Source organism: Thermoclostridium caenicola (genome assembly GCF_900142095.1).
GTDB classification, from domain to species: Bacteria; Bacillota; Clostridia; order DSM-8532; family DSM-8532; genus Thermoclostridium_A; species Thermoclostridium_A caenicola.
The window spans coordinates 1-40,832 of record NZ_FQZP01000018.1 but is presented as its reverse complement, the minus strand read 5'-3'; the positions used below and the strand labels follow the sequence as shown (position 1 = coordinate 40,832).

36 protein-coding genes and 1 other annotated feature are annotated in these 40,832 nt (G+C 52.8%); of the genes, 1 reads left to right on the top strand and 35 read right to left on the bottom strand.

Annotated elements, in window-relative coordinates; genetic code table 11:
• Nucleotides 1–240: 240 nt before the first annotated feature.
• The 6 genes from F3H12_RS06630 to thyA all read right to left on the bottom strand — a co-directional run bounded on the left by F3H12_RS06630 (nt 241) and on the right by thyA (nt 7,078).
• The gene (locus tag F3H12_RS06630; protein ID WP_149678553.1) at nt 241–1,329 is read right to left on the bottom strand and encodes an LCP family protein; all 1,089 of its coding nucleotides are present in this window, start codon (nt 1,327–1,329) and stop codon (nt 241–243) included.
• A 314-nt stretch (nt 1,330–1,643) separates the two neighbouring features.
• Nucleotides 1,644–4,295 (bottom strand): valine--tRNA ligase, encoded by a 2,652-nt coding sequence (locus F3H12_RS06625; protein WP_188118416.1) that lies wholly within the window; start codon nt 4,293–4,295, stop codon nt 1,644–1,646.
• Nucleotides 4,296–4,375: 80 nt separating this feature from the next.
• Nucleotides 4,376–4,618 (bottom strand): hypothetical protein, encoded by a 243-nt coding sequence (locus tag F3H12_RS06620; RefSeq protein WP_149678552.1) that lies wholly within the window; start codon nt 4,616–4,618, stop codon nt 4,376–4,378.
• A 127-nt stretch (nt 4,619–4,745) separates the two neighbouring features.
• Nucleotides 4,746–5,007, bottom strand: a binding site (T-box leader).
• A gap of 52 nt (nt 5,008–5,059) precedes the next feature.
• Nucleotides 5,060–5,719 (bottom strand): hypothetical protein, encoded by a 660-nt coding sequence (locus tag F3H12_RS06615; RefSeq protein ID WP_149678551.1) that lies wholly within the window; start codon nt 5,717–5,719, stop codon nt 5,060–5,062.
• Nucleotides 5,716–6,234: a dihydrofolate reductase gene (locus F3H12_RS06610; RefSeq protein ID WP_149678550.1), complete on the bottom strand. Its 519-nt coding sequence runs from the start codon at nt 6,232–6,234 to the stop codon at nt 5,716–5,718. Before F3H12_RS06610 ends, F3H12_RS06615 begins: the two co-directional genes overlap by 4 nt.
• A 13-nt stretch (nt 6,235–6,247) precedes the next feature.
• Nucleotides 6,248–7,078, bottom strand: a complete 831-nt coding sequence (thyA, locus tag F3H12_RS06605) for a thymidylate synthase (protein ID WP_149678549.1) — start codon at nt 7,076–7,078, stop codon at nt 6,248–6,250.
• Between the two features lie 328 nt (nt 7,079–7,406).
• Here thyA and speB point away from each other — a divergent pair, with 328 nt between their 5' ends.
• A complete protein-coding gene (speB, locus tag F3H12_RS06600) occupies nt 7,407–8,252 on the top strand; it encodes an agmatinase (protein ID WP_149678548.1) in 846 nt (281 codons plus the stop codon).
• Here the strand turns inward: speB and F3H12_RS06595 are convergent.
• The 29 genes from F3H12_RS06595 to rimP all read right to left on the bottom strand — a co-directional run bounded on the left by F3H12_RS06595 (nt 8,242) and on the right by rimP (nt 40,578).
• Nucleotides 8,242–10,839, bottom strand: coding sequence for a ComEC/Rec2 family competence protein (locus F3H12_RS06595; RefSeq protein ID WP_149678547.1), 2,598 nt, complete (start codon nt 10,837–10,839; stop codon nt 8,242–8,244). The genes speB and F3H12_RS06595 overlap by 11 nt on opposite strands.
• Nucleotides 10,840–10,881: 42 nt before the next feature.
• Nucleotides 10,882–11,388 carry a GNAT family N-acetyltransferase gene (locus F3H12_RS06590; protein WP_188118415.1) on the bottom strand — a complete coding sequence of 169 codons (507 nt, stop codon included), beginning with the start codon at nt 11,386–11,388 and terminating at the stop codon, nt 10,882–10,884.
• A 16-nt stretch (nt 11,389–11,404) separates the two neighbouring features.
• The gene (locus tag F3H12_RS06585) at nt 11,405–12,949 is read right to left on the bottom strand and encodes an ABC transporter substrate-binding protein (protein ID WP_149678545.1); all 1,545 of its coding nucleotides are present in this window, start codon (nt 12,947–12,949) and stop codon (nt 11,405–11,407) included.
• Complete coding sequence (gene pgeF, locus F3H12_RS06580) at nt 12,946–13,788, bottom strand: peptidoglycan editing factor PgeF (RefSeq protein WP_149678544.1); 843 nt, start codon at nt 13,786–13,788, stop codon at nt 12,946–12,948. Before pgeF ends, F3H12_RS06585 begins: the two co-directional genes overlap by 4 nt.
• Before the next feature lie 33 nt (nt 13,789–13,821).
• Nucleotides 13,822–15,366: a GGDEF domain-containing protein gene (locus F3H12_RS06575; protein WP_149678543.1), complete on the bottom strand. Its 1,545-nt coding sequence runs from the start codon at nt 15,364–15,366 to the stop codon at nt 13,822–13,824.
• Between the two features lie 76 nt (nt 15,367–15,442).
• Entirely contained in the window at nt 15,443–15,859 is a 417-nt protein-coding gene (locus F3H12_RS06570) for a DUF3842 family protein (protein WP_149678556.1), read from the bottom strand.
• A gap of 220 nt (nt 15,860–16,079) precedes the next feature.
• Nucleotides 16,080–17,420, bottom strand: coding sequence for a SpoIVB peptidase (spoIVB, locus tag F3H12_RS06565; RefSeq protein ID WP_149678542.1), 1,341 nt, complete (start codon nt 17,418–17,420; stop codon nt 16,080–16,082).
• Between the two features lie 44 nt (nt 17,421–17,464).
• A complete protein-coding gene (locus F3H12_RS06560; protein ID WP_243133217.1) occupies nt 17,465–18,181 on the bottom strand; it encodes a uracil-DNA glycosylase in 717 nt (238 codons plus the stop codon).
• Nucleotides 18,182–18,483: 302 nt separating this feature from the next.
• Nucleotides 18,484–20,466: an excinuclease ABC subunit UvrB gene (gene uvrB / locus F3H12_RS06555; RefSeq protein WP_149678540.1), complete on the bottom strand. Its 1,983-nt coding sequence runs from the start codon at nt 20,464–20,466 to the stop codon at nt 18,484–18,486.
• Between the two features lie 77 nt (nt 20,467–20,543).
• Complete coding sequence (gene secG, locus F3H12_RS06550) at nt 20,544–20,780, bottom strand: preprotein translocase subunit SecG (protein ID WP_149678539.1); 237 nt, start codon at nt 20,778–20,780, stop codon at nt 20,544–20,546.
• A gap of 138 nt (nt 20,781–20,918) precedes the next feature.
• The gene (locus F3H12_RS06545) at nt 20,919–22,262 is read right to left on the bottom strand and encodes a glucose-6-phosphate isomerase (protein ID WP_149678555.1); all 1,344 of its coding nucleotides are present in this window, start codon (nt 22,260–22,262) and stop codon (nt 20,919–20,921) included.
• A gap of 263 nt (nt 22,263–22,525) precedes the next feature.
• Nucleotides 22,526–22,702, bottom strand: a complete 177-nt coding sequence (locus F3H12_RS06540) for a YjfB family protein (RefSeq protein WP_188118414.1) — start codon at nt 22,700–22,702, stop codon at nt 22,526–22,528.
• Nucleotides 22,703–22,821: 119 nt separating this feature from the next.
• Nucleotides 22,822–24,219 carry an oxaloacetate decarboxylase subunit alpha gene (locus F3H12_RS06535; RefSeq protein ID WP_149678537.1) on the bottom strand — a complete coding sequence of 466 codons (1,398 nt, stop codon included), beginning with the start codon at nt 24,217–24,219 and terminating at the stop codon, nt 22,822–22,824.
• Nucleotides 24,220–24,244: 25 nt separating this feature from the next.
• On the bottom strand, nt 24,245–24,649 hold the full coding sequence (locus F3H12_RS06530; protein WP_149678536.1) for a biotin/lipoyl-containing protein: 405 nt from the start codon (nt 24,647–24,649) through the stop codon (nt 24,245–24,247).
• A gap of 133 nt (nt 24,650–24,782) precedes the next feature.
• Nucleotides 24,783–26,333, bottom strand: a complete 1,551-nt coding sequence (locus tag F3H12_RS06525; protein WP_149678535.1) for an acyl-CoA carboxylase subunit beta — start codon at nt 26,331–26,333, stop codon at nt 24,783–24,785.
• A 133-nt stretch (nt 26,334–26,466) separates the two neighbouring features.
• Nucleotides 26,467–27,033 (bottom strand): tRNA 5-(aminomethyl)-2-thiouridylate-methyltransferase MnmM, encoded by a 567-nt coding sequence (gene mnmM / locus F3H12_RS06520; RefSeq protein WP_149678534.1) that lies wholly within the window; start codon nt 27,031–27,033, stop codon nt 26,467–26,469.
• 238 nt (nt 27,034–27,271) lie between these two features.
• Nucleotides 27,272–28,030: a sporulation transcription factor Spo0A gene (spo0A, locus tag F3H12_RS06515; protein WP_243133218.1), complete on the bottom strand. Its 759-nt coding sequence runs from the start codon at nt 28,028–28,030 to the stop codon at nt 27,272–27,274.
• A 283-nt stretch (nt 28,031–28,313) separates the two neighbouring features.
• Nucleotides 28,314–29,183: a LiaF transmembrane domain-containing protein gene (locus F3H12_RS06510; RefSeq protein WP_149678532.1), complete on the bottom strand. Its 870-nt coding sequence runs from the start codon at nt 29,181–29,183 to the stop codon at nt 28,314–28,316.
• 28 nt (nt 29,184–29,211) lie between these two features.
• Nucleotides 29,212–29,661 (bottom strand): PspC domain-containing protein, encoded by a 450-nt coding sequence (locus F3H12_RS06505; protein WP_149678531.1) that lies wholly within the window; start codon nt 29,659–29,661, stop codon nt 29,212–29,214.
• Between the two features lie 179 nt (nt 29,662–29,840).
• Entirely contained in the window at nt 29,841–31,493 is a 1,653-nt protein-coding gene (locus tag F3H12_RS06500) for a peptidoglycan D,D-transpeptidase FtsI family protein (RefSeq protein WP_188118413.1), read from the bottom strand.
• 81 nt (nt 31,494–31,574) lie between these two features.
• Nucleotides 31,575–32,510: a bifunctional riboflavin kinase/FAD synthetase gene (locus F3H12_RS06495; RefSeq protein ID WP_243133216.1), complete on the bottom strand. Its 936-nt coding sequence runs from the start codon at nt 32,508–32,510 to the stop codon at nt 31,575–31,577.
• Nucleotides 32,511–32,512: 2 nt separating this feature from the next.
• Nucleotides 32,513–33,418, bottom strand: coding sequence for a tRNA pseudouridine(55) synthase TruB (truB, locus tag F3H12_RS06490; protein WP_149678528.1), 906 nt, complete (start codon nt 33,416–33,418; stop codon nt 32,513–32,515).
• Complete coding sequence (locus tag F3H12_RS06485) at nt 33,419–34,393, bottom strand: DHH family phosphoesterase (RefSeq protein WP_149678527.1); 975 nt, start codon at nt 34,391–34,393, stop codon at nt 33,419–33,421. It abuts the gene before it with no gap.
• A 30-nt stretch (nt 34,394–34,423) separates the two neighbouring features.
• Nucleotides 34,424–34,789, bottom strand: coding sequence for a 30S ribosome-binding factor RbfA (gene rbfA, locus F3H12_RS06480; RefSeq protein ID WP_149678526.1), 366 nt, complete (start codon nt 34,787–34,789; stop codon nt 34,424–34,426).
• Between the two features lie 207 nt (nt 34,790–34,996).
• Nucleotides 34,997–38,200 carry a translation initiation factor IF-2 gene (gene infB, locus F3H12_RS06475; protein ID WP_149678525.1) on the bottom strand — a complete coding sequence of 1,068 codons (3,204 nt, stop codon included), beginning with the start codon at nt 38,198–38,200 and terminating at the stop codon, nt 34,997–34,999.
• 39 nt (nt 38,201–38,239) lie between these two features.
• Nucleotides 38,240–38,569, bottom strand: a complete 330-nt coding sequence (locus tag F3H12_RS06470; RefSeq protein WP_149678524.1) for a L7Ae/L30e/S12e/Gadd45 family ribosomal protein — start codon at nt 38,567–38,569, stop codon at nt 38,240–38,242.
• Nucleotides 38,556–38,831: an RNase P modulator RnpM gene (gene rnpM / locus F3H12_RS06465; protein WP_149678554.1), complete on the bottom strand. Its 276-nt coding sequence runs from the start codon at nt 38,829–38,831 to the stop codon at nt 38,556–38,558. The genes F3H12_RS06470 and rnpM overlap by 14 nt, the downstream gene beginning before the upstream one ends.
• 34 nt (nt 38,832–38,865) lie before the next feature.
• Nucleotides 38,866–40,095 carry a transcription termination factor NusA gene (gene nusA, locus F3H12_RS06460; protein ID WP_149678523.1) on the bottom strand — a complete coding sequence of 410 codons (1,230 nt, stop codon included), beginning with the start codon at nt 40,093–40,095 and terminating at the stop codon, nt 38,866–38,868.
• Between the two features lie 18 nt (nt 40,096–40,113).
• Nucleotides 40,114–40,578, bottom strand: a complete 465-nt coding sequence (gene rimP, locus F3H12_RS06455) for a ribosome maturation factor RimP (protein WP_149678522.1) — start codon at nt 40,576–40,578, stop codon at nt 40,114–40,116.
• Nucleotides 40,579–40,832: the final 254 nt, after the last annotated feature.

Sequence of the window (40,832 nt, the reverse complement as noted above, 5' to 3'; positions counted from 1 at the left end):
GCTAGTCTGCAAGAGGACGGCGGTTGTTTAATCAGCTATCATCCCTGACATTTTCATAGAACAGTTAACCTGACATTTTCACAGACGCTTGACACCGTATTTTCAATCTTTTTTGACAGATTCTCTCGGCCGACTGCCGACGGATTCATAGTTTATCATGCCGGTTTCCCTTTGTCAAAGGCCTTTTCCTGGAAGGACTGCCTGCCGGTTCCTACCAGAAGGATACACACGGGCGATGGTTCAGGCATCGCCCCCCTGGGCGCCTTCCTGCTTGATAACAATGTAGTCCACCCCGCCGATTCTTTTTTCGACATACTCAATCTCCAGGCTTTCCATCCGGAATTCTTCCCTGACAGCCTCTTCCGCCAGGGCGCCATAGGATATCACGGTTTCCAGGTCGGTTACGCTGGTGATGATATTTTTCTGAATCACCTGGGCGATTTCATTGATCCTGGCCAGGTTGGCAAGGGTCACTTTCTGCCTGATGAACGCCTCCACAAAGGCAATCTGGTTCTTTTTCCTGTATAAATCCCCGTAGCTGTGCCATACGCCATGCTCATCCCATCCCTGCCTGAACCGCAGGAAGCCTTCGGCCTGCCTGCCGTTCAACGTCTGCGGGCCCGGTTCTATATAGATATCCAGGTTCTGAAGCGGATCCTGGTAGTTCATCAGGATAGGAACGTTGATGTATACGCCGCCGAAATAGTCTACGATATTCCTGACGCCCTGAACCTTCACATAGGCATAATCATCAATGTGAATAGAGAATATCTCCTCGATGAGATCGCACAGAAAATCGATATACGGTCTCTGGAACCTGCCCACATTCTTCTTGTATTCGATGGCGTTGCCGATGGACGGCGCCGCGTTAATCTTGTTGATTCCCTTTTCGTTCAGAAAGGACGGCTTCTTGGCCTTCAGCTCATTGAGCACATAATCACTGTAATCGATATGGATATCCCGTGGCAGGTTCAGCAGTTTAACAGCCTTGGCATCCTTGTCAATGCTCATGATCAGGATGGTATCGAAATTCCACCCCACCACATCGGATGCGGTGATCAGAACATTGACACTGTTGGGAGAAATCAATGGCTTGTAATACTTCTGATTGTTGGTCAGTTTCAGCTCGGGGGGCTTTTCGGTTTCCTCCGGAGGTTCTGTTTCCTCGGTCGGTTCAGGTGAATACGCCGAGGGGTTATCATCCGGAAAATAGGGCTCCTGATTGGCATTACCCACCGAAAGGCTCTGGAAAAACAACATGCTTGAAAAGACAACAAAAATAGAAGCAAACAAGCTAATCAGGATCCTTGCCCTTTTGCTTCTGTACACCGTTACACCCCCTTCAGCATGCCATTCTGCGCAAACCTTTAAAATTGCCAAATTATATCATAGCACTTTTGTTGTCCTTATGAAATCCTCATAACGATATTTTAATCAAGTTGAAACAAAATATAATGGACATATCTTGCCGCCCGAATCGGCAAAATGCCGCCGCAAACGTCATTTGCGCCGTTTTGCTGACACAGGAAAGCTTTGCACATCAAAAACCGGATGACACTGAAAGAGGAGGCGCGCATGCGGCAAACACCATCCGTCTATCAGGCATTTGCTTCCGCCGGCGGCCTCCCCTGAATCAGGTCAGGTTATCTCTTTTTCAGAGTTTCCAGACGCTCAATTACCTTCCGGTACATGTCGCGGTACTTGGCTTCCTTTTCCCTCTCGGCATCCACGACAGCCTTGGGCGCTTTTGCGACGAAGCCCTCATTGCTCAGCTTCTTTTCAACCCGATCCAGCTCCATCTCCAGGTTGGCTTTTTCCTTTTCAAGCCGCTCAATTTCCTTTTCGATGTCGATCAGCTCTTCCAGTGGCAGGTAGATCTCCATGCCTTCCACCACGACGGCCACCGCGTCGTCGGCAATACCTGCCTTGTCCTGTCTGACCACCGCGTCGGAAAGGGAGGCAAGTCGCTTAAAGGTATGGGCTTCCCTTTCCACAGCTGCAGCCAGTGCGGGATCGGACGTCACAAAGATGGCTTTCGCCTTCCGGGTAACCGGCACGTTCATCTCAAGCCGCACATTGCGGATGCCGCGGACGGCATCCATGATCACGCGCATGATACGCTCTTCCTCGGGATACAGTACACCTTCCCGGTATTCGGGCCATTTGGAGATCATGATGCTCTCATCGGATGTGATGAGATGCTCATAGATGGCCTCGGTGATGAACGGCATGAAGGGGTGGAGGAGCTTCATGGCGTTTTTCAGGACCTCATTGAGCACATAAAGGGCTTCCAGCCGGCCGGGAGCCTCCTGATCATACAGACGGGGCTTCACCAGCTCGATATACCAGTCGCAGAATTCATCCCAAATGAAATCATAGATCTTCTGCAACGCGATACCCAGCTCAAAGCGTTCCAGGTTCTCGGTAACTTCCCGGGCCACCGTGTTGATGCGGCTCAGGATCCACTTGTCGGCGGTGGTGAACTTGCCCGGATCCACCTTGGAGAAATCCGCATTCTCGTCAAAATTGAGCATGACAAAACGGAAGGCATTCCAGATCTTGTTTGCGAAATTGCGGCTGGCCTCCAGCTTTTCTTCTGAGAAACGCAGGTCATTTCCGGGCGACGTACCAATGGTCAGGGCATACCTGAGGGCATCGGTACCGTATTTCTCAATGACTTCCAGAGGATCAATGCCGTTTCCAAGGGACTTGGACATCTTCCGGCCCTGGGCATCCCGAACCAGTCCGTGGATCAGGACGTACCTGAAGGGTTCCTTCCCCATCTGCTCCAGCCCGGAGAAGATCATTCGGGCTACCCAGAAGAAGATGATATCATATGCGGTTACCAGCACATTGGTCGGATAGAAATACTCCAGTTCCGGGGTCTTTTCCGGCCATCCCAGGGTCGAGAACGGCCACAGGGCCGAGCTGAACCAGGTATCCAGCACGTCCTCATCCTGATGCAGGCGCGCGGAACCACATTTCGGGCATTTTTCCGGCGCCTGGCGGGCTACGGTGATGTGATCGCAGTCATCGCAGTAATAGGCCGGGATCCTGTGTCCCCACCAAAGCTGTCTTGAAATACACCAATCCTGGATATTCTCCATCCAGTTGAAATAGATCTTGGAGAAACGTTCGGGCACAAACTTGATGGTCCCGTTTTTAACCGCCTCGATGGCCGGCTCTGCAAGGGGCTTCATCTTCACGAACCACTGGCGGCTCACCCTGGGCTCGATGACGGTGTTGCAGCGGTAGCAGGAGCCCACGTTATGCTGGTGGGGCTTGACTTTGACCAAAAGTCCGAGCGCTTCAAGGTCCTTCACCACCTGCTTTCTGGCCTCATAGCGGTCCAGACCGGCATATTTTCCGCCGTTTTCATTGATGGTGGCGTCAGGGTTCATGACATTGATCATTTCCAGGCCATGCCTGAGGCCGATCTCAAAGTCATTGGGATCATGGGCAGGCGTAATCTTGACCACACCCGTTCCGAAATCCCGTTCCACGTATTCATCGGCGATAATGGGTATCTCGCGGTTCACCAGGGGGAGCATGACGGTTTTCCCAATCAGGTGCCTGTAACGTTCATCCTCGGGATGGACGGCAACCGCCGTATCTCCCAGCATGGTCTCGGGACGGGTTGTAGCTACCTCTACATATTCATCCGTTCCCACGACAGGGTACCTGATATGCCAGAAGCTGCCTTCCTTTTCCTCATACTCCACTTCGGCATCCGACAGGGAGGTGCCGCAGCAGGGGCACCAGTTGATGATTTTTTCGCCCCTGTAGATGAGGCCTTTCTCATAGAGCCGTACAAAGACCTCAAGTACAGCCTTGGACAAGCCCTCATCCATGGTAAAGCGCTCGCGCTTCCAGTCGCAGGAGCTGCCCAGCTTCTTGAGCTGCTCCACGATGCGTCCTCCGTATTGTTCCTTCCACTTCCAGGCCCTTTTCAGGAATTCCTCGCGTCCCACCATTTCCTTGGTCAGGCCTTCCTCGGCCATCTTTTCAACAATTTTTACCTCGGTGGCGATGCTGGCATGATCGGTTCCGGGAAGCCACATGGCATTATACCCCTGCATCCTCCTGGACCGGATGAGGATGTCCTGAAGGGTGTTATTCAGGGCATGCCCCATGTGGAGCTGGCCTGTAATGTTCGGTGGGGGTATCACAATGCAGAAGGGTTCCTTGTCAGGATCAACCTCCGCGTGGAAGTAATCCTTCTCCATCCATCTCTGATAGATCTTTTCCTCTACTTTTGCCGGATCGTAGGTCTTTTCAATTTCATTCACCCGCATATTCCCAATCCTTTCCTGTTATAATGCACAGTTGATGTCTATATAGAAGAACATTATGGGCACCATCAATGAAGAAAAAATCACCTGAAGGCAATAAGAACAAGCACAACCCCAGGCAGGAGCGTGAACAATCCCACCAGCTTAACTATTGAGCACGCCTTCATCCGTTTGTATTCTTCCAAGGCTTCTCCGGTTAACTCACCGGCCTCCTTCACCGTAACGCGCTGTTCCAGCGCCAGGCGCCTGACGATATATTTTGCGCTATAGTTGATGGCAGCTCCTGCCATCATGAGCAGGATACCTGCTATTTTCAATGCGATCATGGTTCCTCCGTCATGTCAAGACCACCGGGCTAAACAGGCATGCAGATGTTTGCAGTATGCCTTTCCCTGTCCGTCAATGGGATCCCACGGCCTGGCCGGCCGCAATCATAAAAAAACTTCCATCCATTCTTTGGACGGAAGGTTTTCCGCGGTACCACCAAAGTTCCCGTCAGCGTCGAAAGACACATGAACGCAACGGGCTCTTTAATGGGAATCTAACGGTTCCCACCCGGTGCGGCCTACTTTGGCTTACTCCATATCGGATGCTGCCGGTTCGACCGCCAGGCTCGGAAGCGACCTTCGGCAACACATTCCCGGAAGCGCTTGCAGCCAGGGCGCTTCCTCTCTGCAGGGCGTTATTGCCTACTCCTCTTCTTCATCGCCCAATATCGGTTTTAATAATGAATATAAACATAAACACAAAGTCTGTCAAGGCTTGCATTATCCTTTCAGCTTGGACCCGCAGAAGTTGCAGGTATCAATCTTTCCCACGACCACTGCCTTTTGCGCGCCGCAGCTTTTGCAATACACGATTGTATATTCCGGTTCGGGTTCATGCTCCCGAACGCCTGCCCGAACGTTCTCCTGCTCCTTCCTGTTGCTGTCAGGAAACACAACCGCACGGTGTGCTTCGCTTATGTACGCATTTTTCAGCAAACTCCGGTTGATCAGCCTGTTCAGGTAGCGGTAGACCTTTTCGTATGACAGGTTGAGAATCTGGCTGATCTCGTCGATACTGGTTATGCCGTCATTGACAACGATGCTGATCAGTTTTTTGTACAGGATGGCCTTCCTGTTGGCGATACTGGCGGCTATCAGCAGCCCGGCACAACCGGAAAGCAGGATGATAAACCCCGGAATCGCATCATACACGTACTTATCGTCTGTGATCAACATAAGAAGGATGAGGAAACTCATCAGTCCCAGGAGCGCCCAGGCAACCGCCTTCAAAGTCGCCGATGCCACCAGGGTGGCCTTAAGATCTGAACGCATCTTCAGCCACAGCAGCAGAAGTCCCACCGGCCAAAAAGCAATTAAGCAAACCAGAATCACTACCCATTGAATCCAGTAAATGCCCGATTGAATAACCGTTGTTTTCAACCTCCGCACCTCCTGTATGTGTCGTACCTGAAAGATATTCCGACACTGCTTTGCTGCCACTGGCCGGTTTCTTCCCTGACCCATCGGCTGTCGCTGTCCAGATCGGGAAGGTGGGTGTCGGCTTCAAATGCAGCATCTATTCGTGTGATAAGGGCCAGGGCGCAATAATCCAGAAGCAGCCGGTAAACCGATTCCCCACCGCATACATAAACCTTTCCGGGATATCCGGAAATGGCGGACATGAGCTCTTCCAGATCATGCACCACTACCGCACCCGGGCACTGGTATTGCCTGTCCCGCGTCAGCACAACGTTCACCCTGTCCGGAAGGGGTTTGGCATCCTTGAAGGATTCCATCGTCTTTCTGCCTACCACGATCAGATTGCCCCTGGTCAGCTGGGCAAAGCGCTTCAAATCCTCGGGTATTCTTTTGAGAAGCCTGTTCTCATACCCGATTCCCCAGTTCCTGTCGGCTGAGGCGATGAGAATAAGATCCTTTCTGAACTGTGAACGCATCGGCATCCTCCCATCATACCGCAACAGGTATGTTCTTGATTTGCGGTCCGGCCACATAACCTTCCAGCCTGAAGTCGCTGACCCGGAAAGCATAGAAGTCCCTGATATCAGGATTCATAACAAATTTGGGCGCCGGATAGGGCTCTCTGCTGATGAGTTCCTTCACCAGGGGGATATGCCTGTCATAGATGTGGGCGTCGGCGATGACATGGACCAGTTCGCCCGCTTCCAGTCCGCTGACCTGGGCAAACATGTGCACAAGCACCGCGTACTGCACCACATTCCAGTTGTTGGCCACCAGCACATCCTGGGAACGCTGATGGAGGATGGCGTTGAGTTTTTTGCCTGTCACGTTGAAGGTCATGCTGTAGGCACAGGGATAAAGATTCATTTCCATCAGGTCGGCATGGTTGTACATATTCGTAATTATGCGCCTGCTGTAAGGGTTATGCTTCAGATCATAAAGCACCCTGTCCACCTGGTCAAACTCGCCTTCCTTATAGCGATGCTTAATGCCCAGCTGATAACCATAAGCCTTTCCTATGGAGCCGTTTTCATCCGCCCAGGCATCCCAGATGTGGCTGTTCAGATCCTTGATGTTGTTGGACTTTTTCTGCCAGATCCAGAGGATTTCGTCTATGGCTTTCTCAAAATTCGTCGGTCTTAAGGTCAGGATGGGAAACTCGGCCGAGAGATCGTACCGGTTGACCACGCCGAACTTTTTGATGGTATGGGCCGGCGTGCCGTCCGGCCATTTTGGCCGCACCTCAGCCCCTTCATCAGAGAACCCGTTTTCCAGGATATCTTTGCACATTTCTATGAAGATCAGATCCGCCCGACTCATACTCAGCAACCGCCCTTCCGTTATTGACTATCAAGACTTAATGATTGATTATCTATACTTTACCCTATTCTGCCCGTAGCGGCAAGATTGCCACGCCCCGCTTACGCGTGGATCACAATGACATTTGGTGCAGGAAGGGATCCCATAAAGGTTGGCGCATTGTGATAAGGCGCCAAAACAGCCTGTGAGAATGGGAAAAGGACAGCCGTGCAGCACAGCAGCCGGCCTTTACGGGCTTCCGTACATCAACCGTTGACAGGGCTGCCAAGATTGAATAGGATGGGATGGAAGATGACAGCATTCCCCTGGAAGGAGCGAAAAGGTACGGATGAAGATAAATTCGGAATTCAAAATCCTCGGTTTCGACAGCCCATACGAAGATGCCGACATCGTTGTGTTCGGCGCACCCTTTGACGGCACGGTATCCTTCCGGCCGGGTTCGCGCTTCGGCCCGTCGGCCATCCGCAACGAATCCTATGGCATTGAAACATACAGTCCCTATCAGGACAAGGATATGACCGATCTCAAGGGCCACGATCTGGGTGATCTGGATCTCCCCTTCGGGGATACCCAGCAAGTCCTCAGGGATATTGGGGACTGTGCCAGGCGCATTGTGCGCGATCAGAAAAAATTCATTATGCTGGGCGGCGAGCATCTGGTCACCCTGCCTGCCGTGGAAGCCGTTCTGGAAGCCTTTCCCGACCTGTGTATCATCCACCTGGACGCCCATACGGATCTGAGGGATGATTACCTTGGCGTTAAGTTATCCCATGCGACAGTCATCAGAAGAGTATGGGAAAAGGTCGGCGACAACAGGATCTGGCAGTATGGCATCCGTTCAGGCGAGCGCGAGGAGTTCCAGTGGGCCAGGCAACACACCTTCCTGACGCCATTTGTCCTGGACGGTGTTGAAAAGGCCATCCAGGAAATCGGGCGCAGGCCGGTTTACCTGACAATTGACCTGGATGTTCTGGATCCCTCGGCCTTTCCCGGCACCGGCACACCGGAGCATGGCGGCGTCACGTTCCGGGAACTTATGAACTTCCTGGTTAAACTCACCCCGCTGGATATCAAGGCTGCCGATCTGGTGGAACTGGCACCTCATTACGACCATAGCGGCATATCCACCGCGGCCGCATGCAAGCTGCTGAGAGAACTGGCCCTCATTCTTTGATCACCGTCCATACCGATATCCGGTCGGGTTGAACGGCGTCCACCCTGACCAGGATCCCGCCATGACTGAGGGTCTCGTACAGCCTGGCTCCTGCTGCCGTATAACGTTGTTTCACGCCCTCGTCGGGATGACCGTAGCGGTTTTTCCCCACGCTGATGACGGCTACAGCGGGGCTTGCCCGCATGATGAATTCGACGCCTGATGAATATTTTGAACCGTGGTGGGGAACCTTCAGCAAATCACAGTCCAGTTTCTGCTGGTCAAGGATCCGGTTTTCGGTGGAGGTTCCGATATCCCCTGTGAAAACGGCGCTGAACCCGGCATAATCCAGCCTTGTCACCAGTGAAAGCTCATTGGCGTTGGTGGAACTCCCTGCAGGCATGCGCGCTTTGTCCTCAAGGGGATAGAGCACCGTCAGCATGAGATCCTTTTCCGAGTATATGATATCATCCTGGTTGGCCCGCTCCACCGGGATACCCCTGTTGCGGGCATGATCGATCAGTTCGTTCATTTCGGTGTCATCCGCATCGGCAACCACCAGCCTTTTTACCCGCATCATATCCATAACGCTCTTGAGGCCGTTGATATGATCCGCATGGCCATGGGTTGCAATCATGACGTCAATTTGGGTTATCCCGAGATCATAAAGGACGGGAACCACGATCCTTTCCCCTGTATAGGAATCCTCGTCATCATAGATACTGCCTCCGCCGTCAATGAGGATGCACCTTCCTGCCGGGGTTGTGATGATACTGCAGTCCCCCTGCCCCACATCCGCAAAATAGATTTCAAGCTTACCGGAGGGAACCTGGTCCAGAAGGATCAGGCTCCCGTAGACGGCCAGCATGCAGGCAATCAGCCGGCCGGCCCCTTTTCTTCGCGATGCCTTGCGGCCTGCTCCATCATCATGGCCCGCATGGACCGGGCCCAGTCCTTTTTCGGCACCGGGCTCAATGCCTGCATACTGTCCCGGTACATCCATAGCCCCGGGACAGACAAGGCGCCCTCTCCCAATGGCAGCAGCCGCTTCCGCCCATCCCCTTTCAATGCCGTCCGCACCGGCCAGGCATACATCCGCCCTTACAGGATAAGCCTTCCGGGCCCGCTGTTCCAGCCAGGGCACCACATAGCGGATGGTCAGAAGAATCAGGTAATACCCTGCCGTCAGAAGAAAACCGGGCGTGGCCACTGCCAGTTCGGCCCAGGGCAGGGATGAAAGCGCATGGGTCACAGCCAGGATCACCTGGGACAAAACGGAAACCACCCAGCCCAGCACATGGCAGACAGGTCGGAATACATGCCAGAAAATAACCAGAACAGCAGCCAGCGCCGTCAGGAACCCCGTCATGGGCACCACCGCCAGGTTGGCAAGGAGGGAAACCGCCGAAAAGCTGTTGAAGTTCCCCGCGATGACAGGAAGCACACCCAGCTGGGCTGAAAAGGTTCCCGCCAGCGTATCCCGTATCATCTTGGGCAATTTCGCAGGAATTTTCTCAAAGACCGGTTTATAGAACACCACGAGGGATATGGCCGCACTGTAGGACAGAATAAACCCGGGGTCAAACAGCATATAGGTGTTGAAAAGCAGGATGACCAGTGCTGATGCCGATATGGAGCAAAAGAAATCGGTCTGCCGCCAGATGATCATCCCCAGAAGCATGATACCGGCCATGATGGCGGCGCGCATCACCGAGGCTTCCATACCGGTAGCAAAGACATAGAGCAGCATCACGGGAAACGCAATCACCGCCGCCCACCTGGGATTCAACCCAGCCCGTTTCAGCACCCAGATGAACGGCATCAGCAGGAAGGCCAGATTGGCTCCGGATACCGCCATGATATGGGACAGGCCGGCCCGCCTGAAAGCATCTTCCAGGCTTTCGGGCATTTCCTGGGTGTAACCGATGAGCATACCCGATACCAGGGAGGCCGCCTGTTCCGGCAAGCTCCCGTAGAGGGCATCCAGCACACTTCTGCGTATCGCATAGCCGGCGGTTTTGGGAAAGAAGCCCCTGCTGCCTTCCAGCACATTGATCTGCGAAGGATTGATGCTGCATACCGCCGTTATGCCTTTTGCCGCCAGGAAACGCCTGTAGTCAAATCCCCCGATATTGCGCTGTCCCGCAGGAATTTCCAGCGTTGCACCAATCCGGACAACCTTTCCGTACTGCAGCTCACTTAAGGGACTGTCGCTGTAAACAGTGACTTTAATCCTGCCGTTGCGTATTGGGGTGGACTTGTCCTCCTCCAGGATGGTATCCGCCGACAGGGTGAAAATCACCCGACCGTCGGAAAAGACGGGCTCATCATGGATGGCCCCTTCTATCATCACCTGGCGGCCATGCCACGGCAGGAATCTGCTGTTGACGGCCTGGATATTGAAATAATGCAATAAAAAACCTGACACCAACAGCGCAGGTGCCAGGAGAAGGAAGGGCGATCTTTCGGGCAGTATTCGGTATAAAAGCAATCCGGCAAGGCAAAGAAGACATACCGCACATAAACCCGGTATCAGAGAGGGCACCCAGTCAGCAATCAGTATGCCAATTATCAGGGCGATTGCCGATACAGCCAACGGTCTTTTCATGGCGGCTCTCCGCGGATTTCATATTGGCAGGCTTTCCCGCTGTCAAAAGCAGCGTCTCTCCAGGTATCTCTTCATGATGACTACGCCTTTGGTCCCAAAACCGCTGAGAATTCTTTCCAGGTCCAGGGAGCGCGAAAAGCCAAGGTTTTCCCAGAACTTAAGCCCACGATGGTTCTGTTCGGAAACCGAAACCACCACCGCTGTGGTATCCATGGATTCAAACCATTCCAGCAGTTTCCGGATGGTCCATGAGCCTATGCCCCTGTTCTGGAAGGCCGGATCAACGAGGAGGATATGTATCCATGCCACATTCTTTCCGTTCATGTTTTTCAGCTCATAGCATACAAAACCCGCGGCCTGTTCCTCTCCATGGATGATCATCATGGATGTCATGGGATAGGACAGCAGCTTTTCCCTGACCTCATCAAGCCGCTTGAATCCTGTGGCATAGCCCAGCTCGTCGGTCATGGCGTACCACTTTTCCAACTGTGCCATGTCCGGCGGGTTGATGCTCCTGAAGCTGATATCATGCAGACTGACTTCTTCCATACAAGACCTCGGCTTGTCACTGCTCGGTTCCGTGCCGGACCAGATACCAATCGGTCCAGCCATTGTAAACATTCTTCCAGAACGGCTCCTTTGCTCCCCTGATGTCCAGGCTGTAGAGCGCGGCTTCAGACTTACGGTACAGGGGGAGGATCACGGCCTCCTCACCTCCAAGGCCCAGGTTCCCGCATATCAGCTCAAGCGTCTCCTCCAGGCTGGAAAAATGCGGGATGCGGCTTCCCAGGACCATGATGTCGAACCTGCCATTGGCAACGGCTTTCATCTCCTCCTCTTCCGAGGATTTCTCAAGAACCACGTTAATACCTATATCATTGAGCGCGGCCTGGAGCCATTCGGCAACAGTCTCCCTGTCCAGATCGAGGCTGTTGTACCGGACGCTCAGGTTCAGGGGCGTTCTTGCACCATTGCGGAAGGTATACAGCACGTTTTTCCTCTCGTCATACACCATCCCCAGCTCTTCCAGAGCTGCCAATGCTTCCTCCCTGTCCGCACGTTTTTCCATATCTCCCCAGGCAACTTCTTCAATTGCCGATACGCCGAGTTCCAGCGGGTTCTGGGTCATATAACCGGCCAGGTACCTGAGCAGTATGGTCCGGAATGCCACGTTCTCCATTCTCCGGTTGTCTGCCCCCACATTGGAAAGGAGGATATATTCAAAGCGGTTCCCCACATATGGGCTATATAAAATATCGGAACGATTGGCATAATAATCCATATTGTTGCCGCTCACCGTGGCAATGTCGATGATGTTCTTCTGGAAAGAGGCCATCATTTCATGCTCACCGCCATGGATGATGAACTGAATGCGATCGATCCATACCGGGTGGCCAAGGCCATCCGGTGCTGAAACATACCACCAGTCGTCATGGCGGGAGAGGGATATCACATCATCCTGAATGGCATCAAAACGGTATGCCCCTGTACCTATCAGTTTCTGATCAGGATCATAACCGTCTATGGGCCAGTCTCTGAACACATGCTCGGGAAGGATGGGAAAGGTCATCTTCAGCTGCCAGCGGGGATCCTTTTTTCTGAAGATCATGCGCACCTGCAGCCTGTCGGTTACCATGACGCTGTCAATATTGGCCACATTGTCCATATAGGGACTTCTCGCTCCGGCATTGCGGATGGCTTCAATGGTAAAGGCGACGTCCTTTGCGGAAAACTCCGAGCCGTCATGGAAAGTGATTTTGTCCCGCAGCTTGATATCCAGGGTCACACCGTCATCACTCAGCTGCCAGGACTCGGCCAGCAGATTGACACAGCTGTCCTCCCCATCCGCAATAAACAGCGAGTCAAAAACGAACATGGAAAGGTTCCTGACATATGGGTTCAATGTATAAAGGGGATTCAGGGAATCCGGTGTGGTCATGAAGAGGCTGAGAATGCCGCCTTTGGCGGGCCCGGAATCCTGTGAAAGGACGGGCATCTCCTCCCGGCCGGTATAATATCCGGCATCCTCCTGGTTGGCGGCTTGCTGGCCGCAGCCCGACAATCCCGTAATGAAAAGAAGCAAAGCAAGGAAAATGGCCGTTTTCTTCATACCGAACTCCTTATCATCAGCAGAGCCGCCCCGGTTCCGGTCTTTCCACCACTCCCCCGATGGGAGAAAAAGACATCATGTTCACATTTGGTACAGAATGGGCAGCTGAAAATATGTTGTTCCAGAATGCCATGCCGCAGAAGGCTTCCCCGGATGACAGCCTCAAGATTCAGGGTCCACTTGCCCTTGTCGTTCTTTCCCGCAGATTCTTCCGACCATGGGAAAGTGTCAAAGAATTTCCGGGCAACATCATCTCCCACTTCAAAACAGCAGGCACGGATATGCGGCCCAAGGCTGACACGGATATCCTCCGGCCGGCTTTGATAGTGGTTTTTCATGGTTTTCACCGACTCGCCGGCTATGTCCAGCAGGGTACCCTTCCATCCGGAATGGGACAGGCATATGGCCTTTTTCACCGGATCATAAAAATACAGGGGCACGCAGTCGGCATAATAGGTTACCAGCATGATGCCCGGAATATCGGTCGTCAGCCCGTCCACCTCATCATAGGAACGCGGGCGTATCACGCCCATTCCCCTGTGGGTATCATCCACCCTGAACACGCGGCATCCGTGGACCTGCCGGGATAGGACCATATTCTCAAGGGAAACTCCCACCTCTTCGGACAGCAGGCGAAAATTCTCCATGACCCGCGCGGGATCATCCTCCCGGTAAAAGTTCAGGTTCAACGTCGCATAAGGGCCCTGACTGACACCGCCATAGCGGGTGGTGAACCCCTGAACCAGTTCCGGAAAATCCTTCATACCAGGGATATCGATGATTCTCGGTTTTTCAATGCGTATGCGCAGAAGCTGCGCATGGATTTCACTGTCTGGCATGTATCCTCCTGAAGCTGACCATACATTCTCCTATCATTTTATATGGATCTCATCATAAAAGCAGCAACATCTTTTTCCTGTCCTTTTGGCACGATACATGGCCGTATCCGCCATCCTGACAAGTTCTGCAGGCTGGGTTGAATCGTCGGGGGCAATGGCAATACCCATGCTGCAGCTGATGTTGGTAAGTGTCCTGCCGATAACCCTCACCTTCGACAGGCGGGAGAAAAGGCTGACATAAAACCCTTTCAGTTCATCCCTGCTTGTAAAGGGTTTGATAACAACAAACTCATCCCCGCTCTTTCTGAAGATGAGGCCTGAATCACCCAGGGCCTCCTTAATGTTACCTGCAAACTCCAGGATCAACTGATCCCCCGCGTCATGGCCATACCTGTCGTTGATGGGTTTCAGGTTGTCCATATCCATAAAGATGACGGCCACGCGGCGATCCGCATGTTTTTTGATATACTCCTGGACTGTCCTGTCAAAATCTCTGTAACTCAGGCAGCCTGTCAGGGGATCGGTATAAGCCTGGGCTTTCAGGTACTCCTGTTCCTTGCGCATTTTGAACAGGGACAACTGCAGATGGGCATAATTCTTTTTCTTGTCCACATCCTTGGATTCCAGCTGCGTACAGATGTCCACGTAATCCCTCAGCGACTGGAGTTCCATCCCGGTGTCTCCCATGAGACGGTATGTTTCGGCGCTAAGCCTGAGAATATCCTTCAGCAGCACATGGTATCCATAGGCCGAAGCCAATTCCCTGGCCTTGTTCAGATACTTGATGGCGCTGTCATACTGTTTTTGGGCGTGGAATATCCTGGCGAGATCATAGCAGCCCTCGGCATGGGAATGGAAACAGTGGTTGCGCCTGGTCAGTTCAAATCCGAGGTTGAAATAACGGAAAGCCCTCCGCAGCCTGTTCTTCCTGGCATATACCAGAGCCAGAAAGAAATAGACGTCACCTCTCTGTTCCCCGTCGTTTTCGCGCCAGGCGGCATTGCGGGCCAGGATGCTGTACTCATAGCACTTGTCAAAGTCCTCCATCTCCAGGTAGATGTTGGCTATGTTGCGCAGGTAAACCGCTACGGATTCACCTGACCCCAGCGATTTCTGATAAGCCTCAAGCAGATAGGAAAGGGCTGTCTGATAATCCTTCAGATAGGAAAAGACAGAAGCCACATTGTTCAGGATCTTGCACTCCAGGTCCTGAAACTGATGCTTTTGGGTGATATCCAGGGCATCTAGAAAACATTCCAGCGCCTTGGAGTGAACCAGCGTGTTGTCATAGGTCACACCCAGAGCGTTCACGGCCATGGCCTTTCTTCTGGAATCGCCCATGACATCGGCTGTCTTGTAGCATCTTTCAAAGATCTCAATGGATTCGGAGCCCAGATTGTAGAGATTGGAAACCCGCCCCAGGATAAAGAGGCTTTCGAACTGTCCTTCAAGATACTGGCATGATTCGGAAAGGCTCAATGCCTCAGAAGCCTTTTGGCGGGACAAGGAGGGATCGGTATTGATTTGCGCTCTGGCTTCCTCCAGGAGATGATTGATTTCCTGGACAGTCCTTTTCATAAGCAACACCAACAGACTGCAGAAAACTGATATTCGCTGATTTCCTGATCTTTCAAGATAACAGTCCAACTGCCGCTTATTCGGCTGAAATCATGGCTTTCAGCAATTCGGCGGCTTCCTCGATGTACTTGATCAGTGGTTCGTCCCGGGTGCCAACTATAAAAAGGCTGCAACGGTTAAACGGTATCAGTATCTTCTGGGCGGGGCTTTCGGCGATGGCCGCAGCCATTCTCGGGGTCAGTTCACCCAGCATGGCATTGGCAGCCAGAATCCCTACCGAGCCAAGGATATAATCAACCTTGGAGGCGTTTACCACAATAGCGTTCTCACCAGTTGCGCCCTCATCCGCCCCTGCCTTCAGCATCGCAGCAGTAGCCAGTGCATTGGTTCCAAGAGCAAGAATCCTGACCCCGGACCCCAGGGTTTCCCGGATCTTTTCAACCAGGGTCTTTCCCATTCCGCCCCCCTGACCGTCTACCACTGCTATGCGCATCATGATCCCCCAATCGACTAAAAATCATCACTATGGTATTATACCATTTTTTATATCAATATAAAAGCGGACTTCTTGCGACACAAATCCCGAATATGGGAGCACAAATGCAGAAACGGCTGCAGGGCGGATGCCGGATCAGCGCTGGTATAAAAAAGCCTGCCGCGTCATGGATACGGCAGGCAGGCTTTTATAACCTCCCGGTATTCAGGCTGAAGCTTTAAAAACCTGAAGCTTTTGGCATTCCCCGGTATCTGCCGGCTACGGCTTTGGCCTGCTGCAGCATGGATTCAATGAACACGCCGTAACCCCTCTCCGGATCGTTGATAAAGACATGGGTCACGGCTCCGATGAGACGTCCGTCCTGGAGGATCGGGCTTCCGGACATGCCCTGTACAATGCCGCCGGTGGCCTGCAGCAGCCTTTTGTCCGTTATCCGGATAACCATGTTTTTCGTGCTTCCCAGGTCCCACTTGGCAATCTTCTGAATCTCTATCTCAAACTCCTCCACAATATCATCACGGATGCAGGCCAGGATGGACGCTTTTCCCACATGGACCAGGCTATGGGAGCCGATGGAAATGGGCCGGCCCTTGGGATCATGGAAATCATCAGCCAACCGTCCGTAAACACCGAAATCACAGTTCAGTTCGATATCGCCAATGACCTGGTTCTTGCTGAGAAAATCACCCTCCAGTTCGCCCGGCGTACCTTTGATTCCTTTTTTGACGCCTTTGATGTTTGAACGCATCAGCTGGCCGGAGCCTACCTGAAGCAGGGAACCGGTGTCAATATCGCTGATTCCGTGTCCCAGAGCACCATAAACCTTGCTTTCAGGATCGATAAAAGTCAGGGTTCCAATGCCCGCAGAACTGTCCCTGACCCAGATACCAATGCGGTATTGCGTATCTTCAGCCGATTTGAACGGTTTCACCGACGTATGATACTTGACATTCCGGCGCACATAGGTGATGGGAATGGGTTTCCCATTGGAGTTTTCGATAACCGAGACCAGATCCTTGATGCTTTGAATATTCTTCCCGCCAGCACCGATAATGATGTCCCCAGCCAGCAGGCCGGCTTCCTCAGCCGGGGATACCTTTTCGCCGTTTTCCAGTACCACGCTGGAAACATTGATGATCATGACGCCGCTGGTTTTCAGCTTGATTCCCACGGGAAAGCCGCAAACGAGGACCTGCTGGCTGGGTATGGCCTTCACTTCAATGGTCTTAACAGGGATAAACCCCAGCATCTTCACTTCCATTTCCGCCCGGCCTTCGCCTGTGCATGTAAGTTTGTACGGCCTTTCGAAGGCATCAACGGCCTGATCATCCATATAGGTCAGTTTTAACAGGCTGCTGTCGGTAAAAGCCTGGAGAAACAGCGGGGAACGAATGGAAATGGTATAGTCCTCACCGGCAAGAAGGGTAATATGCCCGGGAAGGACAAAGAGCGTCACCACATAAGCGACCGCCACCATCAGAGATAAAATGAAAAAAGATAACAGGAACCATTTTCTTTTCAGCAAAAGGATCACGCTCCGTCTGTAATCTCTTTTCATAAGTTAACCCCTGAGCGTGACTCTTATGCTTTCCAATTAGCCCATTATTTTCCTTTCCAGTTGATGATTTTCATGGTATTTCTGAAACAGTCCGACTTGAGAAAATCATCGGGGTAAGCGGATGAGCACATCATGGGATGCCTGGATTCCATCAGGGTTCCCGAATGAATTTCAGGCTTATAGGAAATGACATGCTTCCCCCAGAGAAACCAGGTCAAATCCGGATAAGTTCCGGACAGGTAATTCAAAAGCCTTTTCGAAAAAGGATGCCAGATGCGACGGTGCGCCCCCGGCGAGGATGCGCAGGAAGTGAGCCAGACATTCAGCAAAAGTACGCCCTGGCGTTCCCACGCCTTAAACAGCCTGTCCGGAGATTCAAGGGCAAAACGTCCGTCGTTAATCTCGGGCAGGATCTGCGAAAATGTCGGAATATCGGAATAATCCTCGATATGATTATAGGTTTTGTAGATCAAACGCACGATATTCTTCAGGGAAACCTGCCTGAACGGCTGGTGCCAGGATTTCAGCGTTCCCACCTCAAAGGCCCGGCCTGTTGCGGCTCCCGGCTCGGGATAGGGATCCTGTCCCAGGATGACCACCTTAACCTGCCCCGGGTCAATGGTGAGGAATCGCAGGACATCCTGCTTGCGGGGATTGATATCCTCGCCAAGGCAGGATTCTATTTCATCAAGCATTGCCATGGTCTTTTGGTCCAGGAAATCCGACCATGCCGGATGCCTGTTTTCAGGGATTAAGGACACGATAAACCCTCCGTTCTGTAGTTCAAGCCGGGTTGAAAGTCTATTGTCTACCGTGGGCATTCCAACAGGGACCCCGTAGGTCAAGGTTTCATTGCGATAAGGTGCCAAAACAGCCTGTGAGAATGGGATAAGGGCGGCTGCTGTCCGAGCGAAGCGAGTTCGGCCGCCCCTCATTCGAACAGCTGTTTAGCAGCCGTACAGCACAGCGACCGGCTTTACGTGCTCCCGGAGATTGCCACGCCTCGCTTCGCATGGCCCGCAATGACAACCGCGCGGGAGGGAGGCCCGTAAAGTTCAAAGCCTCATTGCAGATACTGCCTCAGTTCCGCGATCCGGTCGCGGAGAGCCGCAGCGCGCTCAAACTCCAGTTCCCTCGCCGCCTGCTTCATTTCCTTTTCCAGGGATTCTATCAGGGACTTAATGGTATCCACATTCAGGGATTCCATGCTCTTCTGTCCTGCCTTGTATTCCTTGGTCTCCTCGGCCGCATGGGTTGCCTCGATGACCTGGTGCACAGCTTTCTGGACACTCCTGGGCGTAATGCCATGTTTCACGTTATATTCATGCTGGATTCTCCGGCGCCGGTTGGTTTCGTTGATGGCCCGCTCCATGGACTGGGTAATGGTATCGGCATACATGACGACCCGGCCGTTTACATTTCTGGCTGCACGGCCAATGGTCTGGATCAGGGATGTCTCGGATCGCAGGAATCCTTCCTTGTCCGCGTCCAGAATGGCCACCAGGGAAACCTCGGGGATGTCAAGTCCTTCCCTGAGCAGGTTGATTCCTATCAGCACATCGAACTTGCCCAACCTCAGATCCCGTACAATCTCCATGCGTTCTATGGTATCGATGTCGGAATGCAGGTACCTTACGCGAACGCCCATATCCGCCATGTACTTGGTCAAATCCTCCGCCATCCTCTTGGTCAGCGTAGTCACCAGGACCCTTTCTCCCCTTTGGACGACCGCATTCACCTCGTCAAGCAGATCATCGATCTGACCTTTGACCGGTTTCACCACGATCTCCGGATCCAGGAGCCCGGTGGGCCTTATGATTTGCTCCACCACCCTGGTGGACAGTTTCCGCTCATACTCGGCAGGCGTTGCGCTGACATAGATCACCTGGTTAATGCGCTCATTGAATTCCTCAAAGGTCAGCGGCCTGTTGTCGAAGGCCGATGGCAGCCTGAAACCATACTCCACGAGGGCTTGCTTCCTGGAACGGTCGCCGTTGTACATGGCACCGATCTGGGGCACGGTGACGTGTGACTCGTCGATCACCAGCAGGAAGTCCTTGGGGAAATAGTCAAGCAGCGTATAGGGGGCACTGCCCGGCGCCCGTCCGCTGATATGTCGGGAATAGTTCTCAATCCCCTGGCAGAACCCGATTTCCTGCATCATCTCCAGATCGTACCTGGTACGCTGTTCAAGACGCTGTGCCTCCACCAGTTTGCCTTCCGCCCTCAGTTCGCGAAGCCTTTCTTCCAGCTCCTGCTCGATGCTCTGGATCGCCCTTTGCATCTTTTCCTTCTTGGTGGCAAAGTGGGAGGCCGGGAACACGGCAATGTGCGACCGGTAGCCAATGATTTCTCCGGTAAGGGCGTCGATCTCGGTTATCCTTTCGATCTCATCGCCGAAGAATTCCACCCGCAGCGCCGTATTGCTGGATGATGGCGGGAAGATGTCCAGGATATCGCCCTGCACCCGGAAGGTTCCCCGTTTGAAATCATACTGGTTCCTGGTGTACTGGATGTCCACCAGTTTCTTGATGACCTCGTCCCGATCCTTGATCATGCCGGGCCTTAAGGACAGCATGAGATCGGTATAGTCCTCCGGATCACCCAGACCATAGATGCAGGAAACGCTGGCCACGATGATCACATCCCGCCGCTCAAAAAGGGCGGCTGTTGCAGAGTGCCGCAGTTTGTCTATTTCATCATTGATGGATGAATCTTTCTCGATATAAGTGTCTGTGGCCGGTATATAGGCTTCGGGCTGATAATAATCATAATAGCTCACGAAATATTCCACGGCGTTATCCGGGAAAAACTCGGAGAATTCATTGCACAGCTGGGCAGCCAGCGTCTTGTTGTGAGCAATGACCAGGGTGGGTTTCTGGACCCGTTCAATGACATTGGCAATGGTGAAGGTCTTGCCTGAACCGGTGACACCCAGGAGCGTCTGATGCCGGCTGTTGTTCAATATCAGCTCTGTGAGCTCTTCTATGGCCCTGGGTTGATCCCCTGTTGGCTTATAATCCGATCTGAGCTTGAATTCGGGCATGGTCTCCCTCCGTCATAAAACACAAAAGGCCATACATGCCAATCGCATGTACAGCCCTTCTTCAGCAATCTTCGAAATCAACCCTTCAAAAGGAATACGAGAATCACGGTTATAACGATAAACGCTATCGCAAGCCATCCGGTCAGCTTGCTGAACAAAGCCTCATAGGTACGCGCCTTGTTCTTGCCGAAGAAGGTTTCAGCACCTCCGGCGATGGAACCGCTCAAACCGGCGGATCTGCCGGACTGGAGCAATACAATGGCAATAATGGCGAGGCAGATGATCAGATATATAATATTGACAACGATTTTCATTACCCTCGTAACCTCCATGGATTAATGCAGCATGTACAATTGTAGCACAAAGATTCAGCCATGGCAAGTGACATTTTGTCAAAAAAGCAACATGGGCGGCATCGGTTCCATGCCATGCCGCCCTGCACAATGGAAGGATTAAAGACGTTTTTCCAGTTCTGCTTTTTCCGCTTCGAAGCCCGGTTTGCCAAGCAGAGCAAACATATTCTTCTTATAGGCTTCCACGCCGGGCTGGTCAAAGGGATTGACCCCCAGGAGATAGCCGCTGATGCCGCAGGCCTTCTCGAAGAAGTAAACCAGGTAGCCAAACCAGTAAGGGGTCATTTCCGGGATATTGATGACCAGATTGGGAACCTCCCCGTCCACATGGGCCAGGATAGTGCCCTTCATGGCCATCTTGTTGACAAAATCCATTTCCTTGCCGGCAAGGTAGTTGAGCTTGTCGAGATCGTCCTCGGTCTTTACCATGGCAAGGGATTTCCTGCACTTCTCCACGTTGAGGACCGTTTCAAAAATATTCCTGAGACCATCCTGGATGTACTGGCCCATGGAGTGCAGGTCTGTGGAGAAGTCCACGCCAGCGGGGAAAATACCCTTCTTGTCCTTGCCTTCGCTCTCGCCGTAGAGCTGCTTCCACCATTCGGTCAGATAGTGCAGGGAAGGCTCATAGTTGACCAGGATCTCGGTGGTCTTCCCTTTCCTGTAAAGGGCATTCCGCACCGCTGCATAGCGGTAGCAGTGGTTCTCAGCATAGGGCTTCTTGCAGTCCACATAGGCATCCTGGGCACCCTTCATCATCTCGGCAATATCAATGCCTGCCACGGCAATGGGAAGAAGGCCTACGGCAGTGAGAACCGAAAAACGGCCTCCAACGTCGTCGGGAATGACGAACTGTTCATATCCTTCCGAATCCGCCAGGGTTTTCAATGCGCCCCTCGCCTTGTCGGTTGTGGCGTAGATACGGCTCCTTGCGCCCTCTTTCCCGTATTTCTTTTCCATGAAATCCTTGATGATCCGGAATGCGATGGCCGGCTCGGTGGTAGTACCCGACTTGGAGATCACGTTGACGGAGACTTCCTTGTTCTCAACCAGTTCCAGGAGATCGGCCAGATAGGTGGAACTGATATTGTTGCCGGCAAAATAGATCTCGGGGCCATTGCGCTTTTCTTTGGGGAGCATGTTGTAGAACGAATGGCACAGCGCTTCAATGGCCGCCCGCGCTCCCAGATAGGAGCCACCGATGCCCACCACGATCAGGACATCCGAATCCTGGCGGATTTTCGCAGCGGCTTTCTGAATACGGCTGAACTCCTCCCTGTCATAAGCGTTGGGCAGTTCGACCCATCCGAGAAAGTCATTACCGGGCCCGCTCTTTTCATGGAGCATGGTGTGGGCAGAAAGAACCTGGGGTTCCAGATAGCCTATTTCATGTTCACTGATGAAACCCAGAGCATTTTTGTGGTCAAAAGTCAGTTTTTCCATGTCGCTCATACCTTTCCTTGAATATGATTAGCTTTAGCATAATTTACCGGAAATATTCTACCATGTTTTTTACGGCTTGTGCATAAAAATTAACTTATGGCCCATGATCGTCGGAAAAACAGCCATGAAACAAGCCCTGCATACATTGCAGGGCCTTCATACAGGGAACACAACCGGACAGTCATATCCGCACAGGTATCCTGCCCGGCAAACCATGCGGTCAGCCGGCATCAGGGCCCGGACTGCAGAGCCTTTGACAGGTTTCAGACCCTGGTGTCCACATGGACGCCTTTATGGGGATGGACACTTTGCTCCATCATCCGGATCAGAGCTTGGGTATCGGTTTGCATGTTCTCCATTGCCTTTTTCATAATGGCAATACCCGCTTGCTGCTTAAGCGCGCTCTGATGGTAAATAACCGATATGGCCGCTATGTTCACGGAAACCGCTCCTTTCCCACAAGGCTGTATTATTTATTTACCCGGAAAAAAACAGGCGTACACAGCCAAAAGCAAAAACCTCCCCGCCGGATTCAGCGGGGAGGCAATCATTCTGCCCATTATCCGAGAGGATGAATCTTGTATTCGTAGTTCACCATATCCGAATCAATCTTGTATTTCTGTGCCTTCCGATATTCAAAGAATTTGGCCGCCACCTGGGGATACATGGCATAGGTCAGGACATCCTCTTCCTGTTCCATGTACTCGGCCATTTCCTCCCGGATCTTGTCCAGTTCGTTTGGAATCAGATCGGCAGGTCTGCAGGTAATGGGCTCCTCATCCCCGATAATCTTCTTCCTGATTTCATCGGAGATAGGCGCCGGCGTTTTGCCGTATTCACCCCTGACAAGACCCTTGGTCTCCTTGGGTACCATTTTGTAACGCTCACCCGCTATTACATTCATCACGGCCTGGGTACCGACGATCTGACTGGTGGGTGTGACAAGGGGCGGATAACCCAAATCTTCCCTTACCCTGGGCACCTCTTTGAGAACATCCATGAACAGATCTTCCCGTCCGGCCTGCTTAAGCTGTGAAACCAGGTTTGAAAGCATACCGCCAGGTACCTGGTAGGTCAGCGTGTTCACGTCCACGCCCATCACCTTGGTGTTCAAAAGGCCGCTGCTCAGGTACTTTTCGCGAAGTTTTGAGAAATACTCGGCGATCTCGCTCAGAAGCCCCAGCTCATACCCGGTATCGTAGGCTGTTCCCTTCAGGGTCGCCACCAGTGGCTCAGTGGGCGGCTGGGATGTTCCCATGGCCAGCGGGGACAGGGCGCAGTCCACTACGTCCACTCCGGCTTCAATGGCCTTCAGATAGGTCATGGAACCGACGCCGCTGGTATAGTGGGTGTGAAGCTGAACGGGGACCTTCACGCTTTCCTTGAGGGCCTTTACCAGTTCATAGGCCTGGTAGGGAACCAGAAGCCCGGCCATGTCCTTGATGCATATGGAATCGGCACCCATCTCCACAAGGGTTTTGGCATCCTCCACAAATTTTTCAAGACTGTGGTAAGGACTGATGGTATAGGAGATACATCCCTGTGCATGGCCGCCTTCCTTCTTGCAAGCCTTGATGGATCGTTCCACATTCCTCAGATCATTGAGGGCATCGAATATCCTGATGATATCAATACCGTTGGCAACGGCTTTCTGGATGAAATAATCCACCACATCGTCGGCATAATGTTTGTATCCCAGCAGATTCTGGCCACGGAGCAGCATCTGCAGTTTGGTGTTTTTCGCTTTTTCCCGGATCTTCCTGAGCCTTTCCCAGGGATCCTCGTTGAGGAACCTCAGGCACGCATCGAAGGTGGCGCCGCCCCAGCATTCCAGCGAGTGGTACCCTACCTGGTCCAGCTTTTCCACGATGGGCAGCATTTCCTCCGTGGTCATCCTGGTGGCGATCAGGGATTGGTGCGCATCACGCAATACGGTTTCTGTAATCTTAACACCCATGGTTCATATGGCCTCCTGATCCCGCTTAGTTCAAGGTCGCGATGATATCCCCGCTGTTCACCTGCTGGTTCCTGGAAACATTGATGCTTGCGACCACAGCATCGCTGGGGGCGAGGATCTCGTTCTCCATCTTCATGGCTTCGAGGATGGCGATAACCGTTCCTTTTTTCACGCTGTCGCCCACTTTCACCCTGATATCGAGGATGGTTCCGGGCATGGGAGCGGTAATTTTGATCGCACCCGCCGTACCTGCAGGCGCAGGCTCGGCCTTCGGCGCAGGCGCTGCGGCAGGAGCCGGTGCGGCAGCTGCAGGCGCAGGCGCCGGTGTGGCTGCCGACACGCTCTGAGGCACAGCCGGAGCCGAACCGCCAACTTCTTCAACTTCCACTTCGTAACGATTGCCGTTTACATTTACAACAAACTTTCTCATTCGGGTTACTCCTTCCATCCGCCGGCAAATTATCGGCTTGATCACATGATGCGGCGGCATATATCAGAATCTTTACTGCAAATTATCCCGCCGGAATACAGGCATCGGTCATGCGGCATCGGATGCCTATGCCTTAAAGCGGTATGTTTCCATGCTTTTTGGGCGGCCTTGTCTCACGCTTCCCGGCCAGCATATCCAGCGCGCTGGCAATGCGCTGGCGGGTTGTGGCAGGCTCTATCACATCATCCACATACCCTCTGGCGGCAGCGATGTAGGGGTTGGAGAATTTATCCCGGTATTCCTGGATCTTCTCCTTCCTGAAGGCAATCGGGTCTTCCGCCTTGCCGATCTCCTTCTTGAAAATAATATTGGCAGCACCGTCCGGGCCCATGACAGCAATTTCGGCTGTCGGCCAGGCCAGCACCATATCGGCGCCCAGGTGCTTGCTGTTCATGGCTATATAGGCACCGCCGTAAGCCTTTCTGACAATGACGTTGATCTTGGGAACCGTCGCCTCGGAAAAAGCATACAGCAGCTTGGCACCATGCCTGATGATGCCGTTATGCTCCTGCTTGACGCCGGGAAGATAACCCGGAACATCCGTAAAGGTGATCAGCGGGATGTTGAACGCGTCGCAGAAGCGGACAAACCGCGCCCCCTTGTCGGAAGCGTCCACATCAAGCACGCCCGCCACCACCTTGGGCTGGTTGGCAATGATACCAACGGTTCTGCCGCCAATCCGGGCAAAGCCCACAATCAGATTCTTGGCAAACCCTTCATGGACCTGGAAGAAATCCCCATTGTCCACCACCCTGGTGATGATGTCCAGCATATCGTAGGGCTTGTTGGGATCATCCGGAATGATGGTATTCAGCGCATCATCCAGCCGGTTGACATCGTCTCCGGCAACCACGATTTCCGGATCGCTCAGGTTGTTGTCGGGAAGGAAGCTGAGCAGCTTCTTGATTTGTGCAAAACAGGCTTCTTCATCCGGCGCCCGGAAATGGGCCACGCCGCTGACAGAGCTGTGTGCACCCGAGCCTCCCAGGGCATCGAAGGTGACATCTTCACCAGTAACCGCCTTGATGACCGACGGCCCGGTGATGAACATATGACTGGTTTTGTCCACCATGAAAACAAAATCCGTGATAGCCGGAGAGTAAACGGCGCCACCTGCGCAAGGCCCCATGATGACTGAGATCTGCGGAATGACACCCGAAGCCAGCGTGTTCCTCCGGAAAATTTCGCCGAATCCACCAAGGGCATCGATGCCCTCTTCTATTCTGGCACCGCCGGAGTCATTGATGCTGATAAAGGGCGCCCCCATCTTCATGGCAAGGTCCATGACCTTGGTGATCTTCTTTGCATGCATCTCACCAAGGGATCCGCCGATCACGGTAAAATCCTGGGACGCGACATAAACCAGTCTGCCGTCGATGGTTCCGTAACCGGTTACCACACCATCACCGGCCACTTTCTTTTCCTGCATGCCAAAATCCGTACCCCGTGTTTCCACGAAGGCATCCAATTCCACAAAGCTGCCCTCGTCCAACAGGAGCGCAAGGCGTTCCCGGGCCGTGTGTTTCCCGGCCTCATGCTGCTTGGCTATCCTGGCTTCCCCGCCTCCCTGGAGAATACGCTCTTTGCGTTGGCGAAGGTCATTAATCTTTTCATATGTTGTCATTTTTTCACCTCAAAACACGCTGATCGGTCGGTATACAATCAGTTCGTTAAATAATTAACCTTTTAATTATAACTAGGTCATAATAATTATATATGAGTCCATTTTTAATTGCAACAATTATTGGAAAATGATCTTATACGTTCTTTTCAATGCAGACCAGGATGGGAGGACAGTTGATCTGGTTGATGAATTCGGTTTTCATGACGCTGAACCGCCTGGGATCCAGGCCGCTGAGATAATCCAGGAGGGCATCCCGCTCCTCAAAGCCCGTATCCCCACCGTAATAGATCACGATGATGACCAGACCGTCATCCCTGAGCAGGGCCAGGGATTTCTCAACGGCCGCTATCGTGGTATCTGCCCGGGTATTGATGCGATGATCACCGCCGGGCAGATAGCCAAGGTTAAACATGACCAGCTTGACAGGCTCAGATACGTATCTGTCCATATGCTCATGTCCGTCATGGATCAGTTCACACCAGCCCAGAACAGCCTGGGACTCAAGTCGTTCCCGGGTCCGCTTTACGGCTTCCTCCTGTATGTCGAAGGCATAAACCTTGCCCGTCGATCCTGTCAGCCTGGCCAGGAACAACGTATCGTTTCCGTTTCCCATGGTGGCATCGATGACCATGTCCCCCGGCTTCACAACGGCTTCTGCGTATTGGTGTGCCTGTATCAGGGCCTTATGCAAAACCGCCATTCTCTTCAACCCTCCCTTGCCGCCGAATGCCCGGCATGTCGCGAAAACAGCATGGCCGCCTCATGCGCCAGCCCAACTTATACATTATAACACATCTCCCTGGCATGATGCCCTAACGGCGGACAACTGCAATGGGTATTTTCCCTCGGATCAAAAAACGGGACGGCCCCATGGAACCGTCCCGCCAACAGGCTTGTCAGCGCCTATGGTTTTGTGAGAATGGCTCTGCCTGAAAGCATCAGCTGATCTTTTCGCTCAGCCTCAGCGTATCAGCAACCATGGCGATGAATTCCGAATTGGTAGGCTTTCCTTTCCGCGTATTGATAGTATACCCAAAGAGTTCATTGATAGTATCCACCCGGCCCCTGTTCCAGGCAACCTCGATGGCATGCCGGATAGCCCGCTCTACCCTGCTGGGGGTTGTCTTATGCACCTTGGCCAGTTCCGGATACAGCCTCTTGGTCACGGCGCTGATGATTTCGCGGTCCTTGACGGCCATCATGATGGCGTCACGCATATATTGATAACCCTTGATATGAGCGGGTACACCGACATCCCGCATGATCTGGGTGATTTTGGACTGAACGCTGTCAGCACTGGAAGCGGTAATCTTGGTAGTAGCAGTCGTGGTAGCAGTATTTGTGTCCATCCGAAGGACGGTCGGGCCGTGGCTTCTCACCAGTTCCCTGATTCTCTCGACAAGTACGCCCAGGTCAAAGGGTTTGACAATGTAATAAATGGCACCCAAAGCGAGGGCCTGCTGGGTGATCGTGTCCTGGCCCACAGCCGAAAGGACGATGAACAGAGGTTTTTCCGACGGACTTACATCCTTGAAACGGGTCAGTACGCCCAGTCCGTCAAGCCTTGGCATGATGATATCCAGCACAACAATGTCCGGTTTGGCTTTTTCAATCATTTCAATGGCATCTTCGCCATTCTCCACTCTGGCAGTCACTTCAATATCATTCTGACTTTCCAGAAATTCACAGATAATCATACCAAATGCGACATTATCATCCGCTACCAGAACACGAATTTTATCTTTCACGCTTTACCTACCTCCTTTGTGTCTCTAGTGCTAATTATATTGTTCTATTCCACTTTTTACAAGTAAACTTTTTATATTACCTGAATTTGTTTGAAGAGCTCCGTCTTTTACCACGTCAATCTCTGTCAATTCAGGGAAATATGGCGAAAGATGTCTCGACGGTGTGGCTGCATCAGGGCATAAAAAAACCTGCGTACAGGACGCAGGCTGAAATGTCAAAGTTCAATCCGGTTTATGCATCCGGCGCGATCACGGTCACATGGGTGACCGCGCTGCTGATATCCAGGTTGATGATTCTGTCTGCAGAGCTATAATTGGATGATTCATAGGTTTCGCCATCCCTGCCGAGGGTTATGCCATCCCCATTGATGCTTTTCACCAGGGAGTCGGACCTGATGCGGATCCCTGTGCCTTGGGGCAGGGTAATGCTGAGGCTGACCACGCCGCCATTGCATTCGATATAGGTCTCATCCTGCAGCTTTCCCGCAACAATCCTCAGATCACAGGTACCGGAGTTGATCTCGCACTGCTCGAGTGGGAAACCCGAAAAGTCAAGAATACCGTCCGCCGCACCGGCATTGAACTCCAGGTTCCACTTGACGGAATTGCTCAGAACCGCAGAGAAGTTCTTTCCCGAATCCACCGCAAAAGGCTTCCATTGCTGGGAACAAACGATTCTGCTGTCCCGCCCACCGGTATAACCGTATTTCAGACCCTTGATGTCAGAATTCACCTGTGTCAGAACCGAGTCGGACGCGCCGGTACGAAGGGTGACTGCCCCGACGTTGATCTCCATCCTGGCATACTCCATGCCGTCTTTCAGCTCAATGACATGGATTTCGCCGCTTTCCATGGTATCGTAGCTGCCGTTGCCCAGGTAGATGCCATAGCCGATAACAATACCAAAGGCCAGAATCCAAACCACAACACGCATCACGCGGAATTCCTTTTTCAAAAGAAGCGTGATACCTGCCGCCACAATGAAGACAGGCCATAACGTACTGACAGCAACCACCGCGGAAACGATATCGGCAGCAGCAAACAACCAAAGTATGCCGATGGCAATCAGCAGCAGGCCCCATAGGCTTCGCCATTTTCTCATATCATCCATCCTTCCGGGATTCCAGTCCCTATATTTTCTTCCCGCCGAACAGCATATAGAGCCCGCTTATCACCAGCAATCCGGCGATGATATAGCGCCAGTCGAGCCAGGCAAAGAACATCCGCGCCAATAGGAAGACGCCTGCCGCGATCAGCAGGATACCGAAAAATATCCTCGCGTTTTCCCTGTCCACAGGCTCACGGTATCCCGGCTCCTCCCCAAAAAAGCTCTCGTCTTGATAAGCCTGGCTGTAACCATGGCCGCCATAGCCCGGATCGTGGTAAGCCCGGCCGTCATCGGGCACAAGGATAACCGCCAGGAAATAGACAAACAGGCCTGGCAGCAAGCCGCTGGCAAGTATGGCAGCAAAGGCCAGAAGCCTGACAATGGATTTGTCCATACCGAAATAATCCGCCAGGCCTGAGCACACACCGCCGATAACCCTGTCGTCCCTTTTTCTCAGAAATCTTTTTCCCATACCTACACCTCTGTCGGGGTAAATCTGAAAAAGCAATGTCCTTTACTCATAATGATATACGAAGACGGGCCGGCATTGTCTGAAACATGCCTGAAAAGATATATCGGGACAAGAACATGGAAAATTTTACAGGATCGCAGGGAGCCGTCAGCAAGGCAGAAGAAATCCTGAAGAAATGCTTAATATCCCAGGTCCAGAATCCTGGCCGATATCTCGGCAAATACCGGGGCGGCGCTTTTTCCGCCGCTGGTACCGTCTTCAATGAAGACGCACATGGCGTACCTCGGGTTGGATACGGGGAAATACCCAACAAACCAGGCATGCAGTACATCCCGTTGGTCCCGTATCCACCCGGTTTCAGCGCTGCCCGTTTTTCCTGCACTTCCGCCAAAACCCTGGATATTGGCCAGTCGGCCTGTACCGTCTTCCACGGTCATCATCATCATTCCCTGAAGGGTTTCGGCGGTTCTCTTGTCAATAACCCGCTCCCATGCGGGAGATTTGATGTTACGGATCCTTTCGCCCCGATCGTTGACGATGCAGTCTATAAGGGAAAGCCGGTTGAGAATTCCGCCATTGGCGATAACGGACACCAGGTTGGCAGCCTGGACGGGTGATATGAGCAGGTCGCCCTGGCCGATGGAGATATTTGCCACTTCTGCCGCAGAAGCATAGCCCATGGTATTGGGCAAAAGCCCGTAAGGCTCGTCGATGCCCTGAAGGTACAGTCCTGTTCTCTTTCCCAGGCCAAGCTTCTCCGCCATGGCAATGATATCATTTCTGCCGACTTCCTGGCCGAGGGCGATGAAGTAGGTATTGCAGGACTGGGCAAACGCCTGGGCCATATCCAGGGTGCCATGGCCGCCGCTGTCATAGCTCCAGCATTTCATCATCAGATTTCCCAGCATGGCATATCCCGGACAATCAAAGGTCGTATCGGGCGAAATCCCTTTTTCCAGCGCTGCCGCGGCCGTGACAATCTTGAAGATGGAGCCCGGGGTATACTCGCCCAAAGCACGGTTGAACAGGGGTTGGGCCGGATCGTTCAGGGCGGTGCTGATACGGGCGGGATTAAAATTGGGTCGCGATGCGATGGCCAGTATATCACCGTTGAGGATATCCACAATCACTACCGCGCCCCGCTCCACCATCCTGTCCATGGCTTCCTCGACGATCTCCTGCATATGATAATCCAGTGTGGTTTTGATGTTGAGTTTTTGGATACCGGTGGTGTCCCAGATGCGGTATCCAAACTGCTCCATGGCCGTATTGCCCGCATCGGCCAGCACCCCTGCAAAAACCCCGCCGCCCTTCTTCAGGGTATCCTGATAGGCCTTCTCAATGCCGGACAGTCCGGTCTCCCCTTTTTCATCAACATAGCCGATCAGGTGCACAGCCAGCGTCTCTTCCGAGCTCCGAACGGGTACTTCCACGATGCTCAGTCCGGGCACGGCGGCGTCCCTGATGGCCGCCGCACGTTCCTCTGCCACCCTGACAGCACTGGGCAGAAAGCTTTTGGATACAGCAGACTCCAGGTCATGCACGGGCACATCCAGAAGTCCGGACGCCCGGCTCAGCCCGGACGCATCCTTCAGCAGCTCTTTTGGCTGAATGACGGCGAGGAACTGTTTCCGTCGGTTGGTAAACCGGATGCCGTTCCTGTCCAGGACATCCCCCCGCTCGGTATAGATCCTGACATGCCTCCAGCGCTGGACTGCGGCTGCCTCGGAGTATTCCTCTCCCCTCACCGCCTGGATGGAAAAAACCCTGAAGACAAGAAGCATCATCAGGATGAAATAAAGATACCTGATAAACGAAATGCGCGATTTCATGATCATACTCTCCCCGAAAGGAGTATGCCCGAAATCGCGCAGCTTCATAAGCAGCGCAGCGTCAGACAGGCTGAAAGGAGCTTAGCGGAAGACTTCCCAGTAACGCCTGGCGTGTTCAATGTCTTCCATCACCTGCTTCTTTAGCGCATCGATGCTCTCGAAACGCTTTTCGCCCCTGAGCTTTGTGAAGAAGGAGACCTCTATTTCGCTGCCATACAGATCCTCATCACAGTCCAGGATATGGGTTTCTATGCTGAACCGGTTCTCCCTGCCCCTTACTGTCGGGGCATAACCCACGTTGGTGACGCTGTTCAGCCATCTGCCGCGGCTCAGGGTCTTGGTGATGTATACGCCGTTGGCCGGCACCACCATCTCCGGATCAGCGATGATGTTGGCCGTGGGAAAGCCCAGGGTTCGCCCTATCCTGCGTCCGTCCACAACCGTGCCTTTCAGGGAAAAATGGCGTCCCAGAAGCTGGAACACCCGCTCCATTTTCCCTTTCCGGATATATTCCCGTATGAGCGTACTGCTCACAATTTCCGAGTTCACCCTGACTGGCGGAATCACGATCACCCGGAAGCCGTACTTATCTCCCAGGCGCTTCAGCAGCTCGGGTTCTCCCTTGCCCATATAACCGAACCGATAATTGAAGCCTACTACGGCCAGCTTCATGTTCAGGCCGTCTACCAGGATGTCCTTTACGAAATCCTCCGGCGAAAGGCGTGAGAAGTTTTCGTCGAAGTCCTGGTAATACAGCCAGTCTATATCATGGGCTTCCAGGATCCTGATCTTCTGTTCACCGGATGTGATAAGCGGATTGACCAGATTCTTTCTCAGAATGTTTTCCGGATGTTTACGGAAGGTATAGACCACGGAGGCAAGCCCGTTCATGCGACATTCGCTGATCAGGGTATTGAGCAGCGCCATATGGCCGATGTGAAGCCCGTCAAAATTGCCCAGACCTACCCCGGTGTGCACAGCCTTATCCATTTGGTTGCTTTGCGTGATGATTTTCACTTTTACTGACCCCCCAGCCATTTATGGCTTCTGACCCTGCGGGTCCGGCCCCGGCCTTCAATTCTGCCTAATGCGATCAGGTTGCCGTTTTCATGGTATACCCTGACCAGGTCCCCAACATTGCCCAGGGAATCGGGGCACGGTACAGCCATGCCGTTTCTGAGCCTACCGGCCTCTTCTCCGTCGGCGGTAAAGCACGGAAACTGGACCAGCGCAATATCCATGCCCAGAACAACATCCTGCAGGGTGCCATTCTCCGCGCGTTCCTGAAGTTCTTCAAGGGTAACCGCATCTTCCAGGCGAAACGGACCGGACCTGGTCCGGATCAGGGATTCCATATGCCCGCCGCAGCCCAGTTTGGCACCGATATCAGCACAAAGGGTTCTGATATAGGTGCCCTTTGAGCAGGAAACGTCGAATACGGCCCGCACGGCTTCTCCTTCCCTGACGATTTTCAGGTTTTCTATGGCCTTGATGGTTACAGGCCGTGGCTTCCGTTCCACCTCGATACCCTGCCTGGCCATTTCGTAAAGCCTTTTGCCGTCCACACGTATGGCTGAATACATGGGCGGGATCTGCATGATATCCCCTACGAAGGACCGTATGGCTTCTGCTATCTCGTCATCGCTGTGATGAACCGCCCGCTCCGCCAGGATACTGCCTGAAGCGTCCTGGGTATCCGTTTCAATCCCCAGTCTCAGCACCACGTGGTAGGCCTTGTCCTTCTCCATCAGGTACTCAATAATCCTGGTGGCTTTGCCGATACAAACAGGAAGCACCCCAGTCGCGTCAGGATCAAGGGTGCCGGCATGTCCGATTTTTTTGATTCCCAGAATCCCCCTCAGCTTGTGAACCACACCGAAAGAGGTCATGCCCGGGGGTTTGTTGATGTTGAGTATCCCGTCCATTTACGCATCACCCGTCAGGCTGGCCTTTATGGCATCTGCAAGGGACTTGACAATATCGTCCAAATCCCCCTCAGCGCTGAAGCCGGCAGCGCGTTTATGCCCGCCTCCGCCAAATTTTTCAGCAATCTGCGCCACATCCACATACTCGTTTGAACGCAGGCTTCCCTTGAAAAGTCCCGGCTTTTCCTCCCTGAGGAACAGGGAGACTTCCACGCCCTCCAGGTTTCGCCCGATGTTCACAAGCCCTTCACTGTCCTCAATCTTTGCGTTAAAAGAGGAGAGATCATCCCAGCGAAGACAGGCAACAGCCAGCTTCCCGTCGAAAAGGAGCTTCAGCGAATTCATGGTCTGTTTCATCAGAAACAGCTTCGCATGGGATATCCTGTCGAACACCTTTTTATTGGCGTTGGTGAAATCGATGCCGGTTTTCATCAGTTCACCGGCTATCACCATGGTCTCCGGCGTGGTGTTGGAGAAACGGAAACCGCCGGTATCGGTGATGATGGCGGTATACAGGCACAGGGCAATATCTTTGGTGATGGGCGCTCCCATATAGTCGGTCAGAAGCCGGTGTATGATCTCACCGGTTGCTGCTGCACCCGTATCCACATAGGAAACATCCGCTTCCATCTTGTTGGTGGCATGGTGATCCACGCTCAGGCGTATCTCCGCGTTCTGGTAAACGGCCAACCGTTCCCCCAGCCTGTTGATATCTCCATTGTCAATATTGATGGCCACCTGGTACCGCCCTTCCGGGCTTCGCTTGATCAAATCCTGCCCGGGCAGGAAATCCAGTGTGGCAGGAACATCTTCCTCGATGAGCACGTGGGCCTGGCAATGGCTGCTGTTCAGTGCCAGCGCCAGGGCCAGTGATGCGCCCAGCGCATCCCCATCCACATTGAGATGGGGCAGTATGGCAACGCTTCGGGCCTTGCTGAGTGCTTTCGCAATGGCCTCCAGTTTCTGATCAGACATATTCTTTCTTTCCTTCATTCAGAATTGGCATCAGCTGTCGGATGCCTGATTGCCCGAACCTCCCATAGTTTCCTCGATGAGCTTGCTGATATGCATCCCCTGCTCAATGGATTCATCCAGCTTGAAATGGATTTCGGGCGTGTAACGCAAACTGATTCTCTGTCCTACTTCCCGGCGGATAAACCCCGCGGCGCTTGTCAGGGCCGCAATGGCATCCTTCTTCTTGGTTTCATCGCCATATATGCTGACGTAGACCTTGGCATACCTCAGATCCTTGGTCACTTTGACAGCCGTAATGGACACAAAATCCGGCAGTCTTGGATCCTTGATATTTTCCCTGATGATATGGCTCAGTTCCTTTTTGATCTCTTCTGCAATTCTGTCGGTTCTATCCATATCCATCCCTCTTCCTTATCATCAAAGGTCAATGGTCATCTCACCGTCCGGTGATTTGACGCTTAATACTATAATATACCCTTTTCCGGATTATTGCCCCGTTCCTTGTCCGGTATCCGGAACAAGCTCAAAATCCGCCGGATTGAAAATTCACCGCCCCGGATCCCGGGGCGGCGAATTCACCCACACCGCTATCCTCTAAGGGGATCAGCGCTTTATTTCTTCCATGTGATAGGCTTCTATGATGTCGCCTTCCTTGATGTCATTGAACTTCTCAATCATCAGACCGCATTCATAACCGGCTGCAACTTCACGGACGTCGTCCTTGAAGCGCTTCAGCGAAGCCAGCTTGCCTTCGTAAATGACAATACCGTTACGCACAAGCCGGATGTCGGAGTTTCTCGCAATCTTTCCGTCGAGAACATACGCACCGCCGATGGTTCCCACGCTGGAAACCTTGAACAACTGCCGGATCTCCACATGACCGTCCACAACTTCCTTGTAGGTGGGCTTGAGCATACCCTTCATGGCATTCTGGATGTCCTCGATCGCATCATAGATAACCCGGTACAGCCTTAAGTCAACGCCTGCCGCCTGGGCTGCTTCCATGACATTGGCCCCAGGACGGACATTGAAGCCGATAATGATGGCGTTGGACACATTGGCCAAGGAGACATCGGACTCGGTGATGGCACCAACTGCGCCATGGATAACCTTAACCTTGACCTCCTCATTGCTGAGCTTCTCCATGGACTGCTTGACGGCTTCCACGGAACCCTGAACATCCGCCTTCACGATCAGGTTGAGATCCTTCACCTGGCCCTGCTGGATCTGATTGAACAGATCCTCCAGGGTCACCTTACCCCGTGAGCCGATGAGCTTTTCCCTGGCCTGCTCCTTGCGCTTCTCGGCAAGCTGCTTGGCAAGCTTCTCATCCTCAACCACATAGAACAGTTCGCCGGCTTCCGGCACTTCCGAAAGGCCGAACACCTCCACCGGAACGGAAGGTCCGGCTTCCTTGATCTTCTTGCCCTTGTCGTTTACCATGGAGCGGATATGCCCGTAAGCCGAACCGGACAGCACGAAATCGCCGACCCTGAGGGTTCCTCTCTGTACCAGCAGGGTTGCCACAGGGCCCCTGTTCTTATCCAGCGATGCTTCGATGACCGTACCCTTGGCCTGCTTGTTGGGATTGGCTTTCAGCTCAAGGATATCCGCGGTCAGGAGCACCATCTCAAGCAGCTGGTCAATATTCTCACGCTTCTTGGCCGATACGGGAACGGCTATCACATCGCCGCCCCATTCCTCGATCAGCAGGCCGTGCTCGGCAAGTTCCTGCTTCACCTTATCCGGATTGGCATTGGGTTTGTCTATCTTGTTGATAGCCACAATGATGGATACGCCTGCAGCCTTGGCATGGTTGATGGCTTCCACGGTCTGCGGCATCACGCCGTCATCGGCGGCCACAACCAGGATGGCAATATCGGTTACCTGGGCACCCCTGGCGCGCATGGCCGTAAAGGCCTCATGGCCCGGCGTATCCAGGAATGTGATATCCCGTCCGTTCAGGTTGACCGTGTAAGCACCGATGCGCTGGGTAATGCCGCCTGCTTCGCTTTCCGCAATATTGGTGCTTCTGATGGCATCCAGCAGCGAGGTTTTACCGTGGTCAACATGGCCCATGACCACAACAACCGGTGCGCGAGGCTTCAGATCTTCAGGCGCATCTTCGCTTTCATCGAAGAGAATATCCTCTTCGCTGACCACAACGGCCTTATGCACCTTGACGCCGAATTCATCGGCTATGATGGCCGCCGTATCAAAGTCCAGTTCCTCGTTCTGGGTCACGGTAATGCCCATCAGGAACAGCTTCTTGATCACTTCGGCAGCCGTCTTCTTAAGGGCCTCGGCCAGTTCCCTGACCGTAATGGTCTCAGGAATGGTGATATCGGTAAGGACAGCCTTGGGAGGCGCCTGCTTCTCTTCCTTCTGAAGCTTTCCTTTCTTCAGCTTCTTTTCAACCCGCTTGACATTCTTGACCTCATGCTCGTCATCGTAGAAGGTATCGATCACGAAATCGTCCGACATCATATCGGATACGCTGGCCTTATGTCCAACGATATCGATCTTCTTCTTCAGGCGGCCTTTCTGCGGCACTGTTGTAGGCCGAACGATTTCCTTTTTCTGCTCCTTCTTTTCTTCCTTCCGCTTTTCCACAACCTGCATTTCTCGGCGTTCTCCGCGTGTGAACACCTTTTCTTCAGAAGCAGCGGACGCCTTGGGTATGACAAGCTGGTTGCCCCTTCTTTCGGAACCTCTGTCTTCCCTCCTGGGGCGACCATCTCTCCCTGCATGGCCGCGATCGCCGTAAGGCGCTTTAGCCACTGCTTTGTCGGCATTAGCCGGCCTTCCTGCATGCCTGTCCTCAGGCGACCTTCTTTCATCCTGCCTGAATTCACCGGGCTTTCTGTGCGCTTCGCCCGCAGCGGCCGCACCGGCGGCAGGAACCTTGGCGCCGCCTTCGGATGCAACCCTGGTTTCAGGCTTTTGCTCCCTGGGCTGTTCGCTTTCAGCCCTGGCAGCGGCAGGCTGTTCAACGCTTCTACGGGCGGAACCTTCGTTCTTCGCCTCTTTCTGTACATCCTGCACAGCCTGGGTCCCGGCTTTTTGCGCCTGTTTTTCCTTCTCTTCGGACTTGTTCTCCTCGGCCTTGACCACGTCCGCTGCCGTCTGGGGCGCCTGCACTTCCGCTTTCCTGGTTTCCGCTGATGATGTTCTTTCCTGCTGCATGTTCTCCTGTTCTTTCACATTGCTGTGAACTTTGCTATCAGATTTATCCGTCAAGTCAGATACATGGGCTACTTTTTTTATGCTCAATATGTCGTCAACCGGCTTCTTGATCTTGTTTGCTGCAATGATTGAATCCAGGATGCTGTCACCGGATTCCCTTTTCTCATCAGGCTGGGGTTTCGCTTCTTCTTTCCTGGGGCGTTTTCTGATACCGGCTATGACGCTGTCCGGATCGCCCCTGACAAACCCGGCCATCAGCCCGTCGTTGGAGTCCGACGCACGGACATAACTGCGCCGCTCCCGCTTTTTATCCTTTTGATCATCCAAACCCGAATCGTCGTGAACCACGACCTCTGTTTTCCTGATAATGCGGGGAACGCCCCTCTTTACAACAGCTTCAGGTCGGTCGCTTTTTCCGGATTCATTCTTTGAAGCCGGGGCATCGTTTTTTTGGGTACGGTCAACTATCCCTATATGTTTATAGAGCCGTTCCAACTCGTCATCCTCAAGAGTCGACATATGACTCTTCGGATGGATGCCTATTTCCTCCAGCTTTTCCATGAGCCTCTTGCTTGTCACATTCAGTTCCTTCGCAAGCTCATGTATTTTCAGTTTATTCAAAAAAGCCACCCCCGTGTATTCTGCCAATGGCCCCAGCCATCAACGCAATTTGTCGTGGTTTGATTCATCCTGAATCATTTCTTCAATCCTTGAAGCAAAGCCCATATCAGTAACGGCAATTACTGAATACATTTCTTTTCCCAGGATTTCTCCCAGGCGCTGTCTGGCGCCGAAACGGATGATTGGAATGCCTTTTGCGCCGCAGATCCCCAAATACTTCTTTTCCGTGTTCGGAGAAGCATCCTCCGACAGGATGACGCAAGCCGCCTTGCCGCGTTTGATGGCGCTTTCAACGGCACAATCGCCGGCCGCAACCTTGCCGGCCTTTCTGGCCAGTCCGATAAAGGAATATATCCTATTTTCCGACATAGGCCTCCATCTGCCGCGTAATCTCGTCGTAAACTTCCTGTGGTATTTCGCATCCGAATTCACGGCTCAGGCTCTTCGCTTTCCTTGCCTGTTCAAAGCAGGCCATATTCTTGCAGATATATGCGCCTCTGCCGTTCTTCTTGCCGGTGGGATCCACAAAGATCTCACCTTCATTGTTCCTGACAATTCTCAGAAGTTCCCGCTTCTCCTTCATCTCCCTGCATCCAACGCATCGGCGCATGGGGATCTTCTTTTTCCTGATCATCCGCTCACCTCATCCCAATACGCGCATAGGCTCAGAGATTTTCATCATCAGCTGTAACCGTTTCGTTGTCATAATCGGAATCCTCAGCCACCGCATTGGCTTCAGTATTCTCTGCTGCGGACATCTGGATATCTGCCTCATCGGGAACCTCGGCATCGTCGTATGCCGCATCCCCTTCCTCCTGGCCGGATAACGCTCCAGGATGGAAGAGCTGGGATTCTATCTGGCTCCTGAATTGTGACTCGCTCTTAATGTCTATCTTCCAGCCGGTCAGCTTTGCGGCAAGCCTTGCATTCTGGCCTTCCTTTCCGATAGCCAGCGACAGCTGGAAATCGGGAACGATCACCCTGGCCACCTTGGCTTCTTCGTCCAGATCAACCTGTACCACCTTGGCCGGGCTCAGACTGCTGGCGATAAACTCTTCAGGATTGCTGCTCCACTTGATGACATCTATCATTTCACCCCGCAGTTCATCCACGATGGCCCGGATCCTGCTGCCCTTCTGGCCGACACAGGCACCAACGGGATCCACGTTTTCATTCCTGGAGTGGATAGCAATCTTGGTTCTGGAACCGGCTTCCCTGGCAATGTTCTTGATCTCCACCGTACCATCGGCGATCTCAGGAACCTCCAGTTCCAGAAGCCTTTTCACCAGTCCCGGATGGGTCCTGGAAACATAAATCTGGGGATTCTTATTGGTTTTCTTCACATTGATCACATAGACCTTGATGCGATCATGGACATTGTATTTTTCTCCGGGTGTCTGTTCACCGGGCGGCAGGATAGCCTCCGCACGGCCCAGGTCGATGATGACATTCTTCCTGTCAAACCGGCTGATAATGCCGCTTACAATGTCCTCTTCCTTATTGGCGAACTCATCATATATAATGCCGCGCTCTGCCTCACGAATCCTCTGCATGACAACCTGCTTGGCCGTTTGCGCCGCAATTCTCCCGAACTTCCTGGGTGTCACTTCCACCTCAACGATATCGCCGATTTCAAAGTCCGCGCCGAACCGTTTTGCCTGTTCAATGGACAATTCGGTGGCAGGATCGGTTACTTCTCCCACGATGGTTTTATGCGTAAAGACCCTGACGTCTCCGGTTGTCCTGTCAATCACGACCTCTACATTCTGAGCCGAGCCGAAATTTCTTTTATATGCAGAAATCAACGCCTGTTCAATGGCTTCCACCAGAATATCCTTATTGATGCCTCTCTCTTTCTCCAATTGTTCGAGGGCGTGAAGCAACTCAGCGCTCATTTCCCCAATACCTCCAATTCAGAATTTGACAATAGTTTTTGCCTTCGCGACCTGATCAAGCGGGAAGGTCTTCACTTCCTGTGAATCCAGCCTGATCGCTATCTCCTTGCCGTTAAACGATTCAAGATGTCCTTCGAATTTTTTTACACCGTCAACGGCTTTGAACAACCGGATTTCAACCAGCTTTCCCAATGCTCTTTCATAATCCCTTGGTTTCTTCAGCGGGCGCTCCAGACCTGGAGAAGACACTTCAAAGTAGTACGGATGGGATATGGGATCTCTTTCGTCGAGTATCTTATTCAGGGGTTGACTAATGCGTTCGCAATCCTCATGGCTGACGCCCCCATCTTTATCGATGAATACACGCAAAAACCAGTCGCTGCCTTCCTTGACAAACTCCACATCAACCAGTTCGCACCCCGCTTCCTCAACAATGGGAAGTGCCAGGGACCATACCAATTCGGATATGCTTGTTTTAGCCATTCAAACCTCCATACACAAATGCAAAGAGTGGGAACTACCCACTCTTTGTACAAAGACGCTTCGATCAACCTCATTGTAGCATAAAATAACTGCTGTGGCAACACCTTTTTGCTTCAGGCCTGCCGGATATAAATTGCAATATTAAATGCCGTGAAAAATTTGGTAAATCCATTGCTTACTGGAATAAATTCTATACATCATACCGCCATTTCTATGGCTGACCTATAACCAAACATTCTTCTTGGATATTCATT

Excerpts from the sequence above, each read along its gene's own strand:
- F3H12_RS06625 (WP_188118416.1), bottom strand. The coding sequence starts at position 4,295 with ATGCGGGTGAATGAAATTGAAAAGACCTACGATCCGGCAAAAGTAGAG.
- F3H12_RS06620 (WP_149678552.1), bottom strand. The coding sequence starts at position 4,618 with ATGATCGCATTGAAAATAGCAGGTATCCTGCTCATGATGGCAGGAGCT.
- F3H12_RS06610 (WP_149678550.1), bottom strand. The coding sequence starts at position 6,234 with ATGCGTTCACAGTTCAGAAAGGATCTTATTCTCATCGCCTCAGCCGAC.
- thyA (WP_149678549.1), bottom strand. The coding sequence starts at position 7,078 with ATGAGTCGGGCGGATCTGATCTTCATAGAAATGTGCAAAGATATCCTG.
- speB (WP_149678548.1), top strand. The coding sequence starts at position 7,407 with ATGAAGATAAATTCGGAATTCAAAATCCTCGGTTTCGACAGCCCATAC.
- F3H12_RS06595 (WP_149678547.1), bottom strand. The coding sequence starts at position 10,839 with ATGAAAAGACCGTTGGCTGTATCGGCAATCGCCCTGATAATTGGCATA.
- F3H12_RS06590 (WP_188118415.1), bottom strand. The coding sequence starts at position 11,388 with ATGGAAGAAGTCAGTCTGCATGATATCAGCTTCAGGAGCATCAACCCG.
- F3H12_RS06585 (WP_149678545.1), bottom strand. The coding sequence starts at position 12,949 with ATGAAGAAAACGGCCATTTTCCTTGCTTTGCTTCTTTTCATTACGGGA.
- pgeF (WP_149678544.1), bottom strand. The coding sequence starts at position 13,788 with ATGCCAGACAGTGAAATCCATGCGCAGCTTCTGCGCATACGCATTGAA.
- F3H12_RS06575 (WP_149678543.1), bottom strand. The coding sequence starts at position 15,366 with ATGAAAAGGACTGTCCAGGAAATCAATCATCTCCTGGAGGAAGCCAGA.
- F3H12_RS06570 (WP_149678556.1), bottom strand. The coding sequence starts at position 15,859 with ATGCGCATAGCAGTGGTAGACGGTCAGGGGGGCGGAATGGGAAAGACC.
- spoIVB (WP_149678542.1), bottom strand. The coding sequence starts at position 17,420 with ATGAAAAGAGATTACAGACGGAGCGTGATCCTTTTGCTGAAAAGAAAA.
- uvrB (WP_149678540.1), bottom strand. The coding sequence starts at position 20,466 with ATGCCCGAATTCAAGCTCAGATCGGATTATAAGCCAACAGGGGATCAA.
- secG (WP_149678539.1), bottom strand. The coding sequence starts at position 20,780 with ATGAAAATCGTTGTCAATATTATATATCTGATCATCTGCCTCGCCATT.
- F3H12_RS06545 (WP_149678555.1), bottom strand. The coding sequence starts at position 22,262 with ATGGAAAAACTGACTTTTGACCACAAAAATGCTCTGGGTTTCATCAGT.
- F3H12_RS06535 (WP_149678537.1), bottom strand. The coding sequence starts at position 24,219 with ATGGGTGTTAAGATTACAGAAACCGTATTGCGTGATGCGCACCAATCC.
- F3H12_RS06530 (WP_149678536.1), bottom strand. The coding sequence starts at position 24,649 with ATGAGAAAGTTTGTTGTAAATGTAAACGGCAATCGTTACGAAGTGGAA.
- F3H12_RS06525 (WP_149678535.1), bottom strand. The coding sequence starts at position 26,333 with ATGACAACATATGAAAAGATTAATGACCTTCGCCAACGCAAAGAGCGT.
- mnmM (WP_149678534.1), bottom strand. The coding sequence starts at position 27,033 with ATGGCGGTTTTGCATAAGGCCCTGATACAGGCACACCAATACGCAGAA.
- spo0A (WP_243133218.1), bottom strand. The coding sequence starts at position 28,030 with ATGATTATCTGTGAATTTCTGGAAAGTCAGAATGATATTGAAGTGACT.
- F3H12_RS06510 (WP_149678532.1), bottom strand. The coding sequence starts at position 29,183 with ATGAGAAAATGGCGAAGCCTATGGGGCCTGCTGCTGATTGCCATCGGC.
- F3H12_RS06505 (WP_149678531.1), bottom strand. The coding sequence starts at position 29,661 with ATGGGAAAAAGATTTCTGAGAAAAAGGGACGACAGGGTTATCGGCGGT.
- F3H12_RS06500 (WP_188118413.1), bottom strand. The coding sequence starts at position 31,493 with ATGAAATCGCGCATTTCGTTTATCAGGTATCTTTATTTCATCCTGATG.
- truB (WP_149678528.1), bottom strand. The coding sequence starts at position 33,418 with ATGGACGGGATACTCAACATCAACAAACCCCCGGGCATGACCTCTTTC.
- F3H12_RS06485 (WP_149678527.1), bottom strand. The coding sequence starts at position 34,393 with ATGTCTGATCAGAAACTGGAGGCCATTGCGAAAGCACTCAGCAAGGCC.
- rbfA (WP_149678526.1), bottom strand. The coding sequence starts at position 34,789 with ATGGATAGAACCGACAGAATTGCAGAAGAGATCAAAAAGGAACTGAGC.
- F3H12_RS06470 (WP_149678524.1), bottom strand. The coding sequence starts at position 38,569 with ATGTCGGAAAATAGGATATATTCCTTTATCGGACTGGCCAGAAAGGCC.
- nusA (WP_149678523.1), bottom strand. The coding sequence starts at position 40,095 with ATGAGCGCTGAGTTGCTTCACGCCCTCGAACAATTGGAGAAAGAGAGA.
- rimP (WP_149678522.1), bottom strand. The coding sequence starts at position 40,578 with ATGGCTAAAACAAGCATATCCGAATTGGTATGGTCCCTGGCACTTCCC.